The sequence below is a fragment of the Pseudomonas sp. GW821-FHT01C01 genome (assembly GCF_059422645.1).
Map to the genome: position 1 here is coordinate 1 of NZ_JBWKXF010000045.1, position 48,195 is coordinate 48,195.

Genomic DNA, 48,195 nt, shown 5'->3' on the forward strand with positions numbered 1-48,195 from the left:
TTTGTTTATCAAGGAGTTTTCCGTTTCGACTGCGCCGGAAGTGGGGCGAATTATAGGCCTCCAGAATCTGCCGTCAAGCATTGATTTTTTTTCTATCAATAACTTGCAGAAAGAACCAAAACGACCCGAAGGAAGCCTAAAAGGAAGGGGACATGCTGCCTCTATATAGAAGAGCTTCCTCGATGGCAGCCACTGCCCAGGTCATAGCCGAAAAACGAGTCCACCGCGCATAGAAGATTATGCCGGCCACCAAAAAACAAAAAAGCACCCAAGGTGCTTTTTTATTAGCGCTATCAGCTGGACAAAGCCGCCACCCTCGCCCGCGCCATGTGCAGCTTCTTGTAGCTGTCGATCAGGCGAAGGTGCCTATCGAGCCCTTCCAGCTTCATGCTCGTCGGCGTCAGACCGTAAAAACGTACGCTGCCATCCACCGACCCTATCGCCGCGTCCATCCGCTCGTCACCGAACATCCGACGGAAGTTAGCCTCGTAGTCGCTCAGTTCCAGATCATCGTCCAGTTGCATTTCCAGCACGACGTTCACGGCTTGATAAAACAACCCGCGCTCCACGGTGTTGTCGTTGTATTGCAAGAAGGCTTCCACCAGATCTTTCGCCTGATCAAACTTCTGCAAGGCGAGATAAATCAGCAGCCGCAGTTCCAGGATCGTCAATTTGCCCCAAGGTGTGTTGTCGTCGAACTCGATGCCGATCAAGGTAGTGATGTCGGTGTAATCATCCAGCTCGCTGCTTTCCAGCCCCTGGGCCAGCGTTCTCAGGCCGACTTTGCTCAGGCTGTGCAGGTTGAGGATGTCGGCGCGGAACTGCAGCGCTTTGTTAGTGTTATCCCAGATCAAATCTTCTACCGGATAGATCTCTGAGTAGTCCGGCACCAGAATGCGGCAGGCCTTGGCGCCGATGTGCTCATAGACCGCCATGTACACTTCTTTGCCCATGTCTTCGAGAATGCCGAACAACGTCGCGGCCTCTTCGACATTGGAGTTTTCGCCTTGACCGGAGAAATCCCACTCAACGAATTCGAAATCCGGCCTGGCACTGAAGAAGCGCCACGAGACCACACCGCTGGAGTCGATAAAGTGCTCCACGAAGTTGTTCGGTTCAGTCACCGCCTGACCTTCGAACGTCGGCTGAGGCAAATCATTCAAACCTTCAAAACTGCGGCCTTGCAGCAGTTCCGTCAGGCTGCGCTCCAGCGCTACTTCCAGGCTTGGGTGCGCGCCAAACGAGGCAAACACGCCACCGGTACGCGGGTTCATCAAGGTGACACACATCACCGGGAAATCCCCGCCCAGCGACGCATCCTTGACCAGCACCGGGAAGCCCTGCTCTTCCAGGCCCCGGATACCGGCCAGAATCCCCGGGTACTTCGCCAGCACTTCCTGCGGCACATCCGGCAAGGCCATTTCGCCTTCGAGGATTTCGCGCTTGACCGCGCGCTCGAAGATTTCCGACAGACACTGCACTTGCGCTTCGGCCAGCGTGTTGCCGGCGCTCATCCCATTACTCAGGAACAGGTTTTCGATCAGGTTGGACGGGAAGTACACCACCTCATTGTCCGACTGGCGCACAAACGGTAGCGAACAAATACCGCGCTGGGTGTTGCCGGAGTTGGTGTCGTACAGATGCGAGCCACGCAACTCGCCGTCCCGGTCGTAAATCTTCAGGCAGTACTCGTCGAGGATTTCAGACGGTAGTTCGTCCTTTGGGCCGGGCTTGAACCAGCGCTCGTCCGGGTAATGTACAAACGCCGCGTTGGCGATGTCCTCGCCCCAGAACTGATCGTTATAGAAGAAGTTGCAGTTGAGCCGCTCGATAAACTCGCCCAACGCCGATGCCAGCGCGCCCTCTTTGGTCGCGCCTTTGCCATTGGTAAAACACATCGGCGAGTGCGCATCGCGAATATGCAGCGACCACACATTGGGAACGATATTGCGCCACGAAGCGATTTCAATCTTCATGCCCAGGTCGGCCAGGATGCCCGACATGTTGGCGATGGTTTGCTCCAACGGCAGGTCCTTGCCCACAATGTAGGTGCCCGCTTCGCTCGTCGAGTGCGGCATCAGTAACGCCTGGGCATCGGCGTCGAGGTTTTCTACCTCTTCAATCACAAACTCAGGTCCGGTTTGCACCACCTTCTTTACCGTGCAACGGTCGATGGAGCGCAAGATCCCCTGACGGTCCTTGGCGGAAATGTCAGCCGGCAATTCGACCTGAATCTTGAAAATCTGGTTGTAGCGGTTTTCCGGGTCAACAATATTGTTCTGCGACAGGCGGATATTTTCGGTGGGGATATTGCGAGTCTCGCAATACAACTTCACGAAGTACGCCGCACACAACGCCGACGAAGCCAGGAAGTAATCGAACGGCCCCGGCGCCGAGCCATCGCCCTTGTAGCGAATGGGTTGATCGGCAATCACCGTGAAGTCGTCGAACTTGGCTTCAAGTCGAAGGTTGTCGAGAAAGTTGACCTTGATTTCCATGTGCGATTACCAGAATAACGAGCTGAACGATTTGGCCGCCATTATCCGGTTTTTCAGCACAGACCGTTAACTTTCCACTATTTATCGATCAACACGACACCGCGCTCCTCAAGCAAACGCACAAACATCGTGAGGCTCTGCGACACGGTCCCCCTGCGCCACACCAGCCAGGTACGTAAATAGCGGAAAGACTCCGACAACGGCCAGACGCTGACCGTCGTGCACCCTGGCATGCTTTCGAGCATGCTGCGGGGCATCAGCGCCAGGCCGGCACCTGCGCTGACGCAGGCCAGCATGCCGTGATAGGACTCCATTTCGAAAATCTTGCCGGGCACCGCTGCACCATTGGCGAACCAGCTTTCGAAGTGATGGCGATAGGAGCAATTGGAGCGGAAGGCATAGATGTTTTCGCCATTTACATCCTTCGCCCGATGAATCGGGTCATGGTTGAGCGGTGCGATCAAGACCATTTCCTCCTCGAATGCCGGTACGCCCTCCAGCACCGGATGCAACACCGGACCATCGACAAATGCAGCGGCCAGCCGTCCCGACAGCACCCCATCGATCATGGTCCCGGAGGGGCCGGTGGACAGATCCAGTTCGACCTTGGCGTGTTTCTGGTTATAGGCTGCCAATAGCTCGGGAATACGTACCGCAGCGGTGCTCTCCAGCGAACCCAACGCGAATGCACCTTGCGGTTCTTCACCCGCCACTGTGGCGCGCGCCTCCTGGACCAGATCGAGAATACGTCGAGCGTAATCCAGAAAACTCCAGCCGGCTGGTGACAAGCGCAGACGACTCTTCTCGCGGATAAACAAGTCCACACCCAAGTCCAGCTCAAGCTGCTTGATTCTGGTCGTCAGATTCGAGGGCACCCGGTGAATATGCTGGGCGGCCACGCTAATGCTGCCGTGCTCGGCGACAGCTTTGAAAATTTCGAGCTGAACCAGATCCAAGTCATTCTCCAAACGTGAACGTTATGCTCAGTATTATTCAGTTTCCAGAAAACATATACCCCCATAACCTGAGCACATTCCCACCTTGCAGGACGGAGCCATGACCAAAGTATTCAGCCTTACCCATGCCATTTCGATCAACCCGACTACGGGCGAGCAGATCGGCCATTACCCTTTCGAATCCGATCCAGCATTACAGGCTGCGCTGACGCGGGCCGCCACCGGATTTCGTGCCTGGCGCAGCAAGCCGGTTGAACAACGCGCGCAGCTTTTGATCAGCCTCGGCCAGGCGTTGCGCAACAATGCAGAAGCCATGGCGAACATGATCACCCTGGAAATGGGTAAGCCGATTGCCCAGGCCCGCGGTGAAATTGAAAAATGCGCGCAGCTCTGCGAGTGGTACGCCGAACATGGCCCCGCCATGCTTAGCTCGGAACCAACCCTGGTTGAAGGCGGCAAAGCACGCATTGAATATCGCCCGCTCGGCCCGATTCTCGCCGTCATGCCGTGGAACTTCCCCATCTGGCAAGTCCTGCGCGGTGCGGTCCCGACGTTGCTCGCAGGCAATACCTACGTGCTCAAGCACGCGCCAAACGTCATGGGCAGCGCCTACCTGCTGCTGGAAGCCTTCAGGCAAGCGGATTTTCCTGAAGGTGTTTTCGAGGTCATCAATGTCACGCCAGAGGGAGTATCCAAGGCGATCGCCGATCCACGCATTGCGGCGGTCACCCTCACCGGTAGCGTGCGTGCCGGCATGGCCATCGGCGCTCAGGCCGGAGCGGCACTGAAGAAATGTGTATTGGAATTGGGTGGCTCCGACCCATTTATCGTGCTCGAGGACGCGGACCTCGATGAGGCGGTGAAAGCTGCCGTGATCGGGCGTTATCAAAACTCCGGACAAGTCTGTGCCGCAGCCAAACGCCTGATTGTCGAGCAAGGCATTGCCCGGGAATTTACCCGCAAGTTCGTCGAGGCCACCCAACAACTGGTCGTCGGTGATCCACTAGCCACCACTACCTACATCGGCCCGATGGCTCGCTTCGATTTGCGCGACGAACTGGATCAACAGGTGCGCGATACATTGGAAGAAGGCGCGACGTTGCTAATGGGTGGAAAGAAGGCTGAAGGCCCCGGCAATTACTATGAGCCCACTGTTCTCGGCGACGTGACCGATCAGATGACCTCATTTAAACAGGAATTGTTTGGTCCTGTGGCTTCAATCATCACGGCCAGAGACGCAGCCCATGCGCTGGAGCTGGCCAATGACAGTGAGTTCGGCCTCACCGCCACCCTCTACACGCGCAATGTCGAACTCGCCCGCCAGATGGCCGGCGAACTTGAAACCGGCGGCGTGTTCATCAACGGTTATAGCGCCAGCGATCCGCGCGTCACTTTTGGTGGAGTGAAGAAGAGTGGCTTTGGCCGGGAACTCTCGCACTTCGGAGTGCGCGAGTTCTGTAATGCACAAACGGTTTGGCTGGATCGGCGCTAAGGTCAGCGCAGCGCTCCGGGGGGCATAAATGGGGGTATGTTCCAGACATGAAAAATATGGTCGGGACGGAGTGATTCGAACACTCGCCCCCCTAGCACCCCATGCTTGAAAATGGGCCTAATGCCCAGCATTTGCTGAGTCTTCTTCTGGCGCTCGCTGCAAACGGTGCTTTACAGAGTTGAACAGGAAATAGCGAATCCCCGAAAAAGTCCCCACACCTTTTTAGGACCATCCACGGCGTTCTGCCGATATCTCCCTCCCTGACTGCCTACCGTTGCAATGTCGACCCTCCACCAAGGAATCGCTTTGCAAACTCAACCCCTCCTTGAATCCCAACATAAAGACACCATATTGCCACTACGCGAAGGTTTTAGCATTTGCCCCTCGTGTGCATTTCCAAGGGCTGTGAACGGCCTAAAGGTTGCTAGATCGTGACCGATATGCTGCATATTACAAAGTTAAGGACTCTCTCCATGGATGTTGGCGTTTATAAAATCACCGAAGTCACCAATGACTTCATTATCGAGAAGATCAAGGCGCACGAGAGCTTCGTGTTGGAATGCGGAGAATTTGATCGCTACTCGAAAACCTTGACGTGGCTTGAACAGGCAATTGAAAAGCAGGATTTGTCGGTTCGGATCTATATGCGGGCTCGTAAGCTTTCGATGGGAGGCTTTGCCGGCTTTGCTGGGGCTAGCGTAATTGGTGCTCCGCTGGCACTTGGCGCGCTTGCAATAGGTGTTGTCGCCGGAGTAGGCATTGCCGCTCACAACCTATCGACACTGAACCCTGACTACGAAGTTGGAAAGCATCCTCTCGGCTCGACTCTGTACGTTGACTATATGAAGTAAACGCTTCAGGTATTGGAAACATGCGAAGCGGGGTGAAATCTATTAGTTCGTCCCGCCTCCGCCCATACGACAGGTTGGACTGCTACTCTGACCTCTTAACCGAGGATTTTCGATGCCAAACTCAGACCTACTCCCCTCCCTGCTATTCAAGCTCAACGAAAACCAACTCGCCCTCGAAGCTGCCATCATGGAGCTATCGAACTGGATCGAGCAGCGCGGATCAGCCGATGTCGCCGACAACGTGCGCAGCGCGCTGATGCCATCGACAAGAATGAAGAGTTCATCAAGATGACGCTCGCGGTTCTGATGACGCCGGAGTGAAATACCTTTTACGGTCAGCGTCAGCGTGAGGCCCTGGTCTCATTTAAGGGAAAAAAGCAGCCCACTAAGGTATTGCCCTAAAGACAGCTGTTTTCCAGGAGCTTACATTCGCTCACCGGCAAGGACGCATTTCAACCAAACACTCACGCCTAAGGCATCGAGTAAAATGCGTTGTTCAGCCATCACCCTCATAGCCATCATCTCCGCCACCCTTGCTGTAGCGTTGTATGGTTGGTATCGCCACTTGCGAGACGATGAAGATGACCTTGTTTAGCCTGCGTACCTTTCGGCGACTATCATCCCCCCCTGTAAAACTATCTAACAAGCTCCCGTACGGTAGTTTTGGACCGCATTTCACCCTGCTACGGCGTCCTGACGACCGAACACAATCACTCGCATAACGTACTTTCTATGCTCAAAAGCCTCCAAGCTTCGCAAGGGTCACCACGATAACAAAAAGCCCCATGGCTACACACACAAGGCCATGTATCCAACTGAACCACCTTCGCCAAGGTTTGTGCCAGGATTTCGGCATCAAGGGCATCGTCCCTGGAGCGCTATTGCGGGTCCAGATACCTGTTACGCCTGCCGCAATGAATAGCAGTCCAATAACTATGATGAAGAAGACGCTGACGATTGTGATCATACCTCCACCTTGCGCTTACCAATGCAACGCCATCCAAATGACTGAAGCCGTCTACTCATCGTAGCTCCTGCATCCTCAGCAGGGATGCGGACCATGGGGCAAAGACTCCGAAAGGCTACCGACCCAATCCGTCATACGCTTGTTCACAGGTTAGTCCCCGGATTCTGGCTTGGTCAGCAACTTCAGCCAAGTCGCCCGCTCGCTGATCAGCGCGCTTGAACACGTCGGCAAGCGCAGCGGCGACGTGGGCAGCTGCCTGGCTTGCGGCGGCAGTGCAGGAATGGCCGCTGGCTTCACTGGCACCGTAGCGGCGGACCACTCCGACGAACTCTTCTACGTCGTGTCCGCGCAGCTTCAGCTTGGGCATGCCTTCTTCGGTGAACGCAGGCTGGCCGTACTTATCTATCGCCTGAGCGATGTGGTAGAGCTCGTGTTCAACCAGGGCGCAGAAGTCAATGTCGCTGCAGGTGGCGGAGTAATCAGCAGCAAGGGTGATAATGAAAGCCGGCACTTCGCCGAACCAATCGAACATCTGCTGTTACATCCGGGCCTTCTGCCAACCACCAGCGCGAAAAGCTACCTGTTCGGCTTGGCCCAGGACTGTACGACCCTGCTTCTCGACGCTGGAGGATGCCCACATGATCCGGACATTAGCATCCAGCAGATGGGCATGGTCTTCGTTATGGATGCTGCCGGTATCTGCAAGGATTTCGGCTTGGAGCCAATCCCACACTTCAGGGGATGGAGTCAGTCGGATGCCGAAGTCGGAAAGCTCAGACAGTTCGATCAATGACGTTGGAGGATGCGGCCGACGCATGTCAGAAGAACTTACTTATTCAATGACTGCCCCCAAAAGAGGAGCGGATTGACCGCCTTTGCACGATCCGGCCGAGCCTAATGATCACTCTCTAACCACCGAGACTCACAAAATGAAAAAGACCACGATTTACCTGTCGCTTGCTGCAGCGCTCATCGTTTTCATGATCGCGCCGGAATGTCTGAACCCCGGCATTGTTGCGTGCTTATTCAGTAAGTCCTGAGATCTGCAATCTCGGCTGGGCAGGCGTGTTCGATCGCCTCCCAGTCGGGTTGCTTGGTTGTCATCGGTTCATTCTGACGCTTGAAATGATGGCCGATTGCCGCTATCACTATCAGCCCATTTCTTTTAGGTGATCTTGTGAAAAAATTCGTAGCTGTCTTAATCGGTGTTTGGATGCTTGCGGGCTGCTCGGAGGACAACAGCCAGTACAAATCGATTGTTCAATGCTCGATGTCTGCAGAACATTTGAATCGGAGTGAGGCATGGCAAGTTATGCAGGTGCACTCTGAAGTTCTTGCCGCGACTCACCACATTGATATGTCGCCCTCGAAGACAAATCAGCTAAGGAGCGAAATCGAATCTGAGTGGAAGCTTGATTCCCTTTCAAATGAAGCTCGTACTGCAAAGCTGGAGTCTGTTTTCAACTCCCCTGCCTGCAAAGCAATGCAGCTCTGACGGCACAGCCACCTACCTCGCGACACAATTTGCTGATTCGCGAATCGTGTCGCGCCTTAAGTCTTGCGCTGCGATGGCTTCGCCTTGGGGGATCAACCCAACAGGCTCATATCTGCTCCGACGCTCTTCCCCTCCCCAGCTCCAGTCCTGCGTGAAGATGTACTGGCGGCGACCGGTGCTGACGATCTTGAAGAGGAAGCAGGCGTGAAAAAACGAGGAGTCACGCAAATGTCACGCACATGAAAAAGGCCAATGCTGTGAACATTGGCCTAAGTCATTGAATAATATGGTCGGGACGGAGTGATTCGAACACTCGACCCCTAGCACCCCATGCTAGTGCGCTACCGGACTGCGCTACGCCCCGACTAGGCGTGAAACCTGTTCCTCATCTCGAGGAACGCTCAAGAATATATCGCAAGCTTTTGAAAACTGAAAGTATTTAAAAGCAGGAATTTATTTCTTGAGTACCACCAGAACATCTTCCAGTTCGGCGATCATCTGGCGAATCATTTGTTTGTATTGGGTGGTGTCGTCTTTGGCTTCGTCACCTGACAAGCGCAGGCGCGCTCCGCCGATGGTGAACCCCTGATCATAAAGAAGCGCGCGGATCTGCCGGATCATCAGCACGTCCTGGCGCTGATAATACCGGCGGTTTCCGCGGCGTTTGACAGGGTTGAGTTGAGGAAACTCCTGCTCCCAATAGCGCAGCACGTGTGGTTTTACCGCACACAGCTCGCTGACTTCACCAATGGTGAAGTAGCGTTTGCCCGGGATGACGGGTAGCTCGTCGTTATGACTTGGTTCCAGCATAAGCCTCAACTCGGGCCTTCAACTTCTGCCCTGGACGAAAGGTGACCACACGGCGAGCCGTGATCGGGATTTCTTCCCCCGTTTTCGGATTGCGGCCAGGCCGCTGGCGTTTGTCCCGAAGGTCGAAATTGCCGAAACCGGACAATTTGACTTGTTCGTTGTCTTCAAGAGCGTGCCTGATTTCTTCAAAAAACAGTTCGACCAATTCCTTGGCCTCCCGTTTGTTCAGGCCCAGCTCTTCATACAGACGTTCCGCCATCTCAGCTTTCGTCAGAGCCCCCATACGTCACTTCCTTAACGTGGCGTTCAACCTTTGTTCGAGCGAGGTGAGGATGTTTTGCGTTGCGGTATTCACCTCATCGTCATTAAGAGTGCGCGATGGATGCTGCCAGGTCAAGCCGACTGCGAGGCTTTTTCTATCAGGATCAATGCCTTTACCCTGATACACGTCAAATAGCCTGAGGTCTGTCAGCCATTCGCCTGCATTTTCACGGATTACGTCAAGTACAGCCGTGGCTGCAACGTTTTTGTCCGCGATCAGTGCAAGGTCACGACGCACTTCAGGAAAGCGCGATAACTCGTGGAATTCTGGCATTTTACCCGACGCCACTTCCGCCAGAACCAACTCGAAGACAAAGACCGGGCGGTCGAGACCGAGGGTTTTCGACAGTTCAGGATGAATAGCGCCAATGAAGCCGACCAGGCGACCTTCACGCTCGATGCGCGCGGTTTGGCCCGGGTGCAACGCTGGGTGCTTGCCCGGCACGAAAGTGAAGGAGTCCAGTGCTCCGGCAAAACCCAGAACAGCTTCGACGTCTGCCTTGACGTCGAAGAAGTCGACGGTATCGCGACCCTGCGCCCAGCCTTCCGGCAAGCGACTGCCGCAAACCACACCGGCGAGCATCGGCTCTTGCTTCAAACCTTCGAGCTGACCAACAAAACGCAGGCCGCTTTCGAACAGTCGCACGCGGTCCTGTTGACGGTTCAGGTTGTGCTGAAGCGCCTTGACCAGACCTGGCCACAAGGACGAACGCATCGCAGCCATGTCATTGGAGATCGGATTGGCGAGCAGCAACGGCTCTACACCCGGATTAAACAGCTCGAACTGTTTCGGATCGATGAAGCTGTAGGTGATTGCTTCCTGATAACCACGAGCAACCAGCAGGCGACGCAGCTCAGGCAGATCACTACGCGCCTCTGCTTTTGCTTGCGGCGCCAATCGCGCTTGCGGATAACGAACCGGCAAACGGTTGTAGCCGTACAGGCGTGCCAGCTCTTCGATCAGGTCGACTTCCAGGCTGATATCGAAGCGATGGCTCGGAACATCTACACGCCACTGCCCTTCCCCTTCGGCAGAAACAGCCAGACCCAAAGCATTGAGCAGACGCTCCACTTCAGCCGAATCCATTTCCATACCCAGCATTTGGGCAATGCGCTGGGCACGCAGGGTAATCGGAGCAATTTTCGGCAGATGCTGCTCGCTGACGGTTTCGATGATCGGACCCGCTTCACCGCCGGTGATCTCCAGCAACAAGCCAGTCGCGCGCTCCATGGCTTCACGGGCCAGTTGCCAATCCACACCACGTTCATAGCGATGCGATGCATCGGTGTGCAGACCATAGGAACGGGCCTTGCCCGCTACGGCGATCTGGTCGAAGAAGGCGCTTTCAAGGAACACATCACGTGTGGTCGCGGAAACACCGCTGTGCTCGCCCCCCATGACACCGGCAATTGCCAGCGCTCGGGAATGGTCGGCAATCACCAGCGTATCGCTACGCAGGCTGACTTCCTGACCGTCGAGCAGAACCAGCTTCTCGCCCTCTTCGGCCATACGCACACGAATGCCGCCGTTGATTTCGGCGAGATCGAAGGCGTGCAGCGGCTGACCCAGCTCCAGCATCACGTAGTTAGTGATGTCGACGGCAGCATCGATGCTGCGCACTTCTGCACGACGCAGACGCTCGACCATCCACAGCGGCGTAGGCTTGGACAGGTCAACGTTACGAATCACCCGCCCCAGGTAACGCGGGCACGCGGCCGGTGCCAGTACTTCAACCGAACGCACTTCGTCGTGCGCGGCAGGAACCGAAGCCACCACCGGACGGGTGACCGGAGCGGCATACAGCGCGCCGACTTCACGAGCCAGACCGGCCAGGGACAGGCAGTCACCACGGTTCGGGGTCAGGTCGACCTCGATGCTGGCGTCTTCCAGATCCAGATAAACGCGGAAATCCTCGCCCACCGGCGCATCGGCCGGCAGCTCCATCAGACCGTCATTACCTTCACCGATCTGCAGCTCGGATTGCGAGCACAGCATGCCGTTGGATTCAACGCCACGCAGCTTGGCCTTCTTGATCTTGAAGTCGCCTGGCAGCTCGGCGCCAATCATGGCGAAAGGAATCTTCAGGCCCGGGCGCACGTTTGGCGCGCCGCAAACAACCTGGAAGGTTTCCGAACCGTTGCTGACCTGGCACACGCGCAGCTTGTCGGCGTCCGGGTGCTGCTCGGTGCTCAGCACCTCGCCAACCACCACACCACTGAAAACACCGGCGGCCGGCGTAACGCTATCGACCTCAAGACCGGCCATCGACAGACGAGCAACCAGCTCGTCGCGACTTACCTGCGGGCTAACCCAGCCGCGCAGCCATTGTTCACTGAATTTCATCCTGCTCTCCTAAAAATTCGTTACGACTAGCGAAATTGCGCGAGGAACCGCAAGTCGTTGTCGAAGAACAGACGCAAGTCGTTCACGCCGTAACGCAGCATGGCCAGACGCTCAACGCCCATGCCGAAGGCAAAGCCCGAGAACTCTTCCGGGTCGATGCCGGACATGCGCAGCACGTTCGGGTGAACCATGCCGCAGCCCATCACTTCCAGCCAGCCGGTCTGCTTGCAGACGCGGCAACCTTTACCGCTGCACATCACGCATTCCATGTCGACTTCGGCGGATGGCTCAGTGAACGGGAAGTACGAAGGACGGAAACGCACGGCCAGCTCTTTTTCGAAGAACACCCGCAGGAACTCTTCGATGGTGCCTTTGAGGTCGGCGAAATTGATGTCGCGATCGACCAGCAGGCCTTCGACCTGGTGGAACATCGGCGAGTGGGTGATATCGGAGTCGCTGCGGTATACGCGGCCTGGGCAGACGATGCGGATCGGCGGCTGCCTGGACTCCATGGTGCGGACCTGTACCGGCGAGGTATGGGTGCGCAACAGCATGTTCGCATTGAAATAGAAGGTGTCATGCATCGACCGGGCCGGGTGATGGCCTGGGATGTTGAGCGCTTCGAAGTTGTGATAATCGTCTTCGACCTCAGGGCCTTCGGCGATGCCGTAGCCAATACGGGTGAAGAACTGTTCGACGCGTTCCAGAGTGCGGGTAACCGGATGCAGACCACCGGAGGTCTGACCGCGGCCAGGCAGGGTCACGTCAATGGACTCGGCAGAGAGTTTGGCAGCCAGGTCGGCTTCTTCAAACAATGCCTTGCGCGCATTAAGGACCTCTGTGACACGCTCCTTGGCAACGTTGATCAGCGCACCGACCTGCGGACGCTCTTCTGCCGGCAAATTCCCCAGGGTCTTCATCACCTGAGTCAATTCACCCTTCTTGCCAAGGTAGTGAACCCGGATTTGCTCCAGGGCATTGATATCTTCAGCGCTTTGCACAGCCTCTAGTGCTTGAGAGACGAGCGCATCCAGGTTTTCCATGTACAGACTCCAGATACAAAATAGGGGAAGAGCTTGAAGGCTCTTCCCCTATTTATGACGTTTAACACCTGGCCCCACAGATGCGAGGCCGGGTGACTGTCGGGGGTACTTAAGCCAAGGTGGCTTTAGCTTTCTCGACAATCGCAGCAAACGCCGCTTTTTCGTTCACTGCCAGATCAGCCAGAACCTTACGGTCGATCTCGATGGACGCTTTTTTCAGGCCGGCGATGAAACGGCTGTAGGACAGACCGTTGATACGAGCACCAGCGTTGATACGAGCGATCCACAGAGCGCGGAACTGACGTTTTTTCTGACGACGGTCACGGTAGGCGTATTGGCCTGCCTTGATTACCGCTTGCTTGGCAACACGGAATACGCGGGAGCGTGCGCCGTAGTAGCCTTTAGCAAGTTTCAGAATTTTTTTGTGACGCTTACGGGCAATGACGCCACGCTTTACACGAGCCATGAGTTACTTCCTCTATTCTTGACTAAAATTAACGAAGGCGCAGCATGCGCTCGACTTTTGCCACGTCAGACGGATGCAGCAAGCTGCTACCGCGCAGTTGACGCTTACGCTTGGTCGACATTTTGGTCAGGATGTGGCTCTTGAAAGCGTGCTTGTGCTTGATACCGTTAGCAGTTTTCAGAAACCGCTTAGCAGCACCACTTTTGGTCTTCATTTTTGGCATGTTCGGATACTCCGCATTCAGTTGATAAACATAATCAGAAGGCCTGCCGTGCCCTGTTGATTACTTCTTCTTTTTCGGGGCGATGACCATGATCAGCTGGCGTCCTTCCATCTTAGGATGCTGTTCGACCGAACCGTACTCGAGCAAGTCACCTTCAACTCGCTTGAGGAGTTCCATCCCCAGCTCCTGGTGGGCCATCTCACGGCCGCGGAATCGCAAGGATACCTTGGCCCTGTCCCCGTCACTCAGGAAACGTACCAGGTTGCGCAGTTTTACCTGGTAATCCCCTTCCTCCGTCCCTGGACGAAACTTGATTTCTTTAACCTGAATCTGCTTCTGGTTTTTCTTGGCAGCAGCAATCTGCTTCTTCTTTTCGAAGATCGATTTGCCGTAGTCCATCAGTTTGCAAACAGGTGGTACTGCATCGGCGGAAATCTCCACCAGATCCAGCTTGGCCTCTTCAGCCTTAAGAAGCGCGTCTTCGATTGACACAATCCCGAGCTGTTCACCTTCAGCCCCAATTAACCGAACCTCGCGTGCCGAGATATTCTCGTTGATCGGGGCTTTCGGTGCAGTTCGTTTATCTTGTCTCATTTCACGCTTAATAATAATTACTCCGAATCTTGGCGACCACGCCGGGAAACCGCTTGGGCGAGGAACTCAGCAAACTGGGCGACGGGCATCGAGCCCAGGTCAGCACCTTCACGAGTACGCACAGCGACAGTCTGCATCTCGACTTCCCGATCTCCGATAACCAAGAGATAAGGAACCTTGAGCAAAGTATGCTCGCGGATTTTAAAGCCGATCTTTTCATTTCTCAAGTCAGACTTGGCACGAAACCCGCTTTCGTTGAGAGTTTTTTCGACTTCGGCGGCAAAATCAGCCTGTTTATCAGTGATATTCATCACCACTGCCTGGGTCGGAGCCAACCACGCAGGGAATGCTCCCTCGTAGTGCTCGATCAGAATTCCGACGAAACGTTCGAAGGAGCCCAGGATCGCCCGGTGCAACATTACCGGGTGCTTGCGGCTGTTGTCTTCGGAGACGTATTCGGCTCCCAGACGGACAGGCAGGTTAAAATCGAGCTGCAGGGTACCACACTGCCAGACGCGACCGAGGCAATCTTTCAGCGAGAACTCGATTTTCGGACCGTAGAACGCTCCCTCGCCCGGCTGCAAATCGTACGGCAGGCCCGCGCTATCAAGGGCTGCGGCCAGCGCAGCTTCGGCGCGATCCCAAAGCTCATCGGAACCGACGCGTTTTTCCGGACGAGTGGACAGTTTCATCTCGACATCTTTAAAGCCGAAATCGGCGTAGACGTCCATGGTCAGCTTGATAAACGCAGCGGACTCGGCCTGCATCTGCTCTTCGGTGCAGAAGATATGGGCGTCGTCCTGAGTGAATGCGCGCACGCGCATGATGCCGTGCAGAGCACCCGATGGCTCGTTACGGTGGCATGCACCAAACTCGGCCAGACGCATCGGCAACTCGCGGTAGCTTTTCAGGCCCTGGTTGAACACCTGCACGTGGCAAGGGCAGTTCATTGGCTTGATCGCGTAGTCGCGGTTTTCCGACTGCGTGGTAAACATGTTGTCGGCGTAGTTGGCCCAGTGCCCGGATTTCTCCCAAAGGCTGCGGTCAACGACTTGTGGCGTCTTGATTTCGAGATAGCCGTTGTCACGCTGAACCTTGCGCATGTACTGCTCGAGCACCTGGTACAAAGTCCAGCCATTCGGGTGCCAGAACACCATGCCCGGCGACTCTTCCTGGGTGTGGAACAGGCCCAGGCGCTTGCCGATCTTGCGGTGATCGCGCTTTTCGGCTTCTTCAATGCGCTGGATGTAAGCCGCCAGCTGCTTCTTGTCTGCCCATGCGGTGCCGTAAACGCGCTGCAATTGCTCGTTCTTGGCATCACCGCGCCAATAGGCGCCGGACAGTTTGGTCAGCTTGAAGGATTTCAGGAAGCGCGTGTTCGGCACGTGCGGACCGCGGCACATGTCGACATATTCTTCGTGATAGTACAGCCCCATGGCCTGCTCGCCTGGCATGTCTTCGACCAGGCGCAACTTGTAGTCTTCGCCACGAGCCTTGAACACTTCGATCACTTCGGCGCGCGGAGTGACTTTCTTGATCACGTCGTAATCTTTCTCGATCAGCTGCTGCATGCGCTGCTCGATGGCAGCCAGGTCGTCCGGGGTGAAAGGACGTTCGAACGCGATGTCGTAATAGAAACCTTCGTCGATGACCGGGCCGATGACCATTTTGGCGGTCGGGTACAACTGCTTGACCGCGTGGCCAACCAGGTGGGCGCAAGAGTGGCGAATGATCTCCAGCCCCTCTTCATCCTTTGGCGTGATGATTTGCAGCGACGCGTCGCCGTCAATGATGTCGCTGGCGTCGACCAGCTTGCCATTGACCTTGCCGGCAACGGTGGCCTTGGCCAGGCCTGCACCGATGGATGCGGCGACATCGGCTACGGAAACCGGGTGATCGAATGAACGTTGACTGCCGTCGGGAAGAGTAATAGTTGGCATGGCGCCTCCTCTCCTAGTGGTGACCCCTACCAAAGGTCACGTGGGTTGGGATGAGCCAGTACAAGATCCGGTCCAGGCCATTCAATGACGAACGCCTGCCTTACAGCGGCAGGAGCCTTGCGGCCAACCGGAAAACCGAACCAGAGTGACTGGGATTCAAATCAGGGTTAATCGCGCATCTGCCGCTACCGGGACTGAAGGTCCGTCGGAGCCTGCAAACACCCGAGCGGCGCATGCTAGCACAGATGAACGGTTGTCGACTTGTACGCATTCAGACAGTGAAGATTTCCTCACTTTTATGGCGCAGAGTGAACTTGAGATATACGAGTCGCCTCAAATTGACTGAGAATCGCCCCAGATATCGACCCCAAGGAGTTCCTGTCATGCGTCTTATCCGTCTTTTTGCCGTTGCTGCCCCGCTTGCCCTGCTGCTGCCACTGAGCGCCCACGCTGCCTGGCCAGCCAACTCAAAAAAACAGTACATGGAAGATTGCACAGCAGCAGCCCAAAAAAGCGTTAACCCGGCGCAAGCAACGAAAAGCTGCGCATGCGGCGCCGACGTTCTCGAGAAGAAATTCACCACCCAAGAGATCGCGCAGTTGATGGACAAAAACAATCCACCAGGCCCTGAATTGAGCCAGCGCGCACTGAAAGAAATCTCGGTGTGCAGAGTCCAGAAATAGAGCTGCACAGGACGTTTTTTGAGTGATCCGGGGGCCTAAAACAGCCAAATATCGGCTGATTCACATAATTTACGCAGCTTTTACGGGTTTTTTTAATCCCCTATTTTGCAGCGCAAACCCCCTGAAACCGGGGCTTACAGCCATTTCTGGCAGTGAAAGACGTGCAATATGAAAGCAAACAGCGCGTCTGGGGGGGTCCCAAACCGAACATTTCGACTATGATACTCGGGTGTGCCCAGTTGGCCTGAGCAGCACAGTACTACTGAAAATATATGTTTCTTGGAGATACACCATGTCTAATCGCCAAACCGGCACCGTTAAATGGTTCAACGATGAAAAAGGCTTCGGCTTCATCACTCCTCAAGGTGGCGGTGACGACCTGTTCGTACACTTCAAAGCTATCGAAAGCGACGGTTTCAAAAGCCTGAAAGAAGGCCAGACTGTTTCCTTCGTGGCTGAGAAAGGCCAAAAGGGTATGCAAGCTGCTCAAGTTCGCCCAGAGTAATTTCCAGGCGCACTAAAAAAACCCCGTCCATGTGACGGGGTTTTTTATGGGCGAAACAAAAGCCGAACGATCAGCCGCAGTTGACGCGGATGACCACCCGGTTGGCATCGGTGTTCAGATTCAGGCGATCGGAACGGTACTCCAGCGTCACCATATCGGTTGGCAGCAGGAAACGTGCGCTTTGTGCCCCTGCGCGGGTACGCGCCTGCTCAAGCAGCTGTGGCGATGCCTGTTTGCCGATGGTGAACTCGGCAGCCTTTGCTTCACAGCGGCTGTGCCCCGTGTCAGTCGTCGCAACATCAGCTGTTGTCGACTCCGTAGAGGCAGTACTGCAACCGGCCAGCGTGGCTACGGCCAGCAAAGTACCCAATGACGCGAGCTTCCAAGGCATGAAGCCTCCTTTTTCAATGATTGAGCTGAGATCGTGCGACAACCAGACTGGCGTTTGGTTTCACAGGGAGCACTGGCCCCCTGCCCATGATCCGGACGAGCCGCGATTTTGCCTGAGCGTCGCCCTCCACTTAACCACTCAATCGTGACTGAATATGAACGACGCTCAATAGACGTCGATGTAGTCGTAAGGCGGATTGGGCCAGTTCTCTTTCAAGGCATTGAAGATTTGCATGACCCAGACCTCATCGCTGGCTGCGACCCGCCCGACATAACCGGAGCCCTTGGCCCACGTTTCGAGACGAAACAACAACCCGTCGATATCGGTCCCGCCCACGACACCCGAAGAAATATAGGCAATGCCTCCTCTGGTGACCCGCAATTGGGTATGTTCATCGTCACTGGCGCCAGCCAGCAACTGACGCACGGCCTCAAGGGTCAGGCCATCTGGGGAGTTCAAATCGATCTGCACGGCGCATTCCTTGAAAATTCGTGAGAGACCAAGTGTCGCATAGCCCTCCATTCATGCCTAAGTCGACGTGTCAAAAGGGCCGCAAAATGGTTAACTCGGCACTCAGACTCCCCCGACTTCACGAGCGCCATCATGACCACCGTAAGCATCGACGCTGACATCAAGGCCAAGTGGCAAGACGGCCACAGCTCCTACAGTCCAGGCAGCACGGAAGAGCTCGCCATCATCGGTATCGACCTTCTGGTCAGGGACATTGGAACCGAAGCCGCCCAATCTTTCATCGAGCAGATTTTCGAGAAACACCTGTCAGACCAAAAGGCCTAAGCGCTTAGCGGACGGGAGTGAAACCCGCAGGCAGGCACCTGCGGGAAATCACGCTTATTTCAGGCGGGCCAGACGCTCGGTCAGCAGATCGAAGAAGCCCTGGGCATCGCCGCTTTCAACCCAGAAGGCATTCTTTGGCGCTTTCAAGCCGTCATACCAGTCGACGATGGTCTGTCCAAAGGTCGGACCTTCGCGACTGTCGACAACCACGTTGACCGAGCGACCGCTGAACAACTGCGGCTTGAGCAGGTAAGCGACCACCGTGGCGTCATGCACCGGGCCGCCCGGAATGCCGTAGTGCTCCATGTCGCCCTTGATGTATTCATTGAGAATGTCGCCCACCAGTCGGCTGGCGTTGTTGTTCAGTGCAGCAATTTGTTTCAGGCGCGCCTCACTGGTAAGGATCTTGTGGGTCACATCCAGCGGCAGGTAGGTCAGCTTCACGCCACTCTTGAGTACCACTTCGGCGGCTTGCGGATCGGCGAACAGGTTGAACTCGGCCACCGGCGTAATGTTGCCGCCATTGAAGTGCGCACCGCCCATGACCACCACTTCCTTGATGCCCTGAACGATATCCGGCTCCTGGATCAGCGCCAGGGCCAGATTGGTCTGCGGGCCAAGCATGGCGATGGTTATGCTGTGGGGCTTGGCCGATTTCAGGGTTTCGATCAGATAAGTGATGGCGCTGCCCCTGGCCAGGCCTTGTCTGGGCTCATGCACGGAAATGCCCGACAACCCTTCCTTGCCATGAATGTCCTCGGCATAGATGGGTGTGCGCATCAATGGCTTCGACGCCCCCGCATAGACCGGAACCTCCTCGCGCCCTGCCCACTCACGGGCCAATCGCGCATTGCGCGAGGTCTTGTCCAGGCGAACGTTGCCCGCAACGGTGGTCAATGCCCGGACATTCAGTTCGTCCGGCGACGCCAGGGCGAACAACAGGGCAACGACATCGTCAGCCCCTGGATCGGTGTCGATGATCAAGTCGATCTTTTCCGCCGCCCGGGCGGTTGTTGCGGTAATCAGGGACAAAAGCAGCAGACTCCTGAGCAGTTGGTGCAATTTCTGAGCATAGCGATACCTGGCGCACTCCTTGTGCATGGGCAATCAAAACGCGGATAGCCAGTCAAAACGTAACCCCGGCGACCAGCACAATGTTGCAGTACGGCTGGCACTCGCCTGTACGAACAATCGCCCTTGCCTGTCGGCTCAGGACTTTAAACTGATCATGTGTGAGCAGCTCACGCCGCCCCAAGGCACCTTCGCCGTCCAGCTCATTCAGCGCGATCAGGGCTGACGGCTTTTTATCGAAAATCTCCTGAGCCAGCACATGGCTCTCGACCTGCATCTCGCTGAGCACGACCTTCAAGGTGCTGACAAAATCCGGAATGCCATGGGTCAGGGCCAGGTCGATCAGCTCAACGCCCGGAGGAACCGGCAAGCCGGCATCCCCGATGACGACCATGTCGCCATGCCCCAATGAGGCGATCAGCCGCGACAATGCAATGTTGAGCAGCGGTGTTTTTTTCATGGGGCTTTAAACGCCTGTACATCGCTCAAGGCGGGAATCGAAGGTTGCGCGCCCGCACGGGTGACCGACAGCGCCGCAGCCACCTGTCCGAAGCGGATCGCCTGCGCCTCCTCTTGACCTGTGGCCAGCGTCGCAGCGAAACCGCCCACGAACGTATCGCCGGCCGCCGTGGTGTCGACAGCCTTTACGGCGGTCGCAGGGAAATGTTCGAAGCGCTGGCCATTGGCAAACAGCAAGCCTTGCGCTCCAAGCGTGATGATTACCTTGCCGGCGCCCATGGCAATCAGCCGGGTCGCAGCAGCTTGAGCGGTTTCCAGGGAGTCCACCGACAGACCGCTCAGGGCCGATGCTTCGCTCTCGTTGGGAATCAGGTAATCGATAGACGCGTACCAGTCCGATGGCAGCGGACGGCTGGCCGGTGCCGGATTGAGGATGACCGTCTTGCCCAGCTCGCGGCCGCGCCTGAGCGCATGGCCAACAGAGGCATCGGGCACTTCCAGCTGACAGATGAGCACGTCCGCCGCACGTATCACCGAATCAAAACGGTCTATGGCTTCAGCGGTCAATGCACCGTTGGCACCGGGAACGATCACGATCGTGTTCTGACTGTTGTCGTCGACCACAATCAACGCCACGCCGCTGGAACCCTCAACGGTGCTGACTGCCTGACAATCAATCCGCTCGGCCAGTAGCGCCCCGCGCAGTGCCTCACCATAAGCGTCATTGCCCACGCACCCGATCATCGACACCCGGGCTCCCAGCCGCGCTGCAGCCACGGCCTGATTGGCGCCCTTGCCGCCGGATACTGTGGCAAACGACTCGCCAATCAACGTTTCACCGCCCTTGGGCAAACGCGGCGCCCGGGTCACCAGGTCCATGTTCAAACTGCCTATCACCACTACTTTTGCTGGCATACATTGCTACTCATCGATTCTGTTTCGGCGGCGCTGTGGGTTTAGCGGCTATCTGTTTTCAACGGTTCTCTGTTTTCAACGACTCTCTGTTTTCAACGGAATTGGGCAAACACGCCGGCCAGCGGTGCCGTCGATTCACGTATGACAATACTCGGCGTCACGATTCGCTGATCGGTCATCAGGTCTGGCGTGGCGATTCGCCGTAAAAGCACTTCGGCGGCCATTTCGCCGAGTTGCAGGATCGATTGCCCGACCGTGGTCAACGACGGATAGACATACCGACTCATCTGGATATCGTCGAAGCCGATCACCGACAACTCGCTCGGTACGCGAATATTGCGTTCGGCGGCGGCCCGTAGCACGCCGATGCCGATCATGTCGTTGGCCGCAAAAATGGCACTAGGCGGGTTGCTTTCCAGCAAAACCACGGCAGCGCTATAACCACCGGTGCTGGTGAAATCGCTTTCCAGCATGCGCTCGGGAGAGACTTCGACGCCCGCCTCTTTCAAGGCCCGGCAATAACCCGCCAGACGCATCTGCGCCACACTGGTGTTTTCCGGCCCGCTGATCGTGGCGATATCCCGGTGCCCCAACTCCAACAGGTGCCGGGTCGCCAGATACGCGCCGTATTCATGGTCGATGCGCACCAGGTCCGCATCGACGCCGTCCAGTCCACGGTCGACGATCACCATGGGTGTGCGGACGCCTTTCAGGCCTTGTGCCAGGCTACTGTCGCCGCCGGCCGAGGCGACAATCAGGCCGTCGATGCGTTTTTCCAGCAGCACACGCAGGTAGCTGCGCTGCTTGTCCGGATTGTCGTCGGAGTTGCACAGGATGACGCAGTAACCGTTTCGCTCGCAGTAATCCTCGATACCCCGGGCCAGTTCGGCGAAATACGGGTTGAGGCTGTTGGGAACCAACAGGCCGATGGTTGCTGTGGTTTTGGCCTTGAGTGAACGGGCCACCGCGCTGGGGACGTAGTCGAGGGTTTTGATTGCCGCCTCGACCTTGATCCGGACTTCTTCACTGACCGGACGCGTCCTGTTCACCACATGGGAAACCGTGGTGTAGGAAATGCCGGCAAGGGCTGCCACATCTTTGATAGTTGCCATGATTCAGGTCCGCCGGCTTGTGCGTTGACTGCGATAGGTGTCCAGCACAACCGCGACCACGATCACCGCGCCGGTAATGATGCGCTTGGTCGGCTCGGTTGCCCCGATCTGCGCCAGTCCCGCGGCCAGTACGGAAATAATCAAGACGCCAAAAAACGTACTGATCACCGAGCCGCGCCCGCCCATCAGGCTGGTCCCGCCGATCACGACGGCCGCGATCACTTGCAACTCAAGACCGGAGCCGGCATTCGGGTCCGCAGCTTCCAGGCGAGAAATCTGGAACAACGCGGCAATACCGGCGAGCAATCCCATCAGGCTGAAGACCAGGATTTTGTACGGCTTCGGATTGATCCCCGCCAGCCGCACAGCCTCTTCGTTGGTGCCGATACCGATCAGGTAGCGCCCGAACACAGTGCGGGTCAACACGGCCTGGGCGATGAAAATGATCAGCAACGCAATGATGAACGACGGTGAAATGCCGAAGGCGATCGGGTTGGATAACCAGGCGAACGCATCGCCGATATAGGCCGTGCGCGAACCGGTCATCTGGTACGCCACCCCGCGAGCCATTTCCAGAACACCCAGGGACACGATGAACGACGGTATCCGCCACGCCACCGTGATTGAGCCGGTTATGGTACCTGCGAGCGCCGCGATGGCCATACCGAGCAGCGCCGCAGGCAGAACGCCCCAGCCCCAGCCAAGAATCGCCACGCTGACGGTTGAAGCAGCCAATGCCAGCACCGAGCCTACCGACAGGTCGATGCCACCGATGATCAACACAAAGGTCATGCCGACCGCCAACACCATCAGGTCCGGAATCTGGTTGGCCAGGGTGCTGAACGTGTCGTACGACAGAAAATGACTGCTCAGCACCGAGAACAGCACGATCATCGCCAACAAGGCACCCGCCAGGCCCAGATAGGTACCCAGGCCGTAGAAGTTGCCACTGCGTGGGCCGGCGAAAGAAGCGGTTTTCATGGAAGATCCCTAGGCGCGGCGTCAAAGAGCTGCGCATCACGTTTTTGGTAGCCGGCGAAAGCAGCGGCGAGCAACTCATCCTGGGTCCAGCTGGCGCGATCGAACGTATCGATCAGGCTTCCTGCCGACAGCACACCGATCCGGTCGCAGATCAGCATCAGCTCGCGCAAGTCGCTGGAAACCACCACCAGCGCCTTGCCCTTGCGGGTCAATTCACCGAGCAGGTTGTAGATATCGAACTTGGCGCCGACGTCGATGCCACGGGTCGGCTCGTCGAACAGCAGTACCGAGCAATCACGCTCCAGCCAGCGCCCGATGACAACTTTCTGCTGATTGCCGCCGGACAGCTCGGACACCAACTGTGCCGGGCCGGAACTGCGGATTCGCATGGCATCGATCTGACGCTGGGCCAGGGCGTTCTCGTCATCATTGTCGACAAGGCCAGCACTGGAGATGCCCGGCATGTTACCCAAGGCGATATTGGCGCCGATCGACTGCGTCAACAGAAGGCCTTCGCCCTTGCGATCTTCAGTGATCAACGCGATGCCATGACCCACCGCATCCACCGGCGAACGGATGCTGACGACCCGCGCCGGCGACCCCAAGGCAATCGTCCCGCTGTCGGCGAGATCAGCACCGAAGACCAGACGCAGCAACTCGGTGCGCCCAGCGCCGATCAAACCGGAAATCCCGAAAATCTCGCCGGCACGGACTTCGAACGACACGTCGCGAACCTTGTCGGAACGGGACAGGCCCTTGACCGTCAACACCGGAGCGCCAATCTTGCGCGCCCCCATATCGATGTGTTCACCAAGCTCGCGCCCGACCATCAAGGTAACCAGTTGCTCGCTGTTGTAGTTGGCCATCGGCTCGACACAGACCAGGTTGCCATCGCGCAGCACGGCAATGCGCTGCGCGACCCGCGCCAGCTCTTCGAGGCGATGGGAGATGTAGATGATCGATACGCCGCGCGCCTGCAGACGGGTGATCTGCTCGAACAGCATTTCGACTTCGCGCGCAGTGAGCATCGCGGTCGGCTCATCGAGAATCAGCACATGGCAATCGCCGATCAGGTTGCGGGCGATCTCCACCATTTGTTGATGGCCGATGCCCAGTTCGCCGACCAGGGTGTCCGGGTCAATGGCGTCGAGCCCGACCTGAGCCATGGCCTTGATGGCAGCCTTGCGCAACTGCTTGCGATTGATCCAGCCGCCGTTGTTGGGCAAATTGTGAAGAAACAGGTTTTCCGCTACCGACAAGGTCGGCAGCAAATTGAGCTCCTGCATGACCATGCGGATACCCAGGTCTTCAGCCTGAGACCGGCTACCCGGGCGATAGTCCTGACCCTGAAACTGCATCTGGCCTGTAGTCGGCGTGACCAGCCCGCCAATAATCTTCGACAGCGTGCTTTTGCCTGCGCCATTCTCGCCGGTCAACGCCAGCACTTCACCGCGCATGAGCGTCAGGTCGATGCCGGCCAGAACCGGTTGGGCGTAGGTCTTTCCGATACCGCTGACCGAGAGGACAGCATTCGGGACGGAAACTGACATAAAAACTCTCCATGCACTCGCCCGACTGGACGAGCGCCGCTGCGTCGCCAGTGGGCTACTTGGTGACCAGTTCTACCGGAGTTTCGATCACGCCATTGGCGCCGCTATCGAGCTTTTCACCCTTGAGAATTTTCAGTGCAGTCTCGATGCCGAACACCGCCTGCCTGGCAGCGAACTGGTCCGCCGTGGCCAGCACGCGACCATCCTTGAGCATTGGCTGAATTGCATTGATGTTGTCATAGCCGACCACTTGCACCTTGCCGGCCTTGCCCGCTGCGCGCACGGCAGACACCGCGCCGACCGCCATGCTGTCGTTGCCGGCCAACAGGGCCTTGGTTTGCGGGTATTCACTGAGAATCGACGCGGCCACCTTGTTACCTTTGTCGATCTCCCAGTCACCGGATTGCAGGGAAACGACCTTGATCTGCGCCGCTTCCATCGCATCCTTGAAACCCGCAGTCCGCTGCTGGGCATTGGTGGTGGTAGACACACCTTCGATGATGCCGACTTCATCACCCGCCTTCAGTTGCTTGGCCAGGTAGTCGCCGACCAGCCGTGCGCCCTTGCGGTTGTCCGGGCCTACGAACGGAACATTGATGTTTTTGCTTTTGACGACGGCGGGGTCCAGTTGATTGTCGATGTTGATCACGGTGATACCGGCATCGATGGCTTTCTTGATCACCGGGACCATGGCCTTGGAGTCTGCCGGCGCAATCACCAGTGCATTGACCTTGGCCAGGATCATCTGCTCGACGATGCGTGTCTGGCCTGCGGTGTCGGTTTCATCCTTGATGCCGTTGGAGATGAGATCGAATTCGCCGGAGTGATCTTTCTGGTAGGCCTTGGCGCCGTCTTCCATTGTCAGGAAGAACTCGTTGGCCAGGGATTTCATGACCAGTGCGACTTTCGGTTTTTCAGTGCTTTCGGCAAAGGCCGAAGAGACAGGCAGTGCAGCGGATGTGGCAGCCAGCATAGCGACAGCGAGAAGACGTCCAGCGAATGGCAGCTTCATGGGTTCACTCCGATCTTATGATTATTATGAGCAACGCTTGCGCTGACGTAAGCTTCACGGCCCTGCGATGAAGAGTCATCAGTGGAGCCGCGCAAACGTTTGCGAGAACCAAACTATGCGAATCCTGCCGGTATTTGTCAACGACAGGAAAAGTGCTTTCACGGATGATTAGCGAAAAACGGCATTCAGCTCATGCCGTGGTGTTGACCACCGATCCCGTGCCAGAACCCTTGGTCAGCTCTTTGATCAGACTCGCGCTCACTTGCAGGATGGCGCCGTTGGTTTCGGCAACCTGCCCCTGAATGGCCGCTACCGCGGTGGTCTTGGCTTCCGGAGTTGGATAGGACGCCGCCTGGGCCTGCGCCAGTTGCTGCTGTTGCTCGCGCAACTGCTGTTGCAGCTCCTTCAGACGCTTGAGCAAGACCTTCACTGTAATGCTGGTGTTATCGCTGGTTTCCGATTCGGCCTGTGCGCCGGCACTTTCTCCCAGTCCGACCGGGCCCGTTTTGACCTGGGTACCGTCGCTTTCCTTTGCAGCCGGCGATTGAGTAGCGGCATCAGCTGTCGCGTCGCTCAAGGCACGAATGGTAGTGGCCGATTTGCCACCGATGGTGATGCCGGCGGCATTTGGAAAACCAACGGATAACGACATGTGAACTCCTGAAGAAAAAGATCCCTTGAAAGATCATCGACCGAAGCGCGCGTTTCTTTAGTCGTTACTGAGAATTTGATGCGTTGAAATCTTAAACATGGCTGCAATCCGTTTCGGAGAGCCGAACGCGAAAGTTAAACATGTTCGGCAATCCGGACGCCCCGAACCCGAAACCGCTCCGGACACAAACAGCAATACCGTTACAAATCATTAAGTTAAGCGTGTTTTTCGATTCAGAGTATTACTGGTACGGATCCTGCTCTTCACCTCGCACCTCCGGCGCTCAGATTCGCCCGGGGCGTATCTAGATGAACTTGCATCAGCACCGTCTCACAACTAGAAGAGAAAAATAATGACATCTGCACTCAAGACCTTTATTCCGGGCGCCTTGGCCCTCCTGCTGCTTCTGCCCACCGCCCTTCAGGCCAAAGAAGCCGAAACCCAACAGAAACTGGCCAACGTGGTGATCCTGGCCACCGGTGGCACCATTGCCGGCGCCGGCGCCAGCGCCGCCAACAGCGCGACCTATCAAGCAGCGAAAGTCGGCATTGAACAGTTGATCGCCGGCGTTCCAGAACTGAGCCAATTGGCTAACGTTCGCGGCGAACAGGTCATGCAAATCGCCTCCGAAAGCATCACCAACGAAAACCTGCTGCAACTGGGTCGCCGTGTAGCCGAGCTGGCCGACAGCAAAGACGTTGATGGCATCGTGATCACCCACGGCACCGACACCCTGGAAGAAACGGCGTACTTCCTGAACCTGGTGGAAAAAACCGAGAAGCCGATCATCGTTGTGGGTTCCATGCGCCCAGGCACCGCGATGTCCGCCGATGGCATGCTGAACCTGTACAACGCGGTGGCCGTGGCCAGCAGCAAAGATGCGCGGGGCAAAGGTGTGCTGGTGACCATGAACGATGAAATCCAGTCGGGTCGCGATGTCAGCAAAATGATCAACATCAAGACCGAAGCGTTTAAAAGTGCCTGGGGACCGCTGGGCATGGTAGTAGAAGGCAAATCCTACTGGTTCCGCTTGCCGGCCAAGCGCCACACCATGGATTCCGAATTCGACATCAAAACCATCAAGAGCCTGCCTGACGTCGAGATCGCGTACTCCTACGGCAACGTCAGCGATACCGCCTACAAGTCCCTGGCTCAATCAGGTGCCAAAGCCATCATCCACGCAGGCACCGGCAATGGCTCGGTATCGTCGCGAGTGGTGCCAACCCTGCAAGCTCTGCGCAAGGATGGCGTGCAGATCATTCGCTCCTCCCATGTCAATGCCGGCGGCTTCGTATTGCGCAATGCCGAACAGCCTGACGATAAATACGACTGGGTCGTGGCCCATGATCTGAACCCGCAAAAGGCCCGGATCCTGGCGATGGTCGCGCTGACCAAAACCAATGACAGCAAAGAGCTGCAACGGATGTTCTGGGAATACTGATTCGCCCTCGCCCGACCGGGTCCGGTCGGGCACCACGCATGCCACTCGCCATTCCTGGCGAGTGGCTGCCGCTTGATCTGACAAAAAAACTCCCTGCGCCTTACACCAAATGGAACAAACCGCTGTCAGAGGATTTTCTTGATTTTTAAGCAGTTGCGAAATGGCCTACAGTTAAATACTGTATGCACGTACAGCTTAATAAGGATAATTCCGTGGACACCACCTCTGCCTCTCCTGACACCTATGTACGCATGGGCCTGCGCGTTCAGAAAATCATCAACTCTCCCACCGCACAAAAGGCCAGGGCAGCGCTGATCTTCCGCCTTCCTGACGAGCCGGTGGATGAATGGGAACGCTTGCTGGAAGAAATCGACGAGAACGACAACGTCACCCTCGCCTATCGCGACGATGGCGGCGTGCAGATTTTCTGGGTTTTGCCGAAGGAAGATTGAGTCGATGAGTGTTCGCTGGTTTGCTTTGTTGTTTTTGTTCTTTGTCATGGGCGCGCAAGCCGACGCCCCCCGCACCTTCACCGAAGCGAAAAAGGTTGCGTGGAAGCTATATGCACCTCAGTCCACCGAGTTTTACTGTGGCTGCAAGTACACCGGCAACCGGGTCAACCTTGCTGCCTGCGGTTATGTGCCACGTAAAAATGCCAAACGTGCATCCCGTATCGAATGGGAGCATATCGTTCCGGCCTGGCAGATCGGCCATCAACGCCAGTGCTGGCAAGAAGGGGGTCGCAAGAATTGCACCCGCTACGACCCGGTTTACCAGAAGGCCGAGGCCGATCTGCACAACCTGGTGCCCAGCATTGGCGAGGTCAATGGCGATCGCAGCAACTTCAGCTTTGGCTGGCTGCCCGAGCAGTCCGGGCAATATGGTTCCTGCCTGACCCAGATCGACTTCAAGGCCAAGAAAGTCATGCCCCGCCCTTCCATTCGCGGCATGATCGCCCGGACCTACTTCTACATGAGCAAGCAGTATGGCTTGAGTCTGTCGAAACAGGATCGGCAACTCTACGAAGCCTGGGACAAAACCTATCCGGTACAGGCCTGGGAGCGGCAACGCAACCAGAGCGTGGCGTGCGTCATGGGGCGCGGCAACGAGTTCGTCGGCCCGGTAGACATGAAGGCCTGCGGCTGAATCCAGGCAACACTTGAAACAAAAAAGGCCTCGGGGCTGAACACCCGAGGCCTTTTTTATTTATTCGACGTCTGCGCTACAGAACGTTATTGAGCGACCGGACGCTCAAGCACCAGCAATTCGATATTTTGTTTCTTCGAGCGAGTGAGCGCTGCGCGGACTTCATCCTGCTTGGCTTCGGCCTCGGCTTTTGAATTGAACGGCCCCATCAGGATTCGGGTATTGCCATTTTCCTTGACGACACTGGACATGAAACTGTGCTCGATCAGCCAGCCACTGAGATCGCTGACCGCTTGAGGGGTTTCACCTCGCACTTCGAGATCCCACTGCGGACCGGACACTGGCGCAGGCACGGCTGCCATGGCCGGTTTAGGCTTCGGCGCATCCACACTGTTGCCTTCGCCACATCCCGCCAGCGCCAATACTGCGATTACCAAAACCATTTTGCGCACGCCGTTTCCCTCTAAATGCCTAAAGCGGCGATTTTAACATCCATGAATACTTCGCGAGTGCCGTAAAATGGGCTCAAAACAACGAGAATGATGGTGGCGGCCTCTGTATAGTTACGCCTTGGGAATTAATGCCACATCTGCACGTCAGAAAGAGGCACCCAAACCGTGAGACTTCGCACTAATCTATACATACCACCGACCTCTGCACTGTCCGAATCAGGTGCCCCACAAAGCAATCAAGGAGAAGACCATGCTGATACTCACCCGCAAAGTCGGTGAAAGCATAAACATTGGTGATGACATTACGATCACCATCCTGGGCGTAAGCGGCCAGCAAGTCAGGATCGGCATCAACGCTCCGAAGGACGTTGCAGTGCATCGTGAAGAAATTTATCAGCGCATTCAGGCCGGCCTGACCGCCCCGGAAAAGCCGCAATCCTGAATTCTGCTGCAGTCAGTAGCCAGCCCGTTCAGTCAGGAATCACGGCTGGCTAAAGATTCAGCATCGCATCGCCTCCGCTTGCTTCACCAAACCTCCAGGGGTCGATACTAGCGGCAAGCTCAACGCTCTGGCTGTCAGACATTTCTGGTTTACCCCAAGGAAGGACATGTTCGCTTTGTGGTTAACCAAACATCACGCCACGCGCCATTCCAGTCGCCGCCACCACCATCAACAGCATCAGCAGCGCCTCGACATGACTGATCCGCGCAAACAGCTTCGCACGGCCGGTATCGACAGCGACTTTACGGCCCAGTGCTATCCGCCATTTGATCAGCGTCACCATGGGTGCAATTTCCAGCAGCAAGATCAGGACGAACAGCATCATCTTCAGATGAAACAGCGGCTGATGCAGGTAATAGTCCGTGCCTTTCTCGTACCCGCCAAAGGCGCGCATCCCCCCACTGATCAATAAAATGACAGCAGAAACGCCCCAGATATTGTCCGCAACCAGAACACTACGCACCTCTCCTGCCCCGTCGGCCAAGCGCCGAAAAGCCGTACCTCGCGTCAGCACCGCCCAGAATCCCAAGACAACCGCCAAAAGATGAACCGCCGCCAGAAACCAGTGAGTCAGCATCGAAAAACTCCTGCCAGGTCGAAGTTGGATGAGCCTGTCAGTAGTAGCCCATGAAATGGCTGCTTGCACGGCATCTGTGGACAATGCCCGGAACACAATATGCCAGACCAACTAGACTCCACTGCGCTGGCATTGAGCGTCCGTGGCAGTACCAGCCCCAACTGCAACTAACACTCACCGCATTGAACTGAGTAAACAAAATCATGTGTGAATCATGTGATTCAAGCTCTGCTTCAAACACAACGGGCCGTCGTCGTTTTCTTCAACTGGCCGGACTGAGCGCAGGCGCCCTGCTGCTGACCGGCGCACTGCCCGGCAAGATCCTCAAGGCAGCTGAAAAACCGTCAGCCCCACCAAAACCTCAAAACGTAATCAGTCCCGAAATGGCTTTGAAAAGACTGATAGAGGGTAATGAACGATATGTAAGCGGCACTTCCACGACTCACGATTTCAAGGCCGAGCGAGAGGCCCTGGTGTCCGGTCAAAATCCGTTCGTGGCAGTACTGAGTTGCTCTGACTCGCGCATCGCTCCGGAATATGCGTTTGACACCGCGCGAGGCGATCTTTTCTCCATTCGCGTCGCGGGCAACTTCGTTACCCCGGAAGGTTTGGCCAGTATTGAATACGGGGTTGCCGTGCTTGGCGCCCCGCTGATTCTCGTACTTGGACATGAGAGCTGTGGCGCCATCGAGGCAGGTATCAAGGCCGTCAAGGATCAAACGATCTTCCCCGGCCATATCCCGAAACTGACTGACGCACTCAAATCAGCCGTCGAGGCAGCACTCAAGCAGCCCGGAAGCTTGATGGAAAACGCTACGGTGCAGAACGTCAAAAATTCGGTCAACAGCCTGAAACATGCTTCGCCATTGCTGACTGATGCGCAGAGCAAAGGCACGCTGAAGATCGTGGGAGGTATCTATCGCCTGGCAACCGGCAAGGTAGAGCTGATCGCTTGACCCGCAACGCATACATCGCCAGCATCGGTGCATGACCGCGTATGTAAAGAGCCCAGCGCGACGGCTGGGCTCTGGTTACTTCCGGTTTTCCATCATTTTGTCAGCAAGGGTTTTGGCCCTCTCGATCAACAGGTTTTGCCTGTCTTCGTGAGTAGCCCCGCCAACAACCGGGGCAGTCAAATTGCTTTCGGCAATCAACGCAGCGCAGAAATATTGATCCCAGACAGCCTTGTCCACAGATGCCTGCTTGCTGATTTGCTCAACGTTCATAGGCGGCTCCTTTTGATGAGGCAGCACCATTAGTTTACGCCTGAATGGCAAAGAATCCGGGCAATTAGCAAGAGTGGCGCGCCATTCGTCGCTTATGAAAACCCGACGAGGAACTCCCGCCTATCCGTGGCTTGAGGATTGCACAGATCGCGCGTAGCAGCGCAGGAACGACATAATTCTGACGCAGCAGCCATTCAATCAATGCTTAAGGACTCCAGCGATACGCTTGGTCAGTCACCGGGAGATGTAACGTGTCAACGCTCAACGAAATCGCAATGAACCACGCGAGAATGGCTAAGGAAAAGGCAGAAGAGTCGACCGAACTGAGCCAGCGGCACCTGCAGATTGTAAAGAGCTTCGAGGTACCGTCCATTGATGTACAGCAGAACATCCCGCTGCACCTGATCGCTGGAGCGCAGGAGGGGCATCTTGCTCATGCGACGGGTTTCGCACTCTGAGTTTTATGAGGCAGGCGACGATCTGAACGATTTCCTCGGCAATCACTTGTTGCCTGGCACCCGCTCAGCAATCGTCTCAGAGGAAATGATTGAGTCGTGACTGGATTCAGCAGCCAGCTTCAATCGGTCAGCCTTACTAATGTATTTGGACTTGTTTTGCGGTGCTAATTTGGCGCTGGCCTTTTTGGCGTGAGCCTTTAACAACTGCTTTATTTTTTTACGACGGTTCATACTTTTCTACTCGGCCTGTAAGTTTTTGAATGATATCAGCTTAAATTTTGGCTGTGGATTCAACTGGTCGTGGCCTCCACCAAAGATCGCTGGCCACGAAACAGCAGGAACGCAGCGAGAAGGAACGTTGAGGCTCGTTTCCCCCCGATTTCCCCCATGGAATTTGAAAAAAAGACGAAAAAATCGACAGGGCTCACATCTGCCTCCCGACTCGCCGGAAAGCCAGTAATGGTGCGGGCTGCGCTGCCCAAGCTGGCAATGAGCGACGAGCCAAGACACTGCCGTTGGTCGGCAGAGTTGATCAAAAAATGAACGGAATCGGATTTTTTCGTTCAGAATACGCAGCAGGTAACACGGGCACTGCCCTTCACCTGACCCCAGAAGCGGAAGTTAAACCTCATATTGCACCAGGTGCGAATGAGGTTTTTTATTACCTGAAAATGGACATGATCGAGTGATTAAAAGTTCATTCGAAAAAATCGCTATTATCTTGGCCGCGTAAATGCCGCAAGATTAATCAATAGAAACAGCTGGATCTTAACTGCAGTCAGCAACGGCAAATTCCAATTAAGCCACGCTAAGAGTCAGTTGATTCACTATTACAATCAAGAGGTAACCATGGAACTTAGTATGCTTTCTTCGTCCACCGTGGAATATTTGCGTTTGGGCGTTGTATATTTCCATCTTATCGCCTGCTGCGTGGCAATCGGGCTGGTTTTGACCAGTGACATTGCAATGGTCAAGCAACTCCTGAATGGGGATGCGTCAGGTCACCATGATGACGCGCATATGGAAAGTCTTCAAAAAACCGTATCGCTTGCACTTGTAGCTCTTTGGATTACGGGCATCGGTATTATCGGAATCGATTATGCCGGAAAGGGGATGGAGTATTTCCTCAATCCAAAACTGCAAGCAAAAATCGGCATCGTTGTGCTGTTGACCTTTAACGGTTTCCTGTTGCATAGCGCTGTATTGCCGGCGCTGAAAAAAGCCGGTTCGTTACTGAAACTCTCTTTTAACCTGCGCATGCTGGCGCTGTTCTCGGGCGCGCTCTCTGGCGTGTCGTGGTTCTATGCCGCCATGCTGGGCGTTGGTCGTCCGCTGGCCTGGAAATACTCGCTGGTGGAGTTGCTGGCAGCCTATCCGGTTCTCATCGTCGGTGGATTCGCGACGATGGTACTGCTCACTGCCTGGGCAAAAAGCAAAGACACCGAAGGGCGTATGGAGCACGGCTCCTGGGCCGCAAGTAACACCGCCCTGGCTTGATGGTGAGGCCAAGTTGAACAAGGACGTTCAGCATTAGCCAATAACCCCCACTGCCAGCTGTTCACAAAATCTCACTTGAGGATATCCAAATGAAATCCATGAAAGCTCTCTTCGTAGTTGCCACTCTGACCGCTTCTTCTCTGGCGATGGCCACCGGTGGCGGTGATCGGACCTTCGCACGCATGGAGTCGGCCCGGAAAGTCTCGATGGAAACCTATCAGGTTGCACAGAAACAGAAGGCTGAAGCCGCTGTAGCTGTAAGCAAAGCCAAGGCGACCGATCACATCAACGGCTGATCGCTGTAGCGCACACCCAAGCAGGCAGAAATGTGCGCTCTCAAGCCTAAAATGCAGCACCCAAGGTGCTGCTAGTGCCGGTTTAACTGAACACTCGGCACCCTGTATTTCGAAGCCCGACAATACCCACATGCCCCGGATGTCCGCATCCAGCAGGTGGGCATCGTCGGGCTTCGTTGTGAATGCTGCCGGTGTCAGCAAGGATCTCAGCACTCAGCCCCCCCATGCCTCAGGCACTGGAGTCAGGCGGATACCGAGGTCGGACAGCTCCGATAGATCAAGCAGTGACGCTGGAGGGTGCGGCCTGTCCATGGGTCACCTGATGCTTGAAATAGTTTCGGGTTGCGGCTATCAGTGAGGACTCAGTCCTTCGAGCGCAACAACATGCCAACGACCGAAGAATCGATAATTGCAGCAGCAAGGCTGCGCGCAGCATACCGGGGAGAAAACGAGGCATTGGCGGCAGCTTCAGCACTCGAAGTCCTGGCGGCCCTGAAAAAATCTTTATCGGGGGACAAGTACCAGGAAGCCCTCGAAAAACTGTATCTCGAATACTCAACCTCTTGATCTCCCTGTACCGCACACACCTCCCCTCCTCTCTGACCAGCAACCCGTCAATCAGCTTCTGCTCATCCAGGCGGAACAACGCAAGCGGATAGTCCGGCACCGAAGTTGTTCCTGTTCAAGGACAGCCTTCATAACTTGAGTTCCCGGGACAACGACGGCACGTCAGAATCGACTCGTCGCCAGTGGTGACTGTCAATCCATCGAGCCGCTGACAATCTGAACAATAAAGGGCCCACCATTCGATAAGCCCTTCCAGACCGCCCTGCAAAGCGGATTTTGTTTGTTAGATACGATGGCCAGTTGGTTGAAAAAGTTACTTCACGACATACTTCGCGCCGTGTGGATCGTTAAGTTTTGCCTGCAACATTCCCCACTCGCGCTGAATGATCGAGTAAGGAATAAAGACGCTGATCCTCTCAGCCCCCTTTACGCCGGAGTGATTGCTCACATCGTTCAGAGTGGTTGAGTAGAAACCGATATTGATGCCGACAATACAGCCGTCACTGGTGAGGACCGGCCCACCCGACATGCCCTTGACCAGCGGGGCATCATGGATGGCATAGAGATCACCGCTGTGTTCATCGGCATTGACGAAAGGCGTTTGATACACCTTACCTTTCCCGGTAGTGGTCAGGAGGTACGGACTCGCCCCAACGGCAGTTATGCTCTCGCCCACACGCGGTGCGCGCCATGATGGATAGTGGCCGCTGGCCTTGTGCTGGATGAAGACGAGATCGCAGCCTGTGCTGCAGCTGTACTTCACGTTGGGGATGAACGGAGTGTGGCGGGTGGTTACGGCGTAGTCATCGTTCCATTGCACGGCCGAGGCCACGTATAGATACGGTACGGGAAAGCCCGAGTGGACTAAAAAGTATGAATCATTAGTAGGCCCCGAAAGGTCGGGTTTTACGATGCCGTTGCATCCTGCAGTTACAGCTCCAATTAAAAAGTAGGCCATGATCTTGATCATGATATATCACCGACTTAATAGGGAGAATGTGACTGTTTTTTGTTGTCAGTATTTTGACTTTTTCGAGTTGCAGTAATCCTCGCCGCTTGTTCTAGTTGGGGTTTTCTTACTTATGGCTGAAATTGTAATGGTGCGTATGATTAAATCGCGCTAAGGCCAATTGCTTTTCGAGAAACTTTAAAAGTTCAAATATTTGGCGCCTGAAAAATGTTATTGCAACAAGCGGGTTCAAATATAGACTTGGTGACGTCTGAAACTTCTCGAGCTTAACCGTCACCTGCCTGCCAGTTGCAACTGAATCACACTTATTAAGTTCCTGCGGGGCGAAGAGTTGGCATGCTCACCAGAAAGATATCTCGTCTAGCACCGCCGGTGTCACTCACAAGGGCACACTTGCTTGAACGCCATGCTTCCTTCTCGGCCTATGCTTGCAAAAGTGATTTATCGCACTATTGCGCCCCAACCCCTTCCAGACTTTGAGCCTGAATCGGCGTTCACATCGTCCAGTGTGAACAAACCCGATACTTTGTGAACGCCCTGCAAGAAATCCAGGACAACAAAAAAGGGCCCACCTTTCGGTGAGCCCTTCCAGACCGCCCAGCAGAGCGGATTTTGTTTGGTAGGCGCGATTGGACTCGAACCAAAGACCCCCACCATGTCTAGGCGACCCAGAAACCGACACAAGCAATTGATCCATCAGGAGAAACAGGTGATTTTGCACAGATGTAAAACCTGAGTATCGCCGTATAAGAATCAATAACTTAGCGTTGTATATTCCTACAGTAGTGGGCCCAATTTTCGGGACCCTACAACCGCAGCCTCATCTAGATGATTCGCACCCTAGACAACCCTGACACGCCCTCAGCGCATTGCGCATTGCGCATACGGACAGCCGTCGACGCCTTCCAAACCGCTCAGAGTGAAAGCGTTGGTCGCCGATTTCCCATTGATCTGACCATCAATATGCCACTTGCGACTGTCATAACTCCAGAGTAACTTTGCACGCTGATCAGCTCTCAAAGGGACAGGTCTAGAATGGAAATCATCATAACCACGTTGCTGATTGGCTTTTCTTTGGGTGCAGTCTGGATTTTTGCGTTATTCGTTGGGCTATGCGTCCAGGTCAAGCAGTGGTGCCATGATTGGATCAACGACACCCCTTTGCCGATCGAACCGAACATAGTTCTTGAAAAAGTACTGGTGTTCGTTGGTGCGAGCAGTTTTGACCGATTCACCTGCGCCATGGTCATCCTGAATGCCCTGGTGCTCTGGCCTTTTACCCTTGTCCTGGCAGCTCCAGCAATCAGAGCCTTTCGCCAGCGCGAGCGGCGCAGGGCTGAAAAATCACTGGTATGTCAAAGCGAACTAATGCGTCTCTCGCCGGACACGTCGACGCCTCTCGTGACAGCTATTAATAGTCGCTCGGTCTCGAACGTTTGATTATGTAGGTGCAGAGCAACTTCGCCACCTCTCCGCGGCAGTGACAGCTTTGCTGGCGACAGCAATAGCAAAAGTATCAGGCTGATTTACTTGCGCATACCACACACATTGCGCACATAACTTTGAGGCGCCTTCAAGGCTGCTTGGTCAGCAATGATGCCGGCGCGGATATCGAAAACAGTTGATCCAGAAGCTGAAGAGAGTTCGACGGCTCCTGCATCGCCCAAGCTAGCGGGGCTGGTGGAACTGGGCACATCCCCACTACTGGCACGACAACTTCCCGCTATGAAAGGATTCGCATCCAGATCTAGGTCATGCCAGCACCCCGGCGGCTTTCTTCCATAGCGCCAGCCAGTCATCCTGGCCATTGAGCCCGCCATTGATGCGCCGGGGGGGGGGGGGGGCCGTTCGAAGTCTCCGACATCGGCCAGCGTGTTCAGCCCCTTCGTCACCCAGAACCAGGCGGCTGACATACAAGCGTACTGCGGCTGCTCTAGCAGCTCAGGCTGATTGACCAGGTCCACGCCCAGCGGATCTGCAACAGTTGCTGCGGAGTAATTGGCATACTTTTCTCCTAAGATTCAAACTCAAGAGGATTGATCGAAGATTTCTGGTTATCCGCTTCTCATCTTTGGGGTACGATGCCCACGCCCAAGAACAAGGCATGAGCCATCTGGAATTTTATTTATAATGACGTCTCTTTCCGTCGACAACTTTACCAGCAACAAAAATAAACTAGCGCACCCGAAGTACCGTGCTGATATTGACGGACTAAGGGCTATTGCGATTTTGTCGGTGTTAGTTTTTCACGCCTTTCCGACACTGCTACCCGGCGGTTTTATTGGTGTAGATATTTTTTTTGTAATTTCAGGATTTCTGATTTCAACTATACTTTATGAAAACTTTGAGCAGGACAAATTCAAGCTAACTGATTTTTACGCGCGCCGAATCAAACGAATATTCCCTGCCCTATCACTAATCCTGATTACGTGTATTGCCCTGGGTTGGTTCACCCTTCTAAGCGATGAATACAAGCAACTCGGCAAACACATTGCCGGCGGCGCGGGCTTTATTTCAAACCTTATACTACAACAAGAGAGCGGTTATTTTGACTTATCTGCGGACCTAAAACCGCTTTTACACCTGTGGTCTCTTGGCATTGAAGAGCAGTTCTACATTTTTTGGCCCATAGTGCTATGGGCAGGATACAAATGCAGGATAAACATACTGGCAATTTGCACACTCATCTTGTGCACATCTTTCACATGGAACATCTATCATATCCATAGCGATCCCGCGACGGTATTTTACATGCCCTACACCAGAATATGGGAGCTCTTGGTAGGGGCAGCCATCGCTTATGCGCACGTGTACCGAAAGGAGTCACTTTCTACTGCATTCAACATTGCAAATGCGATGATCATTAGATTTTTTCCGTCCAAACCGACTAAGACAGATAATAGTGCCTTACGAAATATCGCCTCAATATGTGGTACTAGCACCCTATTCATAGGGCTAGTATTTATCAACAAAGACAGTTCATTTCCGGGTTGGTGGGCATTCCTCCCAACATTGGGCGCGGCGCTGATAATTTCAGCGGGGCCCGACGCAATTTTCAACAGGTTATTTTTGTCGTCTCGACCAATGATATGGATAGGTCTAATTAGTTTCCCGCTTTATCTGTGGCATTGGCCGCTATTATCATTCGCTCACATCTTTGAGGGCGGCCCAGTGCCACCAAGCGTCAGGGCAGCTGCGGTTGCACTCTCCGTTTTACTGGCATGGTTAACCTACAAAATTATTGAGCGACCAATTCGAACAAGCAACAACAAACTTACCAGCATGTTATTGCTGACACTCATGCTGCTGGTAGGTTATACCGGATACTCTATATACAAACACAATGGATTCGAGTCGAGAGTGGGGGGCATACAAGGATTCTCAAGCTACTTTGAAAACTCACTTCCCGAGCAAAAATACTTCCAAAAAATCGACTTACTTAACACCTATAGAACTGATTGCGACTTTTACAATCTGGAAAAATATCGTAGCGGCAATGCCACGAACACTCCCCGCGCATCTATAAAAGAAAGCTGCTATACAAAAGATACCACCAAAAACAAGACTGTATTCCTGTGGGGGGATTCCCACGCGCAGCAGCTATATTCAGGAATGAAAAACAGATTGCCGTCTGATTGGAACATTCTACAAATTACAAGCTCTGGCTGCACTGCATCACCTTCGATATTAAACCCGTCGACTGTAGATTATTGCGCGCAGTCAAACTGGTTTGCTCTCGAAACCTTAAAGAAAACAATACCCGATGTTGTAGTCATTTCTCAAATTGCCAATTATGACATCCCCACCATTCATCAGTTATCCGAAAAGCTTAAATCAATCGGTGTAAAACGTACTATTTTTGTCGGCCCTGTCCCTCACTGGACAGCCGAGCTACCAAAAATAATCATGAAATCATTATGGCTAAACACTCCGAACCGCACGCTTATTGGTTTGAGTCAGGAAACCATTGATTACAACGCAGCCTTACATAGGACCCTGCAGGACTCAGGCATAGTATTTGCCGACATCATAAATGTACTTTGCAATGAGCAAGGGTGCCTCACTTATCTAGGTGAGGACAAGGCCAAAGGCATCACCAGTTGGGATTACGGACACCTAACACCAATAGCAGCTGACTATGTAGCAAAAAAACTACTTGCTCAGTTAATAATCAACAGTGAGTCAGACACCCAAACCACTAATAAATAATCAATTTGCCGACCTGACAAACTTTTCCCGGCAATAATTTCGCTCAAGACAGCTTCAGCGATTCAGACGACTCAGGGGTGGCGGCATCGATATCCACTGCATCCTGCAGTGGGTTGATGGCTCGCGTGGCTTGGTCCAGCAGGAAGTCCCTGGTCCGGCGATACCGGCTAATGCAGACACAGCCGATGTTGCAAGCCCTGCAAAACCGAAGCGAGTGAATATGTTGCCGCCGGCAGGGAACGAGGATATGCCGGCGTTGCCATTATATATCGGTGGAGCCGCATTATTCACAGCATTGCCACCCGGACCTCTGGGAGCAGTCACCAAAGAATCGACTGAGGTAGTGCCTCCAGTAGGGCCGTTGCCGCCAACGGGTGAAACACCACCAGCCCCGATAGTAATGGCTTGACTGGCGCCAATAGTTGCCGCCAGAAACCGACCTTTGGCATAAAAGCCAGCCGCCCCTGAAGCCCCCAAACTCACGTTGCCGGCCGGTGAGCGCCCTACCTTCCACGAGATTCGCGCACTCGGTGCCTGGCTGTATGAGCAACAGGGTTTCGAGCAGGAATACATTCAGGGCTTGATGGGTCACGCTGATGTGAAGATGACCGAACACTTCTAGACAGGGCACGGTGATGACGCGGGGGTTTGCATGAAGGTGAAAACTGACCTGAAGATGTAGCGCCGGTGGTCGTTTGCCCAAAATATTCCAAAAGTTTGCCCAAACACCAGACAACAAAAAAGGGCCCACCTTTCGGTGAGCCCTTCCAGACCGCCCAGCAGAGCGGATTTTGTTTGGTAGGCGCGATTGGACTCGAACCAACGACCCCCACCATGTCAAGGTGGTGCTCTAACCAACTGAGCTACGTGCCTGCTGTGAGGCGGCATTCTACGGAATTCCGAAGGGGTGTCAACACCTTTTTTCGAGCTAACCCTATGAATATGCAAAATATTTAATTTTGCGGGTACAAAGAAGATTTTCCGGGTGGCTGGCGGCCGATTTTCAACTCGGGTAGGATCAACGCAATCGTAAAATATATTAAACAGAGGCAGCAGGATGGCGAACACCCCCTACCCAGAGTCCTACTACGCCGCATCGGCCAATGCGGTTCCGCCGCGCCCGGCGTTGCAAGATGACGTCGAGACCGATGTCTGCGTGATTGGCGCCGGCTATACGGGGCTGTCCTCTGCCCTGTTCCTGCTGGAGAACGGCTTCAAGGTCACGGTGCTCGAAGCCGCCAAGGTGGGTTTCGGGGCGTCCGGTCGCAATGGCGGCCAGATCGTTAACAGCTATAGCCGCGACATCGATGTCATAGAGCGCACGGTCGGCCCCAAGCAGGCTCAACTGCTGGGGCAAATGGCGTTCGAAGGTGGGCGAATCATTCGGGAGCGGGTCGCCAGGTACAACATTCAGTGTGATCTGAAGGACGGTGGCGTATTCGCCGCGATGACCGCCAAGCAGATGGGGCATCTCGAGTCCCAGAAGCGCCTGTGGGAGCGATTTGGCCACACCCAGCTCGAACTGATGGATCAACGCCGCATCCGCGAAGTAGTGGCTTGCGATCAATACGTTGGTGGCATGCTCGACATGAGCGGCGGACACATTCACCCACTCAACCTGGCACTGGGTGAAGCGGCGGCCGTCGAGTCCCTGGGCGGGACGATTTATGAGCAGTCGCCGGCCATACGCATCGAGCGTGGCGCCAACCCGGTCGTGCACACACCGCAAGGCAAGGTCAGGGCCAGGTTCATCATCGTCGCCGGCAACGCTTATCTGGGCAATCTGGTGCCGGAGCTGGCCGCCAAGTCGATGCCTTGCGGCACTCAAGTGATTACCACGGAGCCACTGGGCGAGGAACTGGCTAAGACCCTGCTGCCTCAGGATTACTGTGTCGAAGACTGCAATTACCTGCTCGACTACTACCGCCTCAGCGGCGACAAGCGCCTGATTTTCGGTGGCGGCGTGGTATACGGCGCGCGGGATCCGGCGAACATCGAAGCGATCATTCGACCGAAAATGCTCAAGGCCTTCCCGCAGCTCAAGGACGTGAAGATCGATTACGCGTGGACGGGCAACTTCCTGCTGACCCTGTCGCGCCTGCCTCAGGTCGGTCGCCTGGGCGACAACATTTACTATTCCCAGGGCTGCAGCGGCCACGGCGTGACCTACACACACCTGGCGGGAAAGGTGCTGGCCGAAGCGCTACGCGGCCAGGCCGAGCGTTTTGACGCATTTGCCGATCTGCCCCACTACCCGTTCCCCGGCGGACAAATGCTGCGCACCCCGTTCGCGGCGCTGGGCGCCTGGTACTACGGGTTGCGCGACAAGTTCGGCGTTTGAGGGACCTGTAGGAGCTGGCTTGCCAGCGAAGGCGTTCCATCGGCCAACATCGTTGCTGGATATGACGTCCTTTTCGCTGGCAAGCCAGCTCCTACAGGGGCGGTGGGTTACAGTCGATCCCGCGCGATTCCGCTGCGAATCCGCAGGATATCGGCCAGCACCGCCAACGCAATCTCCGCTGGCGTCTTGCTGCCCAGGTTCAGCCCGATTGGCGCATGAATCCGCCCCAACTCGACATCCCCCAGGCCGCCGATGCGTCGCAAGCGTTCGAAGCGTTTGTGCGAGGTCTGCATCGAGCCCATCACACCGATATAGAACGCCTCGGTGCGAACCGCCTCCATCATCGCCAGGTCATCGATACGTGGATCGTGGGTCAATGCCACCACCGCCGTATCGCTGTGGCAACCGCCGTCGGCAATGAACACCGAAGGCAGTTGGCGGCGAATCTCTACGTTTTCCAGCACGACGCCTTCCAGCACTTCGTCCCGCGGGTCACACAGAATCACCTCGAAACCCAGGCCCACGGCAAACTCTGCACAGGCCTGAGCGACACTGGAGTAACCGGCGAGCAGCAAACGCTGGGCCGCGCCAACGCGCACACGCACCCGGTCGATTTCACGCTCGATACGCACACCCTGCTCACGATCATCGAACAGACTGCGCGCACCGCTTTGCAGATCAACTTCGCGGATCAGCCGACGTCGGCCCAACAGCGCCGCCTCCAGCTCCCGCAAATGCGCCTGCACGCCACATTCGGCATCAAGCTTCTCGACCAGCACATCCAGCACCCCGCCACACGGCAGGCTGACGCGAGAGCGTGGGTCGTCGCCTTCGCCGTAACGAACGACGCTGACCGGCTCCAGAAACGCGCCCTCGGCGACTCGCTCGAGAAAGTCTTCCTCGACACAGCCACCAGACAACGAGCCAATCCATTGCCCATCAGAGTTCACCGCCAGCAGCGAACCCGGTGCCCGCGGTGCCGAGCCGTAAGTGGCCAGCACCGTACACAGCCAGATGCGCTGGCCGGCTGTCGACCACTCCAGCGCCCGGCGCACCACCTGCAGATCGAGATGCTGCATATCAGTGCGCCTTGTGCTCGAGCGGCGGCGCATCGGCCCGCAACTTCTGCACGTCGTTCACAGCCAGATCATTCGGCTGACCGCCCCAGCCCTGACGCAGGTAGTTCAGTAGATCCGTGAGTTGCTCGTCGCTCAATTTCCTGGCGAACCCTGGCATCGGTTGCATGTGTTCGAACCCGGAAAACTTCTGTTCGCCGATACCGTCGTCGATCACCCGCACAAGGTTGCGCGAATCTTCCAGGCGCAACGTGGTGTTGCCACGCATGGCCACGGCGATGTGCGGCTTGCCCTCGCCGCCCGGCGCATGGCAACCGGCGCAGACATTCAAATATTCCTGACGGCCACGCTGGGCACTTGGGCTCAGTTTGTCCAAAGGCACTTCGGTGAGCACTTTCGCCACTGGCGGCTGATCGCCGAGCAGGAAGGTCGCCATCGCCGCCAGATCCGGATCGCTGAGGCCCTGAGTGCTGTTGTGGAACACCGGGAACATCTCGTTGAACATCGTGCCCTGGGCGCTCATGCCGTGCTTGAGGAACGAGCTCAGGTCCTGATGGTTCCAGCCACGGGCCGCCAGGTCGTTCGCTAGCAGGCTTGGCGCCAGATAACCGTTGAGCAGCCCGCCGGTCATGCGCTTGTCCTGCTGCATCGCACCCGGCAAGCCGCGCGGCGTATGGCATTCGCCACAGTGACCCAGCACATCGACCATGTACTGGCCGCGCTTCCAGGCTTCACTCTTGCCTTCAGCCGGCTCCAGCTTCACGTCCTTGCCGTACATCATGTTCCAGCCCATCAGGCCCAGGCGCACGTTGAACGGGAAGCTCAGGCTGGTGACTGGCGCTGCACGCTCGATCGGCTCGACGGTTTTCAGGTAGGCATGAATCGCGTCGGAATCTGCTCGCGGCATCAGGTGATACGAGGTGTAAGGCATCGCCGGATACAGGTTCGCGCCATCGCGGCGTTTGCCTTCGGTCAGCGCGGCAAAGAACTCATCATCGCTGTACAGGCCGATGCCGTGCTCTTTACTCGGGGTGATATTGGTGCCGTAGATGGTGCCGAACGGCGACACGATCGGCAGACCGCCGGCATACGGCGCACCACCCGGTGCGGTGTGGCACGCCATGCAGTCGGCGGCGCGGGCGAGGTATTGGCCTTGCTTGACCTGCGCATCATCGGCGTGGGCCAGCAACACAGGCGCAGCCAGACCAACCGCCAACGCCAGGCGGCTAAGTAGTAACTTCATGCTTAACCCTCCTTGACCAGGCCGAGATCGGTCAGCACGTTGCGCGTGGCGCTGTAGTAGCGCACGTACCCGGTGCAACGGCAAATGTGATGACCGAGGCTGTCCTCGATGACTTTTTCCAGCTGGCTTTTAACGATGGGCTGACGCTGCAGCTTTTCCACCAGTACGGTCGCGGCATTCACGAAACCCGGCGCGCAGTAGCTGCACTGGAAGGCGAATTCATCGACGAAGCGCTGCTGGATCGGATTCAGCTCGGTGACTTTGCCCTGCTCGTCGCGGGTCGCATGGCCTTCGATGGTCCGTACTTTCTTGCCTTCGAAATAGTGCGCGCCGGTGATGCAGGTGCGCACTTCTTCGCTGGTGCCGTCGGGGTTGTCGACGATCACCACGCAGGCGTGGCAAATGCCCTGGCCGCAGCCCAGGCGCGAGCCGGTGAGGTTTTTGTACTCGTGCAGGTAATCGATCATCGGCAGGTCATCAGGGATGTCCACCGGGCCGACGGATTGACCGTTGAGGGTCAGTTGAAGCGGACGGTTAGCCATTGAGGGCCTCCTTGATGCGTGCAGAAGTGATAGGCAGGTCGCGGACACGTTTACCGATGGCATGGGCCACGGCGTTGCCGATGGCGCCGACCACCGGGATCATCACCACTTCGGCGATACCTTTGGACGGGTCGCTTGGCGACAGTGGCGGCAGGATGTCCGCCGTCTGTTTCCACACCGCGACGTGCCGCGCCATTGGCAGGCGGTAACGGTTGAAGTTCCAGTCACCCTCCCCCGGCCCGCCTTCGTACAGCGGCATCTCTTCCATCAACGCATGGCCAATGCCCATGGCGATACCGCCCTCGAGCTGGCCCTTGACCAGTTCCGGCACCAGCACACGACCGCACTCGACCCACGAGTGATGGTTGAGTACCGAGACTTCCGCCGAGCCTTTGTTGACCTTCACTTCCACCAGCGTCGCCACCGGGCTGTAGTAAGTCACCGCCGCGTTGTTCAACTGGGTTGCCGGGTAGGCGATGTTCTGCCGATCCAGCAGATGGAAACCGGCGCTGCTCATCTGCGCCTTCTTCGCCTTCGGTGCACCGTCGCCGTACTTGACCGCCAGGCCATCGAGCGGCAGACGCTCACGCACGCCGTCGATGCTGAACTCGGCCTCGGCCCAGCTCCAGCGGTTGAAACCATGCACGGTAGCGCCGCTCACGAGGCCACGCTCGTGAACGCGCTTGGCCAGCATCGCAAACGGCAAAGGCTCCATGCCGTTGGCTGTCAGCTTGCCATCGACCCAATGGGCGTCTTCGCGGCGCACAACGTAAGGGTTGGCCTGACCGCCATAAGGGCCTTGTCGCCAGATCTCCAGCGCCGCCGGCCACAGGCCGTGATTGAACAACACGCGCGCCGCTTCACGGGTGGCGTGACTGAAGTAGTACGCAGAGTTGGTTGCCGACGAAGCCGAAGCGACTTTGCCGACCCAGCGCGGATTGCGCAGGAAATTGTCCTGCTCGGCCTGACTCATGATGTACGGATTGCCGCCACTGATCAGCTGCAACTCTTTCCATTCGGTTTCGCCGGTCTTCACTTCGTGGGCCGGAATACCGAGGAAATCAGCCACGACCATGGCCTGCGAGGTGGACATGCCGGTACCGATTTCGATACCGATGTGGCGAAGGGTAATGCGACCTTCGGCAGTGAATTCAATGCTGGCCATCGGCGCTTCGGAACCGGTGCCGAAGTCTTTCTGGCAGATGGCGAAACCCACCCCGTACCAGTTATCCGGATCGGCGGCTTCGCGCTGTTTCTTGATCGCGTCGCGGTTTTTCCAGGTGTCGTGGACGGCAGCCTTGTCGAGAATCTCGTGCAGGCGCAAGGCACCGGCCGGGATCGCGCCCTGGGTGTTTTTCATACCCGAGCGCAGTGCGTTTTTACGGCGCAGCTCAATTGCATCGACACCGAGGCGATCAGCGATTTCGTCGACCATCATCTCGGTCGAGGCCATGCTCTGCAGGGTGCCGTAGCCACGCATCGACCCGGCCTCCACTGCGCGGGAGTGATAAGCCGTGACCTGCAGATCGTTCTGCGGCATGTAGTAGATCGATTGTGCGGCCGTGGCACCCACCGCAGCCACCGACGGGCTGTAGTTGATTCGCCCGCCACCGTCGACGCTCATTTCAGCGCGGAAGATCTTGAAGCTGTGATCGTTCTTGTCCACCGCCAATTGGTAGCGAATGTCGAACGGGTGACGCTTGATGCCACTCTGGAACTGCTCGTAGCGGTCGTTGGCCAGGCGCACCGGCACACCCGCGCCGTACAACGCGGCCAGCGCTGCGTAGTAGACGAAAATGTTGTGGTCTTTGGAGCCGTAACCGACGGTATAACCCGGGTGCATGTTCAGGTTGGCCAGGCCAAAACGCGACGGCGCAATCATCTTCGCGGTCTCGGTCGCGGCTTCCAGCGGGCACTGGGTGGCGACAACGAAATGCAGGGTCTTGGTCGCCGGGTCGTACCAGCCGTTGCCGTTGTCCGGCTCCAGGGCCGCCGGTTCGATCGACGGGGTCTTGTAGCGCTCGTCGAACACCAGCCAGTTGTCCGGCGGCGTATCGATCTGCTGCTTCATGCGGTCGGCGTAGAACAACCCGCGCTCGGTCAGGTTGCCGTGCAGGTTCGGCTGGGAGTTCCACACCGGACGACGGTTTTTCAGCATCGGGAACAGGATCGAATCCTTGAGGCTGGCGAACTCGTCTTCATCCGCCGAGGTCGCGCCGCCGACGCGCACGTAGCGGAAGCTGCCGTAGGGATCGCCTTCGTAGAACGGCACCTGGGCACCGTAACGAATCGCCTTGTCATTGAATTTGAGTTTGTTCTTGGCCTGACGGAAACGCTCGAAGTCGTTCCAGATCAGGATCGCCACCGGGTGCCCGATGAACATCGGCACCTTGCCGGCCGGCAACAATGGATCCGGGGCGTGCTCCTCAGGGAACACGATGCCGTCCTTGACCAGGTCTTCGGCGGTGACGATGCGGTCCGGCTGCAACTCGGCACCCAGCCACGACAGGTCGATGCCTGCGAAGATGTGGTCGGCCTTGATGGTTTTGAGCAGCATGGCGTGGCCTTGCTGCTGCGGCCAGCCCGGCATGTCCTTGGCACGGATGTCACGGGCAAAGACTTTACTGCCGCAGACTTTGGACAAGGCATCGTTACGGGCGCGTGCCTTGCCATTGTTGCCGAGCCACTGCTCGGACGGCACAGTCACGCTGTTTTCCATCAAGGCGGCCAGCGCCTGGCTGCTCAATGGCGTGAGCGTCACGCTCACGCCCGCTACCAGCCCGCCCTGAAGGAACGAGCGCCGGGATATATCACGGTTGGACATGGATCATCCTCTGGGCGGTTATGGAGTCCGCCCTTCTGGTTATGTACTGGAAAATCTCGAGTCTTGCAGAAGCCCCTTTTGACGATACAAAGGGCTGTTGTTGACAGTGCAAAGCTGACCGAAAGGTTAAGTTTATAGCCTTATGGCCTGACGGAAAACTAAAAACTGACCAGCAAATCAAAAAAACGCGACTATTCGACGCAGCACATTAAGAGTAGCCGTGAATTTCGGTAGCGTGAGGCTGGAGGGGTGCCGCTGGACGACGGCGTCGTCAGCGTCCGATAGGCCATTCCGGCAATGAGGCATGCAGAAAGGTCCACCAGGAATAAGGCGAGAGGAGAAAACCTGAATTCCAGAAACAAAAAACCCCGGTCTTTCGACCAGGGTCTTTGCTATCGACTCGAAGTAACCAGTGGTTTCTTCGTAGCTTCAAGGCGTTCAGTTGGCCTTGAGGCAGATATGGCGCAGCGGACGGGACTCGAACCCGCGACCCCCGGCGTGACAGGCCGGTATTCTAACCGACTGAACTACCGCTGCGTATCGCTTTGAGCAGATGCTCAAGTAACTCGTCTGATTGAAAACTCAGTAGCTTTTCAATCTCGAACCAAGCATGCCTGATTCGGAAAATATGGCGCAGCGGACGGGACTCGAACCCGCGACCCCCGGCGTGACAGGCCGGTATTCTAACCGACTGAACTACCG

Annotated in this window: 51 protein-coding genes, 3 tRNA genes and 4 pseudogenes; 20 read left to right on the forward strand and 38 right to left on the reverse strand. The window is 56.1% G+C overall.

Going from position 1 to position 48,195, the window contains the following annotated elements; genetic code table 11:
• Window positions 1–293: 293 nt before the first annotated feature.
• Together AC07XF_RS22230 and ptrR are read right to left on the reverse strand one after the other, a co-directional pair.
• On the reverse strand, window positions 294–2,498 hold the full coding sequence (locus tag AC07XF_RS22230) for an OsmC domain/YcaO domain-containing protein (RefSeq protein ID WP_495028197.1): 2,205 nt from the start codon (window positions 2,496–2,498) through the stop codon (window positions 294–296).
• A gap of 77 nt (window positions 2,499–2,575) precedes the next feature.
• Window positions 2,576–3,454, reverse strand: coding sequence for a putrescine utilization regulator PtrR (ptrR, locus tag AC07XF_RS22235; RefSeq protein ID WP_495028198.1), 879 nt, complete (start codon window positions 3,452–3,454; stop codon window positions 2,576–2,578).
• A gap of 100 nt (window positions 3,455–3,554) precedes the next feature.
• Here ptrR and AC07XF_RS22240 point away from each other — a divergent pair, with 100 nt between their 5' ends.
• The 3 genes and pseudogenes from AC07XF_RS22240 to AC07XF_RS22250 all read left to right on the forward strand — a co-directional run bounded on the left by AC07XF_RS22240 (window position 3,555) and on the right by AC07XF_RS22250 (window position 6,118).
• Entirely contained in the window at window positions 3,555–4,946 is a 1,392-nt protein-coding gene (locus tag AC07XF_RS22240) for an aldehyde dehydrogenase family protein (protein WP_495028199.1), read from the forward strand.
• A gap of 473 nt (window positions 4,947–5,419) precedes the next feature.
• Window positions 5,420–5,797 (forward strand): hypothetical protein, encoded by a 378-nt coding sequence (locus AC07XF_RS22245; RefSeq protein ID WP_495028200.1) that lies wholly within the window; start codon window positions 5,420–5,422, stop codon window positions 5,795–5,797.
• Window positions 5,798–5,909: 112 nt separating this feature from the next.
• Window positions 5,910–6,118, forward strand: a pseudogene (locus AC07XF_RS22250) (hypothetical protein).
• A gap of 415 nt (window positions 6,119–6,533) precedes the next feature.
• Here the strand turns inward: AC07XF_RS22250 and AC07XF_RS22255 are convergent.
• Window positions 6,534–6,764 (reverse strand): hypothetical protein, encoded by a 231-nt coding sequence (locus AC07XF_RS22255; RefSeq protein WP_495028201.1) that lies wholly within the window; start codon window positions 6,762–6,764, stop codon window positions 6,534–6,536.
• A gap of 115 nt (window positions 6,765–6,879) precedes the next feature.
• Window positions 6,880–7,581 (reverse strand): annotated as a pseudogene (locus tag AC07XF_RS22260) (DUF2514 family protein).
• 360 nt (window positions 7,582–7,941) lie between these two features.
• Here AC07XF_RS22260 and AC07XF_RS22265 point away from each other — a divergent pair.
• Complete coding sequence (locus AC07XF_RS22265) at window positions 7,942–8,259, forward strand: hypothetical protein (RefSeq protein WP_495028202.1); 318 nt, start codon at window positions 7,942–7,944, stop codon at window positions 8,257–8,259.
• 287 nt (window positions 8,260–8,546) lie between these two features.
• Here AC07XF_RS22265 and AC07XF_RS22270 read toward each other — a convergent pair.
• The 9 genes from AC07XF_RS22270 to thrS all read right to left on the reverse strand — a co-directional run bounded on the left by AC07XF_RS22270 (window position 8,547) and on the right by thrS (window position 16,000).
• Window positions 8,547–8,623, reverse strand: a tRNA-Pro gene (locus AC07XF_RS22270).
• Window positions 8,624–8,712: 89 nt separating this feature from the next.
• Entirely contained in the window at window positions 8,713–9,069 is a 357-nt protein-coding gene (locus tag AC07XF_RS22275; RefSeq protein WP_003179985.1) for a MerR family transcriptional regulator, read from the reverse strand.
• Window positions 9,050–9,352 carry an integration host factor subunit alpha gene (gene ihfA / locus AC07XF_RS22280; RefSeq protein WP_002553164.1) on the reverse strand — a complete coding sequence of 101 codons (303 nt, stop codon included), beginning with the start codon at window positions 9,350–9,352 and terminating at the stop codon, window positions 9,050–9,052. Before ihfA ends, AC07XF_RS22275 begins: the two co-directional genes overlap by 20 nt.
• 3 nt (window positions 9,353–9,355) lie before the next feature.
• Complete coding sequence (gene pheT, locus AC07XF_RS22285) at window positions 9,356–11,734, reverse strand: phenylalanine--tRNA ligase subunit beta (protein WP_495028203.1); 2,379 nt, start codon at window positions 11,732–11,734, stop codon at window positions 9,356–9,358.
• 26 nt (window positions 11,735–11,760) lie between these two features.
• On the reverse strand, window positions 11,761–12,777 hold the full coding sequence (gene pheS / locus AC07XF_RS22290; protein ID WP_495028204.1) for a phenylalanine--tRNA ligase subunit alpha: 1,017 nt from the start codon (window positions 12,775–12,777) through the stop codon (window positions 11,761–11,763).
• Between the two features lie 109 nt (window positions 12,778–12,886).
• Window positions 12,887–13,243, reverse strand: a complete 357-nt coding sequence (gene rplT / locus AC07XF_RS22295; protein ID WP_007905879.1) for a 50S ribosomal protein L20 — start codon at window positions 13,241–13,243, stop codon at window positions 12,887–12,889.
• 28 nt (window positions 13,244–13,271) lie between these two features.
• On the reverse strand, window positions 13,272–13,466 hold the full coding sequence (gene rpmI / locus AC07XF_RS22300) for a 50S ribosomal protein L35 (RefSeq protein ID WP_002553160.1): 195 nt from the start codon (window positions 13,464–13,466) through the stop codon (window positions 13,272–13,274).
• Window positions 13,467–13,526: 60 nt separating this feature from the next.
• Window positions 13,527–14,078: a translation initiation factor IF-3 gene (gene infC, locus AC07XF_RS22305; protein WP_172435703.1), complete on the reverse strand. Its 552-nt coding sequence runs from the start codon at window positions 14,076–14,078 to the stop codon at window positions 13,527–13,529.
• Window positions 14,078–16,000, reverse strand: coding sequence for a threonine--tRNA ligase (gene thrS / locus AC07XF_RS22310; protein ID WP_495028205.1), 1,923 nt, complete (start codon window positions 15,998–16,000; stop codon window positions 14,078–14,080). Before thrS ends, infC begins: the two co-directional genes overlap by 1 nt.
• Window positions 16,001–16,383: 383 nt before the next feature.
• Between thrS and AC07XF_RS22315 the strand changes: the two genes are divergently transcribed.
• Window positions 16,384–16,683 (forward strand): hypothetical protein, encoded by a 300-nt coding sequence (locus AC07XF_RS22315; RefSeq protein WP_310062401.1) that lies wholly within the window; start codon window positions 16,384–16,386, stop codon window positions 16,681–16,683.
• A gap of 292 nt (window positions 16,684–16,975) precedes the next feature.
• Complete coding sequence (locus AC07XF_RS22320) at window positions 16,976–17,188, forward strand: cold-shock protein (protein ID WP_003179963.1); 213 nt, start codon at window positions 16,976–16,978, stop codon at window positions 17,186–17,188.
• Window positions 17,189–17,258: 70 nt separating this feature from the next.
• Here the strand turns inward: AC07XF_RS22320 and AC07XF_RS22325 are convergent, their stop codons facing one another.
• Both AC07XF_RS22325 and AC07XF_RS22330 read right to left on the reverse strand, forming a co-directional pair.
• Window positions 17,259–17,579, reverse strand: a complete 321-nt coding sequence (locus AC07XF_RS22325) for an I78 family peptidase inhibitor (RefSeq protein ID WP_495028206.1) — start codon at window positions 17,577–17,579, stop codon at window positions 17,259–17,261.
• 165 nt (window positions 17,580–17,744) lie between these two features.
• Window positions 17,745–18,050: a hypothetical protein gene (locus AC07XF_RS22330; RefSeq protein ID WP_103395120.1), complete on the reverse strand. Its 306-nt coding sequence runs from the start codon at window positions 18,048–18,050 to the stop codon at window positions 17,745–17,747.
• 132 nt (window positions 18,051–18,182) lie between these two features.
• On the opposite strand from AC07XF_RS22330, the gene AC07XF_RS22335 reads away from it, so the two are divergent.
• Window positions 18,183–18,374: a hypothetical protein gene (locus AC07XF_RS22335; RefSeq protein WP_495028207.1), complete on the forward strand. Its 192-nt coding sequence runs from the start codon at window positions 18,183–18,185 to the stop codon at window positions 18,372–18,374.
• Between the two features lie 54 nt (window positions 18,375–18,428).
• Here AC07XF_RS22335 and AC07XF_RS22340 read toward each other — a convergent pair whose 3' ends face one another.
• The 8 genes from AC07XF_RS22340 to AC07XF_RS22375 form a co-directional block, all read right to left on the reverse strand.
• Entirely contained in the window at window positions 18,429–19,475 is a 1,047-nt protein-coding gene (locus AC07XF_RS22340; protein ID WP_495028208.1) for a nucleoside hydrolase, read from the reverse strand.
• A gap of 25 nt (window positions 19,476–19,500) precedes the next feature.
• On the reverse strand, window positions 19,501–19,905 hold the full coding sequence (gene rbsD / locus AC07XF_RS22345) for a D-ribose pyranase (RefSeq protein WP_310062391.1): 405 nt from the start codon (window positions 19,903–19,905) through the stop codon (window positions 19,501–19,503).
• The gene (gene rbsK, locus AC07XF_RS22350; protein WP_495028209.1) at window positions 19,902–20,819 is read right to left on the reverse strand and encodes a ribokinase; all 918 of its coding nucleotides are present in this window, start codon (window positions 20,817–20,819) and stop codon (window positions 19,902–19,904) included. Before rbsK ends, rbsD begins: the two co-directional genes overlap by 4 nt.
• Before the next feature lie 92 nt (window positions 20,820–20,911).
• A complete protein-coding gene (locus AC07XF_RS22355; RefSeq protein WP_495028210.1) occupies window positions 20,912–21,931 on the reverse strand; it encodes a LacI family DNA-binding transcriptional regulator in 1,020 nt (339 codons plus the stop codon).
• A gap of 3 nt (window positions 21,932–21,934) precedes the next feature.
• Entirely contained in the window at window positions 21,935–22,912 is a 978-nt protein-coding gene (locus AC07XF_RS22360) for an ABC transporter permease (protein WP_495028211.1), read from the reverse strand.
• On the reverse strand, window positions 22,909–24,462 hold the full coding sequence (locus tag AC07XF_RS22365) for a sugar ABC transporter ATP-binding protein (protein ID WP_495028212.1): 1,554 nt from the start codon (window positions 24,460–24,462) through the stop codon (window positions 22,909–22,911). The genes AC07XF_RS22360 and AC07XF_RS22365 overlap by 4 nt, the downstream gene beginning before the upstream one ends.
• 55 nt (window positions 24,463–24,517) lie before the next feature.
• On the reverse strand, window positions 24,518–25,474 hold the full coding sequence (locus AC07XF_RS22370) for a sugar ABC transporter substrate-binding protein (RefSeq protein WP_495028213.1): 957 nt from the start codon (window positions 25,472–25,474) through the stop codon (window positions 24,518–24,520).
• A 190-nt stretch (window positions 25,475–25,664) separates the two neighbouring features.
• Complete coding sequence (locus tag AC07XF_RS22375) at window positions 25,665–26,126, reverse strand: hypothetical protein (protein ID WP_495028214.1); 462 nt, start codon at window positions 26,124–26,126, stop codon at window positions 25,665–25,667.
• Window positions 26,127–26,478: 352 nt separating this feature from the next.
• On the opposite strand from AC07XF_RS22375, the gene AC07XF_RS22380 reads away from it, so the two are divergent.
• The 3 genes from AC07XF_RS22380 (at window position 26,479) to AC07XF_RS22390 (ending at window position 28,713) form a co-directional block, all read left to right on the forward strand.
• Window positions 26,479–27,567 carry an asparaginase gene (locus AC07XF_RS22380; RefSeq protein WP_495028215.1) on the forward strand — a complete coding sequence of 363 codons (1,089 nt, stop codon included), beginning with the start codon at window positions 26,479–26,481 and terminating at the stop codon, window positions 27,565–27,567.
• A gap of 182 nt (window positions 27,568–27,749) precedes the next feature.
• Complete coding sequence (locus AC07XF_RS22385; protein ID WP_050548055.1) at window positions 27,750–28,019, forward strand: DUF1654 domain-containing protein; 270 nt, start codon at window positions 27,750–27,752, stop codon at window positions 28,017–28,019.
• Window positions 28,020–28,023: 4 nt separating this feature from the next.
• Window positions 28,024–28,713: an endonuclease gene (locus AC07XF_RS22390; protein WP_495028216.1), complete on the forward strand. Its 690-nt coding sequence runs from the start codon at window positions 28,024–28,026 to the stop codon at window positions 28,711–28,713.
• An 86-nt stretch (window positions 28,714–28,799) separates the two neighbouring features.
• Here AC07XF_RS22390 and AC07XF_RS22395 read toward each other — a convergent pair whose 3' ends face one another.
• On the reverse strand, window positions 28,800–29,165 hold the full coding sequence (locus AC07XF_RS22395) for an SPOR domain-containing protein (protein WP_495028217.1): 366 nt from the start codon (window positions 29,163–29,165) through the stop codon (window positions 28,800–28,802).
• Window positions 29,166–29,415: 250 nt separating this feature from the next.
• Between AC07XF_RS22395 and csrA the strand changes: the two genes are divergently transcribed.
• Window positions 29,416–29,607: a carbon storage regulator CsrA gene (gene csrA, locus AC07XF_RS22400; protein WP_007975691.1), complete on the forward strand. Its 192-nt coding sequence runs from the start codon at window positions 29,416–29,418 to the stop codon at window positions 29,605–29,607.
• A gap of 181 nt (window positions 29,608–29,788) precedes the next feature.
• Here the strand turns inward: csrA and AC07XF_RS22405 are convergent, their stop codons facing one another.
• Entirely contained in the window at window positions 29,789–30,244 is a 456-nt protein-coding gene (locus AC07XF_RS22405; RefSeq protein WP_495028218.1) for a DUF2214 family protein, read from the reverse strand.
• A gap of 203 nt (window positions 30,245–30,447) precedes the next feature.
• Here AC07XF_RS22405 and AC07XF_RS22410 point away from each other — a divergent pair, with 203 nt between their 5' ends.
• Window positions 30,448–31,200 (forward strand): carbonic anhydrase, encoded by a 753-nt coding sequence (locus tag AC07XF_RS22410; protein ID WP_495028219.1) that lies wholly within the window; start codon window positions 30,448–30,450, stop codon window positions 31,198–31,200.
• Window positions 31,201–31,275: 75 nt separating this feature from the next.
• Here the strand turns inward: AC07XF_RS22410 and AC07XF_RS22415 are convergent, their stop codons facing one another.
• Window positions 31,276–31,470, reverse strand: coding sequence for a hypothetical protein (locus AC07XF_RS22415; protein ID WP_007992447.1), 195 nt, complete (start codon window positions 31,468–31,470; stop codon window positions 31,276–31,278).
• A gap of 251 nt (window positions 31,471–31,721) precedes the next feature.
• On the opposite strand from AC07XF_RS22415, the gene AC07XF_RS22420 reads away from it, so the two are divergent.
• Window positions 31,722–31,928 carry a hypothetical protein gene (locus AC07XF_RS22420; protein WP_495028220.1) on the forward strand — a complete coding sequence of 69 codons (207 nt, stop codon included), beginning with the start codon at window positions 31,722–31,724 and terminating at the stop codon, window positions 31,926–31,928.
• 42 nt (window positions 31,929–31,970) lie between these two features.
• On the opposite strand, the gene AC07XF_RS22425 is transcribed toward AC07XF_RS22420, so the two are convergent.
• Complete coding sequence (locus tag AC07XF_RS22425) at window positions 31,971–32,159, reverse strand: DUF2986 domain-containing protein (protein ID WP_310062351.1); 189 nt, start codon at window positions 32,157–32,159, stop codon at window positions 31,971–31,973.
• 156 nt (window positions 32,160–32,315) lie between these two features.
• On the opposite strand from AC07XF_RS22425, the gene AC07XF_RS22430 reads away from it, so the two are divergent.
• From AC07XF_RS22430 to AC07XF_RS22440, 3 genes are all read left to right on the forward strand, one after another.
• The gene (locus tag AC07XF_RS22430) at window positions 32,316–32,471 is read left to right on the forward strand and encodes a hypothetical protein (protein WP_495028221.1); all 156 of its coding nucleotides are present in this window, start codon (window positions 32,316–32,318) and stop codon (window positions 32,469–32,471) included.
• A 306-nt stretch (window positions 32,472–32,777) separates the two neighbouring features.
• Window positions 32,778–33,425, forward strand: coding sequence for a hypothetical protein (locus tag AC07XF_RS22435; RefSeq protein WP_495028222.1), 648 nt, complete (start codon window positions 32,778–32,780; stop codon window positions 33,423–33,425).
• Window positions 33,426–33,514: 89 nt separating this feature from the next.
• Complete coding sequence (locus AC07XF_RS22440) at window positions 33,515–33,721, forward strand: co-regulatory protein PtrA N-terminal domain-containing protein (protein WP_310062340.1); 207 nt, start codon at window positions 33,515–33,517, stop codon at window positions 33,719–33,721.
• A 99-nt stretch (window positions 33,722–33,820) separates the two neighbouring features.
• Here AC07XF_RS22440 and AC07XF_RS22445 read toward each other — a convergent pair.
• Window positions 33,821–34,033, reverse strand: a pseudogene (locus AC07XF_RS22445) (putative metallopeptidase); the annotation flags it as partial.
• A 72-nt stretch (window positions 34,034–34,105) separates the two neighbouring features.
• Between AC07XF_RS22445 and AC07XF_RS22450 the strand changes: the two are divergent.
• Window positions 34,106–34,288, forward strand: coding sequence for a hypothetical protein (locus tag AC07XF_RS22450; RefSeq protein WP_007982241.1), 183 nt, complete (start codon window positions 34,106–34,108; stop codon window positions 34,286–34,288).
• Between the two features lie 313 nt (window positions 34,289–34,601).
• Here the strand turns inward: AC07XF_RS22450 and AC07XF_RS22455 are convergent, their stop codons facing one another.
• The gene (locus tag AC07XF_RS22455) at window positions 34,602–35,258 is read right to left on the reverse strand and encodes a trypsin-like peptidase domain-containing protein (protein ID WP_495028223.1); all 657 of its coding nucleotides are present in this window, start codon (window positions 35,256–35,258) and stop codon (window positions 34,602–34,604) included.
• A 1,035-nt stretch (window positions 35,259–36,293) separates the two neighbouring features.
• Between AC07XF_RS22455 and AC07XF_RS22460 the strand changes: the two genes are divergently transcribed.
• On the forward strand, window positions 36,294–36,698 hold the full coding sequence (locus AC07XF_RS22460) for a hypothetical protein (RefSeq protein WP_495028224.1): 405 nt from the start codon (window positions 36,294–36,296) through the stop codon (window positions 36,696–36,698).
• 133 nt (window positions 36,699–36,831) lie between these two features.
• On the opposite strand, the gene rz1 is transcribed toward AC07XF_RS22460, so the two are convergent.
• Both rz1 and AC07XF_RS22470 read right to left on the reverse strand, forming a co-directional pair.
• The gene (rz1, locus tag AC07XF_RS22465; protein ID WP_495028230.1) at window positions 36,832–36,954 is read right to left on the reverse strand and encodes a lysis system o-spanin lipoprotein Rz1; all 123 of its coding nucleotides are present in this window, start codon (window positions 36,952–36,954) and stop codon (window positions 36,832–36,834) included.
• A 56-nt stretch (window positions 36,955–37,010) separates the two neighbouring features.
• A pseudogene (locus AC07XF_RS22470) lies at window positions 37,011–37,261 on the reverse strand (glycoside hydrolase family 19 protein); the annotation flags it as partial.
• 127 nt (window positions 37,262–37,388) lie between these two features.
• On the opposite strand from AC07XF_RS22470, the gene AC07XF_RS22475 reads away from it, so the two are divergent.
• Window positions 37,389–39,467, forward strand: coding sequence for an acyltransferase family protein (locus AC07XF_RS22475; protein ID WP_495028225.1), 2,079 nt, complete (start codon window positions 37,389–37,391; stop codon window positions 39,465–39,467).
• Between the two features lie 43 nt (window positions 39,468–39,510).
• Here the strand turns inward: AC07XF_RS22475 and AC07XF_RS22480 are convergent, their stop codons facing one another.
• Both AC07XF_RS22480 and AC07XF_RS22485 read right to left on the reverse strand, forming a co-directional pair.
• Window positions 39,511–39,714 (reverse strand): tail fiber assembly protein, encoded by a 204-nt coding sequence (locus AC07XF_RS22480; RefSeq protein ID WP_495028231.1) that lies wholly within the window; start codon window positions 39,712–39,714, stop codon window positions 39,511–39,513.
• Window positions 39,715–40,263: 549 nt separating this feature from the next.
• Window positions 40,264–40,340, reverse strand: a tRNA-Val gene (locus AC07XF_RS22485).
• A gap of 184 nt (window positions 40,341–40,524) precedes the next feature.
• Here AC07XF_RS22485 and AC07XF_RS22490 point away from each other — a divergent pair.
• Window positions 40,525–41,808, forward strand: a complete 1,284-nt coding sequence (locus AC07XF_RS22490) for an NAD(P)/FAD-dependent oxidoreductase (RefSeq protein WP_495028226.1) — start codon at window positions 40,525–40,527, stop codon at window positions 41,806–41,808.
• Window positions 41,809–41,915: 107 nt separating this feature from the next.
• On the opposite strand, the gene AC07XF_RS22495 is transcribed toward AC07XF_RS22490, so the two are convergent.
• The 5 genes from AC07XF_RS22495 to AC07XF_RS22515 form a co-directional block, all read right to left on the reverse strand.
• Window positions 41,916–42,887 carry an XdhC family protein gene (locus AC07XF_RS22495; protein WP_495028227.1) on the reverse strand — a complete coding sequence of 324 codons (972 nt, stop codon included), beginning with the start codon at window positions 42,885–42,887 and terminating at the stop codon, window positions 41,916–41,918.
• Between the two features lies 1 nt (window position 42,888).
• Window positions 42,889–44,127: a c-type cytochrome gene (locus tag AC07XF_RS22500; protein WP_495028228.1), complete on the reverse strand. Its 1,239-nt coding sequence runs from the start codon at window positions 44,125–44,127 to the stop codon at window positions 42,889–42,891.
• Window positions 44,128–44,129: 2 nt separating this feature from the next.
• A complete protein-coding gene (locus AC07XF_RS22505) occupies window positions 44,130–44,669 on the reverse strand; it encodes a (2Fe-2S)-binding protein (protein WP_007982256.1) in 540 nt (179 codons plus the stop codon).
• Window positions 44,662–47,493, reverse strand: coding sequence for a xanthine dehydrogenase family protein molybdopterin-binding subunit (locus AC07XF_RS22510; RefSeq protein WP_495028229.1), 2,832 nt, complete (start codon window positions 47,491–47,493; stop codon window positions 44,662–44,664). Before AC07XF_RS22510 ends, AC07XF_RS22505 begins: the two co-directional genes overlap by 8 nt.
• A 460-nt stretch (window positions 47,494–47,953) precedes the next feature.
• Window positions 47,954–48,030: transfer RNA gene (locus tag AC07XF_RS22515), tRNA-Asp, on the reverse strand.
• Between the last annotated feature and the right edge of the window lie 165 nt (window positions 48,031–48,195).

What these genes read in the sequence shown, in the direction of transcription:
- AC07XF_RS22230 (WP_495028197.1), bottom strand. Translation starts at nt 2,498, where the DNA reads ATGGAAATCAAGGTCAACTTTCTCGACAACCTTCGACTTGAAGCCAAG.
- AC07XF_RS22240 (WP_495028199.1), top strand. Translation starts at nt 3,555, where the DNA reads ATGACCAAAGTATTCAGCCTTACCCATGCCATTTCGATCAACCCGACT.
- AC07XF_RS22245 (WP_495028200.1), top strand. Translation starts at nt 5,420, where the DNA reads ATGGATGTTGGCGTTTATAAAATCACCGAAGTCACCAATGACTTCATT.
- AC07XF_RS22255 (WP_495028201.1), bottom strand. Translation starts at nt 6,764, where the DNA reads ATGATCACAATCGTCAGCGTCTTCTTCATCATAGTTATTGGACTGCTA.
- AC07XF_RS22275 (WP_003179985.1), bottom strand. Translation starts at nt 9,069, where the DNA reads ATGCTGGAACCAAGTCATAACGACGAGCTACCCGTCATCCCGGGCAAA.
- ihfA (WP_002553164.1), bottom strand. Translation starts at nt 9,352, where the DNA reads ATGGGGGCTCTGACGAAAGCTGAGATGGCGGAACGTCTGTATGAAGAG.
- pheT (WP_495028203.1), bottom strand. Translation starts at nt 11,734, where the DNA reads ATGAAATTCAGTGAACAATGGCTGCGCGGCTGGGTTAGCCCGCAGGTA.
- pheS (WP_495028204.1), bottom strand. Translation starts at nt 12,777, where the DNA reads ATGGAAAACCTGGATGCGCTCGTCTCTCAAGCACTAGAGGCTGTGCAA.
- rplT (WP_007905879.1), bottom strand. Translation starts at nt 13,243, where the DNA reads ATGGCTCGTGTAAAGCGTGGCGTCATTGCCCGTAAGCGTCACAAAAAA.
- rpmI (WP_002553160.1), bottom strand. Translation starts at nt 13,466, where the DNA reads ATGCCAAAAATGAAGACCAAAAGTGGTGCTGCTAAGCGGTTTCTGAAA.
- thrS (WP_495028205.1), bottom strand. Translation starts at nt 16,000, where the DNA reads ATGCCAACTATTACTCTTCCCGACGGCAGTCAACGTTCATTCGATCAC.
- AC07XF_RS22315 (WP_310062401.1), top strand. Translation starts at nt 16,384, where the DNA reads ATGCGTCTTATCCGTCTTTTTGCCGTTGCTGCCCCGCTTGCCCTGCTG.
- AC07XF_RS22320 (WP_003179963.1), top strand. Translation starts at nt 16,976, where the DNA reads ATGTCTAATCGCCAAACCGGCACCGTTAAATGGTTCAACGATGAAAAA.
- AC07XF_RS22325 (WP_495028206.1), bottom strand. Translation starts at nt 17,579, where the DNA reads ATGCCTTGGAAGCTCGCGTCATTGGGTACTTTGCTGGCCGTAGCCACG.
- AC07XF_RS22335 (WP_495028207.1), top strand. Translation starts at nt 18,183, where the DNA reads ATGACCACCGTAAGCATCGACGCTGACATCAAGGCCAAGTGGCAAGAC.
- AC07XF_RS22340 (WP_495028208.1), bottom strand. Translation starts at nt 19,475, where the DNA reads ATGCACAAGGAGTGCGCCAGGTATCGCTATGCTCAGAAATTGCACCAA.
- rbsD (WP_310062391.1), bottom strand. Translation starts at nt 19,905, where the DNA reads ATGAAAAAAACACCGCTGCTCAACATTGCATTGTCGCGGCTGATCGCC.
- rbsK (WP_495028209.1), bottom strand. Translation starts at nt 20,819, where the DNA reads ATGCCAGCAAAAGTAGTGGTGATAGGCAGTTTGAACATGGACCTGGTG.
- AC07XF_RS22355 (WP_495028210.1), bottom strand. Translation starts at nt 21,931, where the DNA reads ATGGCAACTATCAAAGATGTGGCAGCCCTTGCCGGCATTTCCTACACC.
- AC07XF_RS22360 (WP_495028211.1), bottom strand. Translation starts at nt 22,912, where the DNA reads ATGAAAACCGCTTCTTTCGCCGGCCCACGCAGTGGCAACTTCTACGGC.
- AC07XF_RS22365 (WP_495028212.1), bottom strand. Translation starts at nt 24,462, where the DNA reads ATGTCAGTTTCCGTCCCGAATGCTGTCCTCTCGGTCAGCGGTATCGGA.
- AC07XF_RS22370 (WP_495028213.1), bottom strand. Translation starts at nt 25,474, where the DNA reads ATGAAGCTGCCATTCGCTGGACGTCTTCTCGCTGTCGCTATGCTGGCT.
- AC07XF_RS22375 (WP_495028214.1), bottom strand. Translation starts at nt 26,126, where the DNA reads ATGTCGTTATCCGTTGGTTTTCCAAATGCCGCCGGCATCACCATCGGT.
- AC07XF_RS22380 (WP_495028215.1), top strand. Translation starts at nt 26,479, where the DNA reads ATGACATCTGCACTCAAGACCTTTATTCCGGGCGCCTTGGCCCTCCTG.
- AC07XF_RS22385 (WP_050548055.1), top strand. Translation starts at nt 27,750, where the DNA reads ATGCACGTACAGCTTAATAAGGATAATTCCGTGGACACCACCTCTGCC.
- AC07XF_RS22390 (WP_495028216.1), top strand. Translation starts at nt 28,024, where the DNA reads ATGAGTGTTCGCTGGTTTGCTTTGTTGTTTTTGTTCTTTGTCATGGGC.
- csrA (WP_007975691.1), top strand. Translation starts at nt 29,416, where the DNA reads ATGCTGATACTCACCCGCAAAGTCGGTGAAAGCATAAACATTGGTGAT.
- AC07XF_RS22405 (WP_495028218.1), bottom strand. Translation starts at nt 30,244, where the DNA reads ATGCTGACTCACTGGTTTCTGGCGGCGGTTCATCTTTTGGCGGTTGTC.
- AC07XF_RS22410 (WP_495028219.1), top strand. Translation starts at nt 30,448, where the DNA reads ATGTGTGAATCATGTGATTCAAGCTCTGCTTCAAACACAACGGGCCGT.
- AC07XF_RS22415 (WP_007992447.1), bottom strand. Translation starts at nt 31,470, where the DNA reads ATGAACGTTGAGCAAATCAGCAAGCAGGCATCTGTGGACAAGGCTGTC.
- AC07XF_RS22425 (WP_310062351.1), bottom strand. Translation starts at nt 32,159, where the DNA reads ATGAACCGTCGTAAAAAAATAAAGCAGTTGTTAAAGGCTCACGCCAAA.
- AC07XF_RS22430 (WP_495028221.1), top strand. Translation starts at nt 32,316, where the DNA reads ATGGAATTTGAAAAAAAGACGAAAAAATCGACAGGGCTCACATCTGCC.
- AC07XF_RS22435 (WP_495028222.1), top strand. Translation starts at nt 32,778, where the DNA reads ATGGAACTTAGTATGCTTTCTTCGTCCACCGTGGAATATTTGCGTTTG.
- AC07XF_RS22440 (WP_310062340.1), top strand. Translation starts at nt 33,515, where the DNA reads ATGAAATCCATGAAAGCTCTCTTCGTAGTTGCCACTCTGACCGCTTCT.
- AC07XF_RS22450 (WP_007982241.1), top strand. Translation starts at nt 34,106, where the DNA reads ATGCCAACGACCGAAGAATCGATAATTGCAGCAGCAAGGCTGCGCGCA.
- AC07XF_RS22455 (WP_495028223.1), bottom strand. Translation starts at nt 35,258, where the DNA reads ATGATCAAGATCATGGCCTACTTTTTAATTGGAGCTGTAACTGCAGGA.
- AC07XF_RS22460 (WP_495028224.1), top strand. Translation starts at nt 36,294, where the DNA reads ATGGAAATCATCATAACCACGTTGCTGATTGGCTTTTCTTTGGGTGCA.
- rz1 (WP_495028230.1), bottom strand. Translation starts at nt 36,954, where the DNA reads ATGTGCCCAGTTCCACCAGCCCCGCTAGCTTGGGCGATGCAGGAGCCG.
- AC07XF_RS22475 (WP_495028225.1), top strand. Translation starts at nt 37,389, where the DNA reads ATGACGTCTCTTTCCGTCGACAACTTTACCAGCAACAAAAATAAACTA.
- AC07XF_RS22490 (WP_495028226.1), top strand. Translation starts at nt 40,525, where the DNA reads ATGGCGAACACCCCCTACCCAGAGTCCTACTACGCCGCATCGGCCAAT.
- AC07XF_RS22495 (WP_495028227.1), bottom strand. Translation starts at nt 42,887, where the DNA reads ATGCAGCATCTCGATCTGCAGGTGGTGCGCCGGGCGCTGGAGTGGTCG.
- AC07XF_RS22500 (WP_495028228.1), bottom strand. Translation starts at nt 44,127, where the DNA reads ATGAAGTTACTACTTAGCCGCCTGGCGTTGGCGGTTGGTCTGGCTGCG.
- AC07XF_RS22505 (WP_007982256.1), bottom strand. Translation starts at nt 44,669, where the DNA reads ATGGCTAACCGTCCGCTTCAACTGACCCTCAACGGTCAATCCGTCGGC.
- AC07XF_RS22510 (WP_495028229.1), bottom strand. Translation starts at nt 47,493, where the DNA reads ATGTCCAACCGTGATATATCCCGGCGCTCGTTCCTTCAGGGCGGGCTG.